The sequence below is a fragment of the Tunturiibacter gelidiferens genome (assembly GCF_014201335.1).
GTDB classification, from domain to species: domain Bacteria; phylum Acidobacteriota; class Terriglobia; order Terriglobales; family Acidobacteriaceae; genus Edaphobacter; species Edaphobacter lichenicola_E.
This window is the reverse complement of the sequence record NZ_JACHEB010000004.1, coordinates 343,461-401,131: the sequence shown is the minus strand read 5'-3', so window position 1 is coordinate 401,131 and position 57,671 is coordinate 343,461. Positions and strand designations below refer to the sequence as shown.

54 protein-coding genes (2 of these 54 cut by a window edge) are annotated in these 57,671 nt (G+C 58.0%); 25 read left to right on the top strand and 29 right to left on the bottom strand.

Annotation, left to right across the window (positions count from 1 at the left end; genetic code table 11):
* Positions 1-1,783: the 3' portion of a prolyl oligopeptidase family serine peptidase gene (locus tag HDF14_RS10555; protein ID WP_183976239.1), read on the top strand. The gene continues 347 nt to the left of window position 1, outside the view; 1,783 of the gene's 2,130 nt are visible here — the last part of the coding sequence; its start codon lies off the left edge, out of view; it ends in the stop codon at positions 1,781-1,783.
* A gap of 134 nt (positions 1,784-1,917) precedes the next feature.
* Here HDF14_RS10555 and pgeF read toward each other — a convergent pair whose 3' ends face one another.
* A complete protein-coding gene (pgeF, locus tag HDF14_RS10550) occupies positions 1,918-2,850 on the bottom strand; it encodes a peptidoglycan editing factor PgeF (protein ID WP_260698169.1) in 933 nt (310 codons plus the stop codon).
* Positions 2,851-3,066: 216 nt separating this feature from the next.
* Here pgeF and aroE point away from each other — a divergent pair, with 216 nt between their 5' ends.
* The gene (gene aroE / locus HDF14_RS10545) at positions 3,067-4,647 is read left to right on the top strand and encodes a shikimate dehydrogenase (RefSeq protein ID WP_313899539.1); all 1,581 of its coding nucleotides are present in this window, start codon (positions 3,067-3,069) and stop codon (positions 4,645-4,647) included.
* Positions 4,648-4,725: 78 nt separating this feature from the next.
* Here the strand turns inward: aroE and HDF14_RS10540 are convergent, their stop codons facing one another.
* The gene (locus HDF14_RS10540; RefSeq protein WP_183976235.1) at positions 4,726-5,241 is read right to left on the bottom strand and encodes a hypothetical protein; all 516 of its coding nucleotides are present in this window, start codon (positions 5,239-5,241) and stop codon (positions 4,726-4,728) included.
* Positions 5,242-5,477: 236 nt separating this feature from the next.
* Here HDF14_RS10540 and HDF14_RS10535 point away from each other — a divergent pair, with 236 nt between their 5' ends.
* The gene (locus tag HDF14_RS10535; protein ID WP_183976233.1) at positions 5,478-5,768 is read left to right on the top strand and encodes a hypothetical protein; all 291 of its coding nucleotides are present in this window, start codon (positions 5,478-5,480) and stop codon (positions 5,766-5,768) included.
* Positions 5,769-5,973: 205 nt separating this feature from the next.
* Here the strand turns inward: HDF14_RS10535 and atpC are convergent, their stop codons facing one another.
* The 9 genes from atpC to hfq form a co-directional block, all read right to left on the bottom strand.
* A complete protein-coding gene (gene atpC, locus HDF14_RS10530; protein ID WP_183976231.1) occupies positions 5,974-6,408 on the bottom strand; it encodes an ATP synthase F1 subunit epsilon in 435 nt (144 codons plus the stop codon).
* A gap of 4 nt (positions 6,409-6,412) precedes the next feature.
* The gene (atpD, locus tag HDF14_RS10525) at positions 6,413-7,855 is read right to left on the bottom strand and encodes a F0F1 ATP synthase subunit beta (protein WP_183976229.1); all 1,443 of its coding nucleotides are present in this window, start codon (positions 7,853-7,855) and stop codon (positions 6,413-6,415) included.
* Positions 7,856-7,887: 32 nt separating this feature from the next.
* Positions 7,888-8,979, bottom strand: a complete 1,092-nt coding sequence (locus tag HDF14_RS10520) for a F0F1 ATP synthase subunit gamma (protein ID WP_183976227.1) — start codon at positions 8,977-8,979, stop codon at positions 7,888-7,890.
* 3 nt (positions 8,980-8,982) lie between these two features.
* Positions 8,983-10,530, bottom strand: a complete 1,548-nt coding sequence (atpA, locus tag HDF14_RS10515) for a F0F1 ATP synthase subunit alpha (protein WP_183976225.1) — start codon at positions 10,528-10,530, stop codon at positions 8,983-8,985.
* A 62-nt stretch (positions 10,531-10,592) separates the two neighbouring features.
* Positions 10,593-11,132: an ATP synthase F1 subunit delta gene (gene atpH, locus HDF14_RS10510; RefSeq protein ID WP_183976223.1), complete on the bottom strand. Its 540-nt coding sequence runs from the start codon at positions 11,130-11,132 to the stop codon at positions 10,593-10,595.
* On the bottom strand, positions 11,132-11,854 hold the full coding sequence (locus HDF14_RS10505; protein WP_183976221.1) for an ATP synthase F0 subunit B: 723 nt from the start codon (positions 11,852-11,854) through the stop codon (positions 11,132-11,134). The genes atpH and HDF14_RS10505 overlap by 1 nt, the downstream gene beginning before the upstream one ends.
* Entirely contained in the window at positions 11,851-12,318 is a 468-nt protein-coding gene (locus tag HDF14_RS10500; protein ID WP_183976220.1) for an ATP synthase F0 subunit B, read from the bottom strand. The genes HDF14_RS10505 and HDF14_RS10500 overlap by 4 nt, the downstream gene beginning before the upstream one ends.
* A 367-nt stretch (positions 12,319-12,685) precedes the next feature.
* Entirely contained in the window at positions 12,686-14,095 is a 1,410-nt protein-coding gene (gene hflX, locus HDF14_RS10495; protein WP_313899538.1) for a GTPase HflX, read from the bottom strand.
* Between the two features lie 42 nt (positions 14,096-14,137).
* Complete coding sequence (gene hfq / locus HDF14_RS10490) at positions 14,138-14,461, bottom strand: RNA chaperone Hfq (protein WP_183976218.1); 324 nt, start codon at positions 14,459-14,461, stop codon at positions 14,138-14,140.
* 260 nt (positions 14,462-14,721) lie between these two features.
* Between hfq and HDF14_RS10485 the strand changes: the two genes are divergently transcribed.
* Positions 14,722-15,879, top strand: a complete 1,158-nt coding sequence (locus HDF14_RS10485) for a DegT/DnrJ/EryC1/StrS family aminotransferase (protein WP_313899537.1) — start codon at positions 14,722-14,724, stop codon at positions 15,877-15,879.
* Between the two features lie 15 nt (positions 15,880-15,894).
* On the opposite strand, the gene HDF14_RS10480 is transcribed toward HDF14_RS10485, so the two are convergent.
* The 3 genes from HDF14_RS10480 to HDF14_RS10470 all read right to left on the bottom strand — a co-directional run bounded on the left by HDF14_RS10480 (position 15,895) and on the right by HDF14_RS10470 (position 19,224).
* Positions 15,895-16,659, bottom strand: coding sequence for a phosphotransferase enzyme family protein (locus HDF14_RS10480; protein WP_183976216.1), 765 nt, complete (start codon positions 16,657-16,659; stop codon positions 15,895-15,897).
* A gap of 40 nt (positions 16,660-16,699) precedes the next feature.
* Positions 16,700-17,875 carry an SH3 domain-containing protein gene (locus HDF14_RS10475; protein ID WP_183976214.1) on the bottom strand — a complete coding sequence of 392 codons (1,176 nt, stop codon included), beginning with the start codon at positions 17,873-17,875 and terminating at the stop codon, positions 16,700-16,702.
* A gap of 185 nt (positions 17,876-18,060) precedes the next feature.
* Positions 18,061-19,224, bottom strand: a complete 1,164-nt coding sequence (locus tag HDF14_RS10470; protein WP_183976212.1) for a lactonase family protein — start codon at positions 19,222-19,224, stop codon at positions 18,061-18,063.
* Positions 19,225-19,470: 246 nt separating this feature from the next.
* On the opposite strand from HDF14_RS10470, the gene HDF14_RS10465 reads away from it, so the two are divergent.
* Positions 19,471-20,409: a M28 family peptidase gene (locus HDF14_RS10465; RefSeq protein WP_183976210.1), complete on the top strand. Its 939-nt coding sequence runs from the start codon at positions 19,471-19,473 to the stop codon at positions 20,407-20,409.
* 67 nt (positions 20,410-20,476) lie between these two features.
* On the opposite strand, the gene HDF14_RS10460 is transcribed toward HDF14_RS10465, so the two are convergent.
* The 5 genes from HDF14_RS10460 to nadA all read right to left on the bottom strand — a co-directional run bounded on the left by HDF14_RS10460 (position 20,477) and on the right by nadA (position 25,079).
* Entirely contained in the window at positions 20,477-21,970 is a 1,494-nt protein-coding gene (locus tag HDF14_RS10460) for a catalase (RefSeq protein ID WP_183976208.1), read from the bottom strand.
* 123 nt (positions 21,971-22,093) lie between these two features.
* A complete protein-coding gene (locus HDF14_RS10455; protein ID WP_183976206.1) occupies positions 22,094-22,357 on the bottom strand; it encodes a hypothetical protein in 264 nt (87 codons plus the stop codon).
* Between the two features lie 153 nt (positions 22,358-22,510).
* Positions 22,511-23,155, bottom strand: coding sequence for an FkbM family methyltransferase (locus HDF14_RS10450; protein ID WP_183976204.1), 645 nt, complete (start codon positions 23,153-23,155; stop codon positions 22,511-22,513).
* 377 nt (positions 23,156-23,532) lie between these two features.
* A complete protein-coding gene (locus HDF14_RS10445; RefSeq protein ID WP_183976202.1) occupies positions 23,533-23,964 on the bottom strand; it encodes a DUF2203 domain-containing protein in 432 nt (143 codons plus the stop codon).
* Complete coding sequence (gene nadA / locus HDF14_RS10440; protein ID WP_406707211.1) at positions 23,961-25,079, bottom strand: quinolinate synthase NadA; 1,119 nt, start codon at positions 25,077-25,079, stop codon at positions 23,961-23,963. The genes HDF14_RS10445 and nadA overlap by 4 nt, the downstream gene beginning before the upstream one ends.
* A 381-nt stretch (positions 25,080-25,460) precedes the next feature.
* Here nadA and HDF14_RS10435 point away from each other — a divergent pair, with 381 nt between their 5' ends.
* Genes HDF14_RS10435 through HDF14_RS10425 form a run of 3 tightly spaced genes read left to right on the top strand, consistent with a single transcriptional unit; the run spans position 25,461 to position 27,815 of the window.
* Positions 25,461-25,997, top strand: a complete 537-nt coding sequence (locus HDF14_RS10435; RefSeq protein ID WP_183976200.1) for a Sec-independent protein translocase subunit TatA/TatB — start codon at positions 25,461-25,463, stop codon at positions 25,995-25,997.
* Positions 25,990-26,778: a twin-arginine translocase subunit TatC gene (gene tatC / locus HDF14_RS10430; protein ID WP_183976198.1), complete on the top strand. Its 789-nt coding sequence runs from the start codon at positions 25,990-25,992 to the stop codon at positions 26,776-26,778. Before HDF14_RS10435 ends, tatC begins: the two co-directional genes overlap by 8 nt.
* A complete protein-coding gene (locus tag HDF14_RS10425) occupies positions 26,775-27,815 on the top strand; it encodes a M28 family peptidase (protein WP_260698166.1) in 1,041 nt (346 codons plus the stop codon). The genes tatC and HDF14_RS10425 overlap by 4 nt, the downstream gene beginning before the upstream one ends.
* A 49-nt stretch (positions 27,816-27,864) precedes the next feature.
* On the opposite strand, the gene HDF14_RS10420 is transcribed toward HDF14_RS10425, so the two are convergent.
* Positions 27,865-28,383: a DUF3761 domain-containing protein gene (locus HDF14_RS10420; RefSeq protein WP_183976196.1), complete on the bottom strand. Its 519-nt coding sequence runs from the start codon at positions 28,381-28,383 to the stop codon at positions 27,865-27,867.
* A 206-nt stretch (positions 28,384-28,589) separates the two neighbouring features.
* Between HDF14_RS10420 and HDF14_RS10415 the strand changes: the two genes are divergently transcribed.
* Both HDF14_RS10415 and HDF14_RS10410 read left to right on the top strand, forming a co-directional pair.
* Entirely contained in the window at positions 28,590-28,793 is a 204-nt protein-coding gene (locus HDF14_RS10415) for a hypothetical protein (protein ID WP_183976194.1), read from the top strand.
* A 138-nt stretch (positions 28,794-28,931) separates the two neighbouring features.
* A complete protein-coding gene (locus HDF14_RS10410) occupies positions 28,932-29,840 on the top strand; it encodes a TerC/Alx family metal homeostasis membrane protein (protein ID WP_183976192.1) in 909 nt (302 codons plus the stop codon).
* 54 nt (positions 29,841-29,894) lie between these two features.
* On the opposite strand, the gene HDF14_RS10405 is transcribed toward HDF14_RS10410, so the two are convergent.
* Both HDF14_RS10405 and nadB read right to left on the bottom strand, forming a co-directional pair.
* Positions 29,895-30,137, bottom strand: a complete 243-nt coding sequence (locus HDF14_RS10405) for a hypothetical protein (RefSeq protein WP_183976185.1) — start codon at positions 30,135-30,137, stop codon at positions 29,895-29,897.
* 25 nt (positions 30,138-30,162) lie between these two features.
* A complete protein-coding gene (nadB, locus tag HDF14_RS10400; RefSeq protein WP_183976183.1) occupies positions 30,163-31,734 on the bottom strand; it encodes an L-aspartate oxidase in 1,572 nt (523 codons plus the stop codon).
* 155 nt (positions 31,735-31,889) lie between these two features.
* Between nadB and aroB the strand changes: the two genes are divergently transcribed.
* From aroB to ubiE, 3 genes are all read left to right on the top strand, one after another.
* Positions 31,890-33,032 carry a 3-dehydroquinate synthase gene (aroB, locus tag HDF14_RS10395; protein WP_183976181.1) on the top strand — a complete coding sequence of 381 codons (1,143 nt, stop codon included), beginning with the start codon at positions 31,890-31,892 and terminating at the stop codon, positions 33,030-33,032.
* On the top strand, positions 33,019-33,738 hold the full coding sequence (locus HDF14_RS10390; protein WP_183976179.1) for a hypothetical protein: 720 nt from the start codon (positions 33,019-33,021) through the stop codon (positions 33,736-33,738). Before aroB ends, HDF14_RS10390 begins: the two co-directional genes overlap by 14 nt.
* Positions 33,739-33,806: 68 nt before the next feature.
* Positions 33,807-34,586, top strand: a complete 780-nt coding sequence (gene ubiE, locus HDF14_RS10385) for a bifunctional demethylmenaquinone methyltransferase/2-methoxy-6-polyprenyl-1,4-benzoquinol methylase UbiE (RefSeq protein WP_183976177.1) — start codon at positions 33,807-33,809, stop codon at positions 34,584-34,586.
* 4 nt (positions 34,587-34,590) lie between these two features.
* On the opposite strand, the gene HDF14_RS10380 is transcribed toward ubiE, so the two are convergent.
* Positions 34,591-35,085, bottom strand: a complete 495-nt coding sequence (locus HDF14_RS10380; protein WP_183976175.1) for a nuclear transport factor 2 family protein — start codon at positions 35,083-35,085, stop codon at positions 34,591-34,593.
* Between the two features lie 144 nt (positions 35,086-35,229).
* On the opposite strand from HDF14_RS10380, the gene HDF14_RS10375 reads away from it, so the two are divergent.
* The 6 genes from HDF14_RS10375 (at position 35,230) to HDF14_RS10350 (ending at position 44,383) form a co-directional block, all read left to right on the top strand.
* A complete protein-coding gene (locus HDF14_RS10375; RefSeq protein WP_183976173.1) occupies positions 35,230-36,585 on the top strand; it encodes an MFS transporter in 1,356 nt (451 codons plus the stop codon).
* 29 nt (positions 36,586-36,614) lie between these two features.
* Positions 36,615-38,069, top strand: a complete 1,455-nt coding sequence (locus tag HDF14_RS10370) for a cation diffusion facilitator family transporter (protein ID WP_183976171.1) — start codon at positions 36,615-36,617, stop codon at positions 38,067-38,069.
* A gap of 791 nt (positions 38,070-38,860) precedes the next feature.
* On the top strand, positions 38,861-40,474 hold the full coding sequence (locus HDF14_RS10365; protein WP_183976169.1) for a Na+/H+ antiporter: 1,614 nt from the start codon (positions 38,861-38,863) through the stop codon (positions 40,472-40,474).
* 62 nt (positions 40,475-40,536) lie between these two features.
* The gene (locus tag HDF14_RS10360; RefSeq protein ID WP_183976167.1) at positions 40,537-40,917 is read left to right on the top strand and encodes a hypothetical protein; all 381 of its coding nucleotides are present in this window, start codon (positions 40,537-40,539) and stop codon (positions 40,915-40,917) included.
* A gap of 108 nt (positions 40,918-41,025) precedes the next feature.
* Positions 41,026-43,347, top strand: coding sequence for a TonB-dependent receptor (locus tag HDF14_RS10355; RefSeq protein WP_183976165.1), 2,322 nt, complete (start codon positions 41,026-41,028; stop codon positions 43,345-43,347).
* Between the two features lie 199 nt (positions 43,348-43,546).
* On the top strand, positions 43,547-44,383 hold the full coding sequence (locus HDF14_RS10350) for a PASTA domain-containing protein (protein WP_183976163.1): 837 nt from the start codon (positions 43,547-43,549) through the stop codon (positions 44,381-44,383).
* Positions 44,384-44,589: 206 nt separating this feature from the next.
* Here HDF14_RS10350 and HDF14_RS10345 read toward each other — a convergent pair whose 3' ends face one another.
* The 4 genes from HDF14_RS10345 to aroC form a co-directional block, all read right to left on the bottom strand.
* Positions 44,590-45,963 carry a transcription antitermination factor NusB gene (locus tag HDF14_RS10345; protein ID WP_183976162.1) on the bottom strand — a complete coding sequence of 458 codons (1,374 nt, stop codon included), beginning with the start codon at positions 45,961-45,963 and terminating at the stop codon, positions 44,590-44,592.
* A complete protein-coding gene (fmt, locus tag HDF14_RS10340) occupies positions 45,960-46,892 on the bottom strand; it encodes a methionyl-tRNA formyltransferase (protein ID WP_183976159.1) in 933 nt (310 codons plus the stop codon). Before fmt ends, HDF14_RS10345 begins: the two co-directional genes overlap by 4 nt.
* A 296-nt stretch (positions 46,893-47,188) precedes the next feature.
* Positions 47,189-47,725 carry a peptide deformylase gene (gene def, locus HDF14_RS10335; protein ID WP_183976157.1) on the bottom strand — a complete coding sequence of 179 codons (537 nt, stop codon included), beginning with the start codon at positions 47,723-47,725 and terminating at the stop codon, positions 47,189-47,191.
* Positions 47,726-48,901 (bottom strand): chorismate synthase, encoded by a 1,176-nt coding sequence (gene aroC, locus HDF14_RS10330; RefSeq protein ID WP_183976155.1) that lies wholly within the window; start codon positions 48,899-48,901, stop codon positions 47,726-47,728.
* A gap of 225 nt (positions 48,902-49,126) precedes the next feature.
* Between aroC and HDF14_RS10325 the strand changes: the two genes are divergently transcribed.
* From HDF14_RS10325 to HDF14_RS10305, 5 genes are all read left to right on the top strand, one after another.
* Entirely contained in the window at positions 49,127-50,257 is a 1,131-nt protein-coding gene (locus tag HDF14_RS10325) for an alkene reductase (protein WP_183976147.1), read from the top strand.
* Between the two features lie 75 nt (positions 50,258-50,332).
* Complete coding sequence (locus HDF14_RS10320; protein WP_183976145.1) at positions 50,333-50,806, top strand: hypothetical protein; 474 nt, start codon at positions 50,333-50,335, stop codon at positions 50,804-50,806.
* A 211-nt stretch (positions 50,807-51,017) separates the two neighbouring features.
* Entirely contained in the window at positions 51,018-52,358 is a 1,341-nt protein-coding gene (locus HDF14_RS10315; protein WP_183976143.1) for an amidohydrolase family protein, read from the top strand.
* 477 nt (positions 52,359-52,835) lie between these two features.
* Positions 52,836-53,309 carry a MarR family winged helix-turn-helix transcriptional regulator gene (locus HDF14_RS10310; RefSeq protein WP_183976141.1) on the top strand — a complete coding sequence of 158 codons (474 nt, stop codon included), beginning with the start codon at positions 52,836-52,838 and terminating at the stop codon, positions 53,307-53,309.
* A gap of 11 nt (positions 53,310-53,320) precedes the next feature.
* Positions 53,321-53,716, top strand: a complete 396-nt coding sequence (locus HDF14_RS10305) for a DUF1398 family protein (protein ID WP_183976139.1) — start codon at positions 53,321-53,323, stop codon at positions 53,714-53,716.
* 278 nt (positions 53,717-53,994) lie between these two features.
* On the opposite strand, the gene HDF14_RS10300 is transcribed toward HDF14_RS10305, so the two are convergent.
* Complete coding sequence (locus tag HDF14_RS10300) at positions 53,995-55,056, bottom strand: 3'-5' exoribonuclease YhaM family protein (protein ID WP_313899536.1); 1,062 nt, start codon at positions 55,054-55,056, stop codon at positions 53,995-53,997.
* Between the two features lie 5 nt (positions 55,057-55,061).
* Positions 55,062-57,002 carry a peptidylprolyl isomerase gene (locus tag HDF14_RS10295; protein ID WP_183976137.1) on the bottom strand — a complete coding sequence of 647 codons (1,941 nt, stop codon included), beginning with the start codon at positions 57,000-57,002 and terminating at the stop codon, positions 55,062-55,064.
* A gap of 277 nt (positions 57,003-57,279) precedes the next feature.
* Here HDF14_RS10295 and HDF14_RS10290 point away from each other — a divergent pair, with 277 nt between their 5' ends.
* Positions 57,280-57,671 carry the 5' end (the start) of a S41 family peptidase gene (locus HDF14_RS10290; RefSeq protein WP_183976135.1) on the top strand. The gene runs 1,222 nt beyond the window's last position, so only the first 392 of its 1,614 coding nucleotides appear in the window; its start codon is at positions 57,280-57,282; the stop codon falls past the right edge of the window.

Below are 57,671 nucleotides of genomic sequence, written 5' to 3'. Positions count from 1 at the left end.
CAGCTACCTGACTTCGCAACCTGATTGGCACACAGTCATCGACTACGACGCTCTCGCTGCCAAAGACAACCAGAAATGGGTCCAGAAGGGGCTCACCTGCCTCTATCCCGGCAACGGACTCTGTCTCGTCTCTCTCTCCGACGGAGGCGAAGACGCCGACACACTCCGTGAGTTCGACCTCAAAACCGGAGATTTTGTAAAGAATGGATTTGTCTTGCCAAAATCAAAGCAAGATGTGACATGGGTTGATAAAGACACTCTTCTGGTTGCCCGCAACTGGGGCGATGGAACAATGACCCAGTCCGGCTATCCCTTCGTCGTCAAATTTTGGAAGCGCGGCCAATCCCTCGATCAAGCCAAGGAAGTCTATCGGGGCACGCCGACCGACGTGCAGGTCGCCCCATTTACTATCAACGATGGACAAGGTCACTCCGCAGTCGTCATCGATCGCGGAGTAAATTTCTTTGAGCGTGAAATCTCGTTCTACACCTCAGGTGGAACAAAAAAAATCTCTGTTCCCGGAAAGTGCCAGCTTCACGGTATGCTCGACGGCCAGCTTCTCGTCGAGCTCAACGAAGACTGGAAGCCTAACGGCCTTTCCACGACATTCCCTCAAGGCTCATTGATAGCGCTTGACCTCGAGGCCGTCAAAAAAGATCCCGTCCACCTCAAGCCCACCGTCGTCTTCACACCCACATCCCAGGAGTTCTTTCAGGACTCTGCAACGACCAAAAACCACCTGCTTATCACCACGCTCGACCACGTTCAAGGTCGCGCCTACGTCTACACCCGCGACGCAAACAACACCTGGCCCCGTAAGAAGCTCGACATCCCCGACAATCTCAGTGTCGAGATCGCCTCTGCCAACACCTCCGACGACAAGTTCTTCGTCCAGACCACGGGCTTCCTCACGCCTTCCTCGCTCCTTCTGGGTGACGCGGCTTCAACTACTCTCAAGTTCGCAAAGACTCTCCCCGCCCAGTTCGACACCTCCAACCTCATCGTCGAACAGCTCGAGGCGACTTCCAAAGACGGAACCAAAGTCCCATACTTCCTCGTTCGCCACAAGGACATCAAGTACGACGGCTCGAATCCCACTGTTATGAACGCATACGGCGGATTTCAAGTCTCCATGACGCCTCTCTACAATCCCATCCTTGGCAAACTATGGCTTGAGCGAGGCGGTACCTTCGTCCTCGCTAACATAAGGGGCGGCGGCGAGTTTGGTCCGGCCTGGCATGAGGCCGGTCTCAAAACCCATCGCGAGCGCATCTACGAGGACTTCACGGCAGTCGGTCAGGATCTTTTCACCCGCAAGATCACCTCGCCCCGTCGCCTCGGTATCGTCGGTGGCTCCAACGGCGGCCTCCTCATGGGCGTCGAATTCACTCAGCACCCCGAGATGTGGAATGCAGTTGTGATCCAAGTACCCCTACTCGATATGCTCCGCTACGAACAGATTGCTGCTGGCGCCTCCTGGGTCGGAGAATATGGCACTGTCACCATCTCAGAGGAGCGAAAGTTCCTCGCCTACATTTCCCCTTACAACCAGCTCAACCCCAACACAAACTACCCCGAACCTCTCATCTTCACTACAACCAAGGATGACCGAGTAGGACCGGTCCACGCACGCAAATTCGCCGCTCGCCTCGAAGAGTTTCACAAGCCCTTCTTCTACGACGAGATCATCGAAGGCGGCCACGCCCCCGGAGCCAATCTCAAAGAACAGGCCAACACCCGCGCCGAACAGTACACCTACTTCACGCGAAAATTGATGGATTAAGCATTCGTAAAGTAGTAGACCAAGGCGGCTGCGTCTTTGAAAATATCAACGCAACTGAGCTCGAAGACAAATGAGGAGTCAGGATCGCTCAACATGGGTGGTCCTGACTCTTTTTCATCAGATCCAGCGCAAAGCTATCCAGCCACACCCACAACGCTCAGCATTCTCCCCGCAACGCCCCTCTCTCCACGATGCGAAAAGTATTTCTGTTCCCCTCGCGCATCGACCTCGCAAGCCGTACACTCCCCCACCACGGTAATTTGCTCTTCTCCCACTCCGGCATTCAACAGTTGTCTTCGATTCGCTTCCCACAGATCCAAATAAATTTTGGCGTCATTCTCGTCGACACCAACTCGAAAAAGATCTGCCGCATACCCAAACCGCTCGTGGAACTCGTTATGCACTTCCTTGCCCACCGAGTAGCAGCAAGAACCAATGCTCGGTCCTACCGCCGCCTCCAGATCCTCCACCCGCGACCCATACTCGTCCACCATCATCGCCACCCCCCGCTCCACGATCTGTGCCACCGTTCCCCGCCATCCCGCATGAAACGCCCCGACCGCTCTATTCTTCCCATCCACCATCAGCACGGGAACGCAATCGGCCGTCCCCACCCCTAACAGCACCCCCGGAACATTGGTAATGAGCCCATCTCCATCGAGAACCGCCTTCCCTTCTTCCGTCTCAAGCCTGCCCTCCCGTGCCCCATCCCCACCCCGAACGACTCTTACGATGTCCGAGTGAATCTGCCGCACTCCCACCAGCACCGAACCACGTTTATCCCCCAAATCACCATCAACAAACCGCACAAATTGCCGTCGATTTTCCACCACCGACGCCCTGTCATCCTCTTTGGTCCATCCCAGATTCAGCGATTTTCCCCCATAAACCGTCGAGACCCCTCCACTCCGGGTGCTGAAACCATGCCGCAACCACCCAAACCTCTCCCACGCCCCATTTCGCATAGTTTTGATCTCTTCACTCACGCTAACTCCTTTACTTTGATAAACATCTTTCACATTTCGCCGCAAAATGTTCGCTAATAGCTGGTTTACGACTTCGCGCATGAGTATGAGTTTCCACTCCTCCCCCAACTACTCACGAGTAACATTCTTCGAGATATAGCGTCTACTTCTAGTGTCTTCGACCCGCCTCGCGCATCCAAAGAGACGAAACCGAGTAACGTTGCAAGGACAGGAACTAAACTCCTAATATTTCAACGAAAATTTGCATCCTTCCCCGTGGGTCTGTAATATACCGCGATTGTAGACATGAGAGTGAATGTGCCCAGCGTAACCCCCCAATTTCTTCGTTCCCGTATCGGTAAAGTCTGCGTCGCCATCATTGGCGCCACACCTGCCGAGATGCTTGAAAAAGCTACCGCTGTCGTCAAAGAGACGCCCTTTCTCGAGTTCCGCCTCGACTACCTGGAGAAGCCTCTCCTGGCCCTGCCGAAACTGAAACATTTCCTCAGCGACAACACCGCGGTCACTGCCATCGCCACCTGTCGTCGCTCGGCAAACGGCGGCAAATTCTCAGGCAATCTCGCCGCCGAGATGGAGATTCTCTCCAAGGCGGGAACCTCTGGTTTCCACATCGTCGATCTTGAGCTCGAATCGGCTGAGAGCCTGAAGAAAGGCGAACTTCAGAAGCTTCGGGACACAGGCGTTGCCCTCATCATCAGCCATCACGACTTTGCAGCCACCAAAGATCTTGACGGCATCTTCAAGCGAATTGAACCCTTTCAGCCCGACTTCATCAAGATCGTGCCCACGGCCAAGAGCCTCACAGACAATGTCACCCTCATGCGCTTCATCGAACGCATGGATGATCACTCCAACATCGTTGGCATCTGTATGGGAGATGCAGGCATCATCTCCCGCGTTCTCGGACTCCGCGCCGGCAGCGCATTCACTTTCGCCGCAGCAACCGCTGGCGAGGAGACCGGCCCCGGCCAGATCGCGGCCCGCACACTGATCGAAACCTATCGCATCGATCAAGTCGACGCAGCCACGAAGGTCTACGGGGTCGCCGGAAACCCGATTCGCAGCTCGCTCTCGCCCATCATGATGAACACGGCCTTCCGCCGCGAGACCGTCAACGCTGTCTATCTCGCGCTTCAGGCAAACAAACTCGCCGACCTGCTCAAACTCGTACACGAGATTCCCATTCAGGGCCTCAGCGTAACCATGCCGCTCAAGCAGGAGATCATGGCGCACCTCGAGAAGACCGATCCTCTCTCGGCCAAAATCGGTGCTTGCAACACGGTCCTCCGTCAGGATGGCAAGCTCTACGGCTTCAACACAGACGTCGCCGGGATCACCGGCCCCATTGAGAAGCGAATGTCCCTCCGCGGAGCAAAGGCTCTCGTTATCGGTGCCGGCGGAGCCGCTCGTGCCGCCGTCTTCGGTATGCGCGATAAGGGAGCCGAGGTCTTCATCCTCAATCGCACCGCCGAGACCGCGCAGAAACTAGCCAAGCAGTCCGGTTCAAAGACGATCAAGAAAGATGCCCTATCCAAAACCACCTTCGACGTAATCGTCAATGCGACTCCGGTGGGTATGGCCGGCATCAAAAGCACACCGACCCTCGAAGCCGCAGACCTCAACACCAAGCTGGTCTTCGACCTCGTCTACAACCCGCTCGAAACCCCTCTACTCCGTCTCGCGCGGCAGCAGAGCATCCCCATCATCACCGGCATAGAGATGTTCGTTCAACAGGGAGCTCGTCAGTTCGAGATCTTCACCGGCAAACCTGCCCCTGAAGAGGAGATGCTGCGCGTCGTCATCCATGCTCTACGCCAACAAGCCGAGTCAGTCGCAGAGACGCCAGCGCCGGCTGCGAAGACGAAGAAAGCTTCCTAACCACTCGCCTCCCGCACGAGTCCGAACCCGAGCCCGGAGCAATCCGGGTTCAGTGTTTTAACTTTAGGACCTCGCGAATCACGCGTCATAGCATCCATTCAGCACAGAAAAGGGCACTCGCAGGCTCAGACGATTGATCGCAGCCTGAACCAACTCCCTCACTTTGGACGGCGTGACGTCCAGAAACTTTGCCACTTCGACCTCCGAGGATCGCAAAACGAGTTTTAGCATAAATGCCAAACGCGGCAGGTCAGGCAACTCGCCAAGGGTGCTCGGCAAATACACAGCACCTGCTTCACTTCCTTTGCGTCCCAACCCAAGTCCGGCGATCGCCTGCGTAATAAGTGTCTCCCGCGCCTGGTTATATGCGAGCAACGGCATCGAGACATCGAACGGAATTGCGTCCAGCTGCACCATCGTTCGCTGAATCGCCTCTTCGACCAAGCGGTGATCCGCGACGAGGTACCACGCCAGGGTCGCGAACTCGTCTAAATGTTCGAGAAATAGCAAATACCAAGCGACATTCTTTCCAGAGGTGGTAGGAGCTCCTGTCTTTCGTGAAAAACCGTTCGGTGTTGTAAATGAAGTTGACATGATCACCTCTTGCCCTCCGTGAGGACGCTCTTTGCAAACGACGTGCCGAACCGCATCAAGCCGCGCGCCTCTCCGCTGGTACTCGCCCGATCACCATCGCGTTGGACGGCGAAGCCGGTTCGCTGAGGCGTTCGAGCATCTCGTTGGTCGTATCTTGCACACGAGTGTTTGGTCGGTGCAGCTTGCGGGTTCCCTTAGCAACAAGCCTGCACAATAGATATCGGTTGGACTCGTAAATGAGCGCATCGAAAATCAGCTCGGAACGCATCGGCAACTCCTTTGATAGCTGGCAATCAGTTACTTTTTTCGATCGCCCCAGGCTCATCATTAAGTGGGCGCTACTGCTTCTCTCGACAACGCCTGAGCTGAATACGCGGCGTTCTGGCTTCATAACTGGACCGGATCCGGAAAGTCCGATTTCTTCATCAAAAGCTGAAGAAATCCTGGAATTGGGTCAGGATGCACTCACCTGCATCTCACTTGGAAATGTGATTCATCTCGGCCAGAATAAGCTTCTCGTTTCCTGACTTTTTGCGGTAAACAAACAACATTTTGACAAATTACATAAATTTGACCGACACCATCGGCCTGCCATTGCGAAACTAGTTCTTTGAATGAGGAGCAAAAGACTACGTAGGAGCGTTGAGAGAGGGAGCAAGATCATCGAAGGCCTTCAGATGCGAAAAAGCCGCCCTTACGGACGGCTTTCCACTTCCTGAGTACCAAAACAGACTACTTGCTCTTGCCCTCAGCAGAGGCGATCTTCTCTTCAGCCTCCCGCGTAACGGCGTTGGCTTCGTCATATTTGTTGCCATCATCGCCGGCCTCACGCCAGAGTTTCTCTCCTTCTTGAAGATCCTTCTGAGCCTCAGAGACGTCGATCTCGTTCGGATGCAGCGCGGTCTCCGCCAGGATCGTCACCCGGTCCGGCAGCACTTCCACAAAACCCCAGGCCACGAAAAACTTCTGATCGCCCGAGCTGCCACCATGGAGCCGCACTTCACCAGCGCCAAGCTCTGCAAGCAGCGGCGCAGCACCATACAACGCCTCCAGATACCCTGACATCGACGGCAGTTCTACCGCCTCCGCCGTCGCATCCAGCAGGACACGGTCTGGCGTCAGCAGCCGAACCGTTAATAACCCCGAATTGCTCGTCGTCTCTGCCATTGAGTTATGCCGTCTGCTTCATCTTCTCTGCGGCTGCAATCACGTCTTCGATGCCGCCCTTCAGATAGAAGGCCTGTTCCGGAATATCGTCGTGTTTGCCTTCGATAATCTCTTTGAAGCTACGAACCGTATCCGGAACCTTCACATAAGCGCCTGGGATACCAGTGAAGATCTCAGCCACATGAAACGGCTGTGACAGGAAGCGCTGCACCTTACGAGCACGCGCCACGGTGATCTTGTCCTCTTCCGAGAGCTCATCAATACCCAGAATCGCGATGATGTCCTGCAGGTCTTTGTACCGCTGCAAGATCTTCTTCACGCCCTGCGCCACATCGTAGTGCTCCTGCCCAACAACGCGGGGAGAGAGAATACGCGAGGTTGAAGCAAGCGGATCGACAGCGGGATAGATACCTAGTTCGGACAACGGACGCGAAAGCACGGTCGTCGCATCCAGGTGAGCAAAGGTCGTCGCCGGAGCCGGATCGGTCAGGTCGTCAGCCGGCACGTAAACAGCCTGCACCGATGTGATCGAACCTCTCTTCGTCGAGGTAATCCGCTCCTGCAACTCACCCATCTCGGTCGCAAGGTTCGGTTGATACCCCACAGCCGAAGGCATACGGCCAAGCAGTGTCGAAACCTCGGAACCAGCTTGCGTAAACCGAAAGATATTATCGACAAACAGCAACGTATCCGCACCTTCCTCATCACGGAAGTGCTCCGCCACCGTAAGGCCGGTCAGCGCAACACGAAGACGCGCCCCTGGCGGCTCCGTCATCTGTCCATAAACCAACGTCGCTTTGCTCTTCGGTAGATCCTTTAAGTCAATAACGCCGGACTCCTGAAACTCCATCCACAGGTCGTTGCCTTCACGAGTTCGTTCACCAACGCCCGCAAATACCGAGAACCCTCCATGCTGACTGGCAACGTTGTTGATCAGCTCCTGGATGATGACGGTCTTGCCCACTCCCGCGCCACCAAATAGACCGATCTTGCCGCCCTTAAGGAACGGTTGGATGAGGTCGATAACCTTGATCCCGGTCTCGAACATCTCTTCGCTGGTCGATTGCTCATCAAACGCCGGCGCCTGCCGGTGAATCGGCATGTGTACCTTAGCGTTGACCGGACCAAGCTCGTCCACTGGCTCGCCGAGCACATTGAGCACGCGACCCAGAGTCTCGCGACCCACTGGCACCATAATGCCCGACCCAGTATCGATCGCTTTCATTCCGCGAACCATACCTTCGGTGGCGACCATCGCGATGCAACGCACACGGCCTTCGCCAAGATGCTGCTGAACCTCGAGAACGACATCGAGCGGTGCAGGCACATTGAAGCCTTCGCTGACGACGCGGATCGCCTGAAAGATAGGGGGCATGTGCGATTCTTCGAATTGAACGTCAACGGCCGGTCCGCTGATCGAAATTACTCTTCCAATATTCTCTGCCATAGGTCTCTTTTCGTTATTGCAGCCGTCTGTCACTACAGAGCAGCCGCACCACTCACAATTTCAATAATTTCCTTCGTAATTGCTGCCTGCCGAACGCGGTTCATGGTGAGGCTCAGGCTGTCAATCAGGTCCCCTGCGTTCTTCGTCGCAGCATCGGTTGCCGTCATACGCGCCGCGTGCTCCGCGGCAGTGGACTCCAGCAGAGCGTGAAAGATCTGCGTGGTTACATAGCGCGGCATCAGATGCCGGAAGAGAGTCTCAGGCGACTGGTCGAAGATGTAGTCGACATTGGCGGTACCAAACTTCTTGGCCTCCTCCTCCATCTCGCTCGCCTCTGGAACATGAATGCTGATGCCCTCAGACTGCGCCGCTCGGACAGCCGCATCCCGTTCTTCCTGAGTCGGCTCAACCGAAGACTCAACATTCTGCGCACCGAGCTCAGCGATCGGCAGCAGCTTTTCCACGACAATTCGCTGCACAAGTACCGACTTGAACTCGTTGTAGACGAGATAGACCGCGTCGATCTCCGACCTTTCATAGCGTTCAATGATCGAATACGCTAACTCCGAAACGGCCTTGACATCGGTCTTTGCCAAGAGATCAGGATGTTCTGCGGCAACCTCAATCTGCCCCGCGCGATGACGAATCTTCTCATAGTGAGTAGCGAGATCGTTGTCGTAGTGCTCTTCCGTCTTCTCGTAGTTCGCCGCAGGAAACTTTCTCTTGTAAAAAGCAATCGCCTTCTTACCAATCGGCTCGAGATCGACGTTCTGTCCCCTCGCCACGCGCCTATCGACGAACTTCTGCGCCGCCTTGCCAACATTCGAGTTGAAGCCGCCCGCAAATCCCTTATCGCCGGCTATCACAATGACGAGGACATTCTTTTCTTCGCGTTCAATCAGTAGGGGATGAAGAATCTTTCCAGTGTGCGGGTTGTAAATATCGGTGCGGCGCACCAGGGACTCCAGCACATTGATCAGCATCTGCGCGTAGGGCCGCGCCTGCATCGCATGCTCCTGCGCCCGTCGCAGCTTCGCCGCCGAAACCATCTTCATGGCCTTGGTGATCTGCCGCGTGTTTTTCACACTTCGGATGCGGCGCCGTAAATCGAGTACGTTTGCCATGGTTTACTTGGCCGCAGCCGTCTCTTTCTTATCCTTGCGATCCGCAAGGAAGTTTCCTTTGTACTCTTTGATCGCCGCCGTCAAACGAGCCTTCAGGTCGTCATCGAGGGCCTTCTTTGTGGCGATATCGGTCAGAATAGAAGCCTGGGCCGACTCGAGGTAAGGATAGAAGCCATCCTCAAACGCCCGCAGATCGCTCACTTCAACATCATCCAGAAGTCCGTTCACGCCAGCAAAGAGAATCGCAACCTGTTTCTCCGCGCTGAGCGGCTGGAACTGAGGCTGCTTGAGCAACTCCGTCAGGCGCTGTCCACGGCTGAGCTGTTGCTGCGTCACCTTATCCAGGTCCGAGCCAAACTGTGAGAATGCAGCCAACTCGCGATACTGCGCCAGATCAAGCTTCAGGGTCGCGCCTACCTGCTTCGTCGCCTTGATTGCAGCCGAGAAGCCGACACGCGACACAGAGAGACCAACGTTGACAGCAGGCCGCACGCCCGAGTTGAACAAGTCCGTCTCAAGGAAGATCTGTCCATCAGTGATCGAGATAACGTTCGTCGGAATATAAGCCGAAACGTCGCCAGCCTGAGTCTCGATGATCGGCAAAGCAGTCAGCGAACCGCCGCCCAGCTTATCCGAAACCTTTGACGAGCGCTCCAGAAGACGCGAGTGGAGATAGAACACGTCACCGGGGTACGCTTCACGCCCAGGCGGACGACGAAGCAGTAGCGAAATCTCGCGGTAGCTGGCAGCGTGCTTCGAAAGATCGTCGTAGATCACCAGCGCATGTTTGCCGCTGTCACGGAAGTACTCCCCCATCGCGGTAGCGGCAAAGGGAGCAAGATACTGCATCGGAGCCGGCTCCGATGCGGTCGCAGCAACGACGATGGTATAAGCCATTGCGCCATGCTCTTCGAGCGTCTGCACCACCTGCGCAACTGAAGAACGCTTCTGACCAACCGCGCAATAGATGCAGATCAGGTTGTTCTTTGCAGAGTTGATGATCGTGTCAAGCGCGATCGCAGTCTTGCCGGTTTGCCGGTCGCCGATCAACAGTTCACGCTGGCCGCGACCAATCGGAATCATGGTGTCGATCGCCTTGATACCAGTGGCCATCGGCTCTCGCACCGACTGGCGATCGATAACACCCGGAGCAAGACGCTCAACCGGCAGATACTTGTCCGTATTGATAGGCCCCTTGTCATCGATCGGCTGACCCAACGCATTCACGACACGGCCGATCAGAGCCTCGCCTACCGGCACGGACATGATCTTGCCGGTTCGCTTCACCTGATCGCCTTCGCTGATCTCCGTGTAATCACCCAACAGCACCGCGCCAACCTGATCTTCATCAAGGTTCATCGCGAGACCTGCAACGCCATGCGGAAACTCAATCAACTCGCCGGCCATCACTTTATCCAGGCCATGCACACGCGCAATTCCGTCGCCCAGTGAGATGACCGTTCCGACCTCATCCACCTGGATGCGCTGTTCGAAGTTCTCAATCTGCTGGCGAAGCAGTTCTGTTATCTCATCCGCCTTGATCTGTGCCATGTCTTCCTTCTACTTGATTCGTGTCAAATCTTGAAAAACTAGCGCCATCACCGGTTAGGGTTCTATGCGTTCACAAGCTTCTGTTTCAACTGCTGCAACTGTGCGCGGATTGAACCGTCATACACCGTGGAACCAAGGCGGACGACAGCCCCGCCGAGCAGCGTCGCATCCTCATAATAAGTAGTCCGAACACGCCCTCCGGCAAGCTTCACAACCTGAGCCTCGAGTTCGGCACGATCTTGTTCATTCAGCGGGCGAGCACTCGTAATCTCCGCCTCTGCCACGTGGGCCTGCTCATCTGCGACAAGGTGGTATTCACTCAAAATCTCGTTCAACTCATCAAGACGCTGGTGATGCATAATCACCGCAATAAAATTCCTGACCTGCGGAAACATCCCGATGCGCGCTGCAATTGCGTCAAGCACCTTCAGCTTCTGCTCGTTCGCGATCGAAGGATTCATCAAAACTTCGCGTAGATCATGGCTGCCAGCCAGCGTCCCGCTGAAGTCAGCGAGCTGCTGTTCTGCCGCGGCGGCATCCAGGTTGGCGGAAGTCGCAACTGAGGCAAACGCGTGAGCGTACCGCAAAGAAAGAACCGACATCAGTTTTGTCCTTTCTTCGAGTCATCGCCTGTCAGCCGTTGTGCAAAGCTCTGCACCAACAGTCGGTCGGTCTCTGCGGTCACCACCAGCTTGCGTGCTGCCTGCTCGATGGCAAGTTCAGCTGCGTACTGCTGAATTTGACGCTGCGCCAACGCCGTCGCGGCAGCAATCTCCTGCTCCGCCGTTGCCAGAATCTTCTGCTTTTCCTCTTCTACGCTGGCAGTAATGCGCTGCTGGTCAAGAGCGGAATCCTTCTCTGCCTGGGCTCGCATTGCCGCAATCTGACCGTCCAGCTTGCTCAACCGATCTTCTACGCTTCGCAATCTGGCATTGGCATCTTCGGTCGCCGTACGAGCATCCACCAATTGCTTCTGGATCGCCGTGCTTCGATTACGGAAGGTCTTGGGTAGGGTCTTCAACAGGAACCAGCCCACGAGCGCCGCCAGAACTACAAAGTTCGCAACCGTAAACCAAGTAGCCGCCTGCTCTGCGCTCAATCCAACCTTCGCACCTAACCCGCGAACTGCATCTGAATGAAGATACTTATCATTCTCATCTTCTTCTTGCTTGCCCTGCTCCGACGTCTGCCCCTGAGAGTCGTCGTGCCGTCCAGCTGCCTTCGTCGCCCCCGCATCCTGCGCCTTCAGATGGCACACTGGCAGAAACAAAGAACCCGCTAAAATCGTGGCTGGCAATAGCCTCTTCACAAAAGAAATCGTCACTGCGCAACCTCCGTCGCCCGTACATCGACTGGAAGCAACGCACTGACGATCCGCGAGCTCAGCTCCTCGCTCACTCCAGCGATTTGGAGTCGCGCCTCGTGCGCACTCTGCTCAATCTCCTGCTTGGCTCCGCTAACGCGATCATGCATATGCTGACGCGCCTGGGCTAGCGCCGCCTCTCGTTCCGCGTTCCATTGCTTCAGCCTTTTATCCCGCATCTGGAATATCTCGGCCTTGGCGCTGCGCAACTTTTCTTCGTAAGCCGCAGTCTCGGCCTCGGCCACAGCAATCGCCCGTCGCGCCTGCTCGATGGCGCCTGTGGTACGCGCACGCCGCTCAGCCAGCACACGATCCAATGGTCGTCGAACCAGCAATCCATAAGCTGCCACTAGCAAAATAAACAGAACAATAGTCGGCACAGAGCCGAGCACAAGTTCACCGAGTTGATTCAGTATCTGATCCATGAATGGGGTCGGCCGGGGCCGCTTGGAAGTCCTGTAGTGACGGTCTCACACCGCTACCGTGTTCCAGAAAATACTGGCGCAGGCGCTGCATGCTAGTTCGAGGTACACCTAGTTTTAGCAAAGCGATTACAACAGTGTCAACCAAGTATCTGATGAATATCGCCCACACTGAACGATATTCGCGCATTCACCTTCGCCCAGCCCCAGTGCAAATAATTTCATCTTCCCTTTGACTTCCTGAAGCAAAGGACTAGACTTAGAGTTACCACCTGGACCCTAAGATCTGGGTCACATAGGTCGCGTGATTGGGGACACCACCTCCGCTCCCCGTCAGGCGGCCTATGCTAGTTAAGAGCCTTTTCTGGCCTCAACGAACCTGTTCACGAAATCTCCTGAACCGGTTCAGCAACGAAGCCGGCCCTCGTGCCGTAACAAACGCCAGATTTCCCTCAAAGCGCTTCCCCTCGACGACAGCTCCAGCTTCCAACGCAGCCAACACCGCCCCCTCCGACTGAGGCAGGCGAAACTGCATCTCAATCAGCGGATCCACCACCAGCGCCGCATCGATAGCTGCCATTAAATGATCGAGCCCAAGCTTCTTTAGGCCAGACACAGCCACACTTCCCGGAGCTCCCATGGGCATAGCTTCGTGGTCCCCGACCAGGTCGATCTTGTTCAGCACCTCGATAACGGGTTTCTTCGAAACATCCAATTCGGCGAGCACTTTCTCAACCTGCGTCTTCTGTTCTTCCACCATCGGGCTTGAGGCGTCGCGAATATGCAGCAGCAGTTCCGCTCGCTCCACCTCCTCCAGCGTCGCCCGAAAGCTGGTCACCAGCGTATGCGGCAGGTTACGAATAAATCCCACCGTATCCGAGAGCAAAATCTTCCTTCGCGAAGGGAGTGTCAACTGCCTCAGTTTGGGATCGAGCGTTGCAAACATCCGCGACGACTCCAGCACCCCCGCCTCGGTCAACGCATTGAAGAGCGTGCTCTTGCCCGCGTTGGTATAGCCCACCAACGCAACCACCGGCACCGGCACCGCCTCTCTTCGCTGCCTCTGCTGTCGGCGAATTCGCCGCACCGACTCCAGCTGTTCTTTCACGTGATCGATCCGCAGATTGATCTTCCGTCGATCCGTCTCCAGCTGCGTCTCACCAGGTCCGCGCGTACCGATACCGCCGCCCAACTGCGACATCGCCTTTCCGCGCCCGGCCAGCCGTGGCAACTGATACTCCAGCTGCGCCAACTCCACCTGCAGCTGGCCCTCCCGCGTCCGGGCATGCCTTGCAAAGATATCCAGAATCAATTGTGTTCGATCGATTACCCGGCACGGCAACTTCGCCTCCAGGTTCCGCAGCTGCGACGGCGAAAGATCATGGTCGAACAGCACCAGATCTGCCCCGGTCGAGGCAATCACTCCCTCGATCTCCTCCAGCTTTCCGTGCCCTACCAGGGTCGCCGGATCGGGCCGCGGCCGCCGCTGAATCAGAGTGGCCGCGACTTCGGCACCCGCGCTCCTTGCAAGCTCTTCAAACTCCGCCAGCGAAGCATCGAAGTCGAGGTCAGCTGCCTTAGGTACAGAAGAAAAATCACCACCGTCCAAGTCAGTCTGAGCCGACACGGCCGCTGCAGTCTTTGCCAGCCGCGCCGCCGCTGTCAGCTTTCGCCGTTCACCGGTGAACTCCACAGCCACCAACACTGCACGTTCAGCCTGCGACAGCCTGCCCCGCGTCTGGCGTGCCGCCTCATGCGCAGCGACCAGGCTGCGCTTCACGGGCTTTACTCCATCGATCTTCCCGTATTCAGTTGTCAACGGCTAGCGGCCTTGGGTCCCTGTCGCCTCTTGCACCGGCGAACCAGCAGCAGGAGCCGAACCTACCGACGCCCGCAACTCTGGCTTCACGTCGCTCCGCACATCGCCATGTACTCCCGCGCGTCCACTCACTACAGTCGAGATCGCATGTTTGAAGATCAGTTGCTCCTGGCTGTTGTTTTCCAGCAGCACGGAGTACTTATCGAACGAGCGTATCTTCCCCGTTAGCTTCACGCCGCTTACCAGGTAAATCGTGATCGGACTCTTGTCTTTTCGCACTGTGTTGAGAAAAGTGTCCTGAATGTTCTGTGCCGGCTTTGATTCCATGGGGCCGATCTCCTTTGTCCAAAATGTTCATACTGCAATGAGCGTTTGCCGTGACCCATCGGCTTTAGAACAAAACTCAGCGCATCCAACGGCTAAGCCTAAAGCCAAGACTGTCAACAATACGAGCATCTACGGCAATAATCAACTTGCCTCGTCACATTGTAGAGACGAACGCAATACTTCGTTAGACGCATTGCAACGCAGAATGAAAGTCTAGGGCAATCTCTACAGCCATATACGACCGATATACCATTGCAGATGTGACCATCCGTAACCCGCAACCCGTTCCAATGCTTGACTTCTCCCGTCAGTTTTCCTCCCTGCGGCAAGAGATCCTGAATACCATCGAAGCTGTCGCCACCTCACAACATTTCATCCTCGGCCCCCAGGTCACCAGCTTCGAACTCGCCGCCGCCGTCGCCTGTGCCGTGCCCCACGCGATCGGCTGCGCTAGCGGCACCGATGCCATCTGGCTCGCTTTAGCTGCTGCCAACGTCGGCCCCGGCGACGCCGTCATCACAACCCCCTTCAGCTTCTTCGCCACGGTGAGCGCGATCCTCCGTGCCGGCGCCACGCCTTTGCTTGCCGACATCGACTCCACCACCTTCAATCTCTCTCCCGCTTCGGTAGAAGAGCTCCTACGCTCCAGTGCAGGCAAAAACGTCAGAGCGGTCCTACCTGTTCACCTCTACGGACAATGTGCCGACTGGGACGAATTTACCGCACTGAAACAAAGTCACAACCTCCTTCTGATCGAAGATGCCGCCCAGGCGTTCGGAGCCACATGGAACGGAGTCCCTGCAGGAGCCCTTGGCGATGCCGCAGCCTTCAGCTTCTATCCCACAAAAAATCTAAGTGCCATGGGAGACGCCGGCCTCGTCACTACTACTTCAGCCGCGATTGACGACCACGCCCGCATCCTCCGCGCCCACGGCATGCGCCGCCGCTACTATCACGACGAGATCGGCTGGAACTCTCGCCTTGACTCCATCCAGGCCGCAGTCCTCGAGGTCAAACTCCGCTATCTGCCCAAGTGGAACCAGCAGCGCCGCGGGCATGCCCTCCACTACGATCAACTCTTCCGCAAAGCGAACCTCACCGCCGACACTGTAAAGGAAGGAGTCGTCCTCCCCATCACCGACCCGCGCGCCGGACACGTCTTCCATCAATACGTTATCCGCGCTCCCCGCCGCGACGAACTTCGCCGGTACCTTGCCGATCAGAAGATCGGCAGCGAGATCTACTACCCTGTCCCCCTGCATTTGCAAACCAGCCTGGCTCACCTCGGCTACAAGCAGGGCCACTTCCCCATCAGCGAAGCCGCCTCCCACGAAGTTCTCGCACTTCCCATGTACCCCGAGCTGCGCGAAGATGAACAACAAACTGTAGTCGACGCCATCACAGCGTTCTACGCCTGACCGCAATCATCGTGGTCATACGTTCGCAAGCAGCGCATCTTTCCAAATCTCCAGATGCCGCTCGACATACTCCGCAGCCTGCCTCCAATGACGACTGCCATCTCCCTCCGCATGGAGTCGTGCCCACGGTTGCTCCCCGGTTATCGCCGCTCGCTCGCCCAACTCAAACATAGCTCTCGTTCGAGCGACCATCAGTTCAGGCAGCCTCTCACGTTGAGATCGATCAAGCCCATACCCATCCACAAAGCAGCAGAGCCGTGAGGCATCCACAGCAGGCTCTCCACCATGGATCAAAGGCACAAAACTCTGCGCCGCATAACCTACATCCCACAGAACAGACCCCGGCCCACTTCCATCCCAATCGATAAAGACCCACCGCTCTCCACTGCGCACCAGATTCCATGGCGCAAGATCCTGGTGACAGATCAACTCCTCCGAATCAGGCCTGATGACAACCTTCCATTGCGCCCCCTCCGGAGGAACAAAACTCTTCGCCGCTACGTGAAACTCTCGAATCAACCTTCCCACGCGCCCCAACTCCTCACTCGTGTACGAGAATGGCTCTTGAGTCGCTCCCGGCACATACTCCAGCACATGACGACCCTTCTCATCTCGTCCTAAAGTTCGCGGAGCCCCTCTGAATCCAACCTCGAAGAGATGTTCCAAAAACGCTTCAACACTACTCGTCGCCTCTGTCGCAGGCTTGCGAACGGTGGCACCGACGCGAACCACCGCATCCGCCACATTGCCGCCAAACAGCCGCTCCTCCTGATCGCTCATAGTCACTTCGACTCACGCACGCAATCGATATCAGGCCGATCTACCGCCTCTTTTTTCCTTTGCTGCCCTTAGCCCCCGCGGCCTTCTTTTTGTCCGACACGGGCTCCGGATGAGCCTCCCCCGGCGCAGTCGTTCCCGGCGGAAGCACCCGTCGCACTAGGTTGCTCTCCAGCCGATACGTCTTCAGCACCGTCTTCCCCGGCACAATCGCTCCGGTCACCGGATCGGGAATGACCGGCCCCGCATCATCCGCCAACACTCGATACGAGAACGTTGGCACCGGCGTAGTAGCCGTTGGCGACTTTCCGTAAGGATCGGTCGCCATCTTCACATCGACGGGCAAATATCCCTCGATATTTCTGTCGCGATATCCCGTCTCATAACGATGCTTTTTCACATTCCACGTAAACACGCGCACCTGATCGAAGTCATACGTCAGCCCAGCCTTATACGGACTCAATACCGTCACGTAGATCGGAATATTCTTGTCGTCCTGCTCGGCCTCCGGATCGGATACCGTCGTTAGAACATACGATCCCACAATCCTCTGGCCTTCGGAGTACCGCGTAATCGCATCGGGAGCGTCCACATCCATCATCCTGCTGTAAAGCCATCCGGTATCGCCCTTGGAATCTCGCACCAGCCACCAGTCCTCCATCGCCGGCGGCACAGGCTCCGGCGCAGCAGCGGCAGTCGAAACATCCTTTGCACCCTTCTCCACACTGCCCTTTGCAGTCGCCGCAGTTGCAGCGGGAGGAGGAGCCTTAGCCACCCGTGTTCCCGGCGGCACAGGCTTGGCCAGCGTCGCCCGCGCCAACAGCTTCAGCTTCTCACCCTCCGCCAGCCGAAAGAACCTCTCCGTGTCGCGGCCAGGCTTGGCATGCATGTAAACCTCATCACGCACCACAGCAGAGGCGACCACCGGATCAGCCTTGTGATCCTGCTTCAGCTTTTCAAACTGATCAAAGACATCCTGGGTCGCAATCACCTTCTCATCGATCCAGCCCTGCTCCCCCTTGGCCGTCTGCACCTTCACAAATCGCCGCCCGCGATCAAGCACCTCAAGCCGATCGCCATTCTCCACCGTCGCCGTACGATTCGACACCGCTGCCACCCGGTCACGCAGAAACGTCTGCTTTGCCGTCACATACACGTACTGCGCTGGCGGCTTAGGCCGCAGCCGCGAGCAGCCACTCCCGCCCGCAATCAGCACCATCGAAACCGCTACGAAGCTGCAAATCCGCGAAAAGTACCGCACGAAATCGAATTGTCGAGAAGAAGAAACGATAGTCCTGAAACTCCGCGCACAGCACAACACTATCTCCATACTAACGGCGGCCACGGCAAATCCATAACCCACGCACCAACTCCAACACCTGCGCCCAGCCAGGAACGCAGACGCTAATGCGTGAGCGCCACCGCGACAGCCGCTGCAGGATCGGTATCCGTATTGATGCTCGTAGCCGGATCCAGCTTGCCTGGAGTCGTAATATCGAAGCTGTACATCGTCAGGTCCGGGCCGCCGCCAAGCGCCGCCGCCAACAGATACTTGCCGGTTCTGTCGATCCCCAACGACTGCACCACAGTCCCACTCATATACGGCGACCCACTCAGCGGCGTCAACGTCAAAGCTGCCTGAGTTGTCCCCGCGGCAATCGTATACCCGGAGATCGTGCCCTCCGTACGATTCGCCGCGTACACATAAGTCCCAGTACTATCCAGTACGACCGACTGCGTCCCACTTCCCGCGGCAAACGGCGAACCCGTGACCGAATTCAGCGTCCCTCCCGACCCAATGATGTACACCGCAACTCCACCATTAGTCCCGCTCCGCGCAAGGTACAAGTACGCAGTCTTCGGATCGACGGCCAATGCATAGTCGCCCGTGGCCGGATTCGCGTTTGCCAGACTCTGGACCTGCGCGGCAAGGCCTGTCGTCGTGTTGAACGAAAACACGACGTCACCACCTGTACCAAGCGCAGCGAAAATCAGTGTCGCATCCGGCGACACCTGCACCATTGACGGCTGCCAAGTCCCAGCCCCCGCGTGAAGAGCGTACGTAGCAGGCGACTGCGCCTGAGCCGTCAACGCCCCCGTCGACGAGTTAATTTGGTAGATGTCCAGCTGCTGTGTAAGGCTATCCAGCGCAATCAGCCACTGCCCATCCGGTGAAACCGCCAGCGAAGCCGCAGTCACCGCATTCTGCTGGGCTCCGCCGCTTGGCGCGCTTAACGATCCGTCGGAATTAATCAGATATAAGTTGATCGATGCCTGCGCCGCAATATAAAGAAACGCATCGTTCGGAGTGACAACCTCGGCAAATGGTTGAGACCCAAGCTTAACCGGCGAGTTGTTCACCGCCTTCAGAGTCCCCGTGCCTACAGCGAATCCACTCACAGTCTGCGTCGTCTGATTCAAGACGTACACCTGGTTCCCCGTTGCACCGGTTCCACCACCACCAGAATTATTGACTGGAGGAAAAAATCCCGTGCAGCCAGTAAAGACCGGCAAAATCATCGCGGCACCCACTGCAACCGACCGCCGCAACCTTCCCCTTCGTTCCATCGCCACCGAACCCCTTTTTCTCTATCTTCGCAGCAGACACAGCCAATGCGGAATTAATTCATTCAACGTTCTTCTATAATTTCCGCAATGTATCTCTCAAAGCTTTTATATTCTCTGCCTTTAACCGCAATCCTGCTCCTGACTCTTCCCTTCAAGTCTCAAGCGTCACAGGCTCACTCGTTCGACGCAGCAGCCAGACAAACAGCATCTCCCTCCGCCACTCTGCAACAGGAAGTTCACGCAGATATGAACTTCCTCGCCGACGACGAACTACACGGCCGCGGCTCAGCCACACGCGACGAGCACATTGCGGCCCTCTTCGTCGCCTCTCAGCTCCAATCCCTCGGCCTCGAACCCGGAGGAGATAACGGTACCTTCCTCCAAAAATCCGCCCTCCCCAATCCCCTTCCCGCTAGAACCCAGCAGCGCATCGCAAAGTTCCAGGACATCCCACGAAAAGAGACCTGGAACGCAGTCGCCATCCTGCGGGGAACTACCTCGCCCAACGAGGTCATCCTGCTCACCGCGCATCTCGATCATCTCGGCATCGGTCCCGCCAATGCCTCTGGTGACACCAACTACAACGGAGCCGACGACGACGCCTCCGGCACTACCGCCGTACTGACACTAGCCCACATTCTCGCCACCGGCCAACACCCGAAGCGAACCATCGTCTTCGCTCTCTTCGGCTCTGAAGAACTCGGTGGCTTCGGCAACCGAGCCTTCCTCGCGCATCCTCCAGTCCCCCTCGTCAGCATCGTCGCCAACCTCGAGTTCGAGATGATCGGCCGCCCCGACCCAGCAGTCCCCGTAGGAACCCTTTGGCTCACCGGCTTCGACCGCTCGAACCTTGGCCCCGAACTGGCGAAACACGGTGCCCACCTGGTAAACGACCCTCATCCCAAAGAGAACTTCTTCCGTCGTTCTGACAACTACGCTCTAGCCCAGCAGGGCATCATCGCTCAAACTGTCTCAAGCTACGGGCTGCACAAGGACTATCACCAACCCAGCGACGAGATTCACACCATCGACTTCACCCATATGACCAACGCCATCGCCTCCATGGTCGATCCGATCCGTTGGCTCGCCGACTCCAACTGGAAGCCCGAATGGAACCCGGGCCGTAAACCTGAATCCAATCCCACCGGTCCACCGCCTATGGCTGCACACCAACCCGTAAGCTGAATCGGCTTTCCGTAAACAAAAGAGCGACCCACAAAGGATCGCTCTTTTACGTAACATCATCAGTTACTTATGCGTGGACCAACTCTTCTTTCCTCACGATCTCCTCAATCTTGCGTCCGATAGCCTTGGCGACACCTTCACCGTACTTTGAATCGCACTTGTAGAAGTGATTGATCTGCAGGTCCTGAATCCGCGTCTCAACCTGGCCCAGACCGGCTGCAATATTTCCGCACAGCCGCTCCTGAGCATCCGGCGTCATCAGACGGAACAGGTTACCCGGCTGCGTGTAGTAGTCGCCATCATGCTCGCGATGGTCGTACCTACCCACAGTCGCCGTGTTGTAGGTCACAGGACGCTCAATGTACTTCTTATCCTGTGTCGGACCACCAAAGCTGTTCGGCTCGTAGTTTGGACCATTGCCGCCGTTCTCACCGAAGCGCATGCTGCCGTCGCGGTTGTACGTGTTGTAAGGACACTTTGGCTCATTGATCGGAAGCAAATTGTAGTTCACCCCGATGCGATACCGGTGTGCGTCTGGATAGCTGATAAGCCGCCCCTGCAGCATCTTGTCCGGCGAGAAGCCCATACCCGGAGCAACATTCTTCGGGTCGAACGCCGCCTGCTCGACTTCAGCAAAGTAGTTCACCGGATTCCGGTTCAACTCCAGTTCGCCGATCTCGATCACAGGATAGTCGGCGTGAGGCCACACCTTCGTCAAGTCAAACGGATTGATATGATAAGTCTCCGCCTCAGCCTCCGGCATGATCTGCATCTGCACCGTCCACTTCGGGAAGTCGCCCTTCTCGATCGAATGGAAGAGATCGCTCTGCGAGTGATCCATGTCCACGGATTTCATGTGGTCGGCCTCCTCGCGAGTGAAGTTCTTGATCCCCTGCTTCGTCTTGAAGTGATATTTCACATAGAACAACTCGTTCTTCGCGTTGATCAGCGAAAACGTGTGGCTGCCGTATCCATTCATATGGCGATAGCCATCGGGAGTGCCACGGTCCGAAAACAGAATCGTCACCTGGTGCAGGCTCTCCGGCGACAGCGACCAGAAATCCCACATCATCTTCGGCGACTTCAGGTTCGTCTCCGGATCACGCTTCTGCGTATGAATAAAATCCGAGAACTTCAAAGGATCGCGGATGAAAAACACCGGTGTATTGTTGCCCACCAGATCCCAGTTGCCCTCGTCCGTATAAAACTTCAACGCAAACCCACGTGGATCGCGCTCAGAGTCGGCAGATCCCTTCTCGCCGCCAACGGTCGAAAACCGAAGGAACGTAGGAGTCTTCTTGCCCTTCTCAAACACCTTCGCAGTCGTATACTTCGCCATGTCCGGATGGGTGCACGTAAACGTGCCATGCGCCGCCGAGCCCTTCGCATGAACCACCCGCTCAGGCACACGCTCACGATTGAAGTGCGCCATCTTTTCAAACAGCAGATAATCTTCAAACACGATCGGCCCACGATTACCCACCGTAATGGAGTTCTGGTTATCGCCAACCGGTCGCCCGGCATCGGTAGTCATTTGCTTGCTCTTCAAGTCTTCTGCCATAGATCACCTCTACATTTGTTAAGAAACGCCCTATGCCTGTTGGCGTTTCGCACGTATGCCAATACCGCTACACCAGGAATCCACCCAGGCAGTTTGCCGTGCTTCTACACAACCCAGGCTCTTTTATCGAATATCGGTAACTGCTCCACTCTTTGAGCGCGCCATGTGCTCATACGATTCATCTTCATCTCCACGCCCAGCGAACCATGATGCATGCTCACCTGGCGAAAGACACCGCTCTCCACAAATAAATGTATGTTTTTGTGAATGGTAGCCAGCGAGATAGCCGGCACCCTCATCCTTCACCTGTGCATCGACCTCCTCCGGACCCGGATGGCCATGCATCGTCTTCATCACTTCGTTCAAGACCTGCCGTTGGTGCGTCACTGCAATGCCGTTCCTCTGGCAAACCTCACGAGACGGTCTGGCCTTGTTCACCAACATGAGGTCAGTATAAACAATAAAGATTATCGTTCAATAAAGCTAGTTATCACAGTCATGGTCGTCTCCAGGGTCATGGACGGGTAATGAACGATTTCGTCAGCCTGATACGCTGGCTTTCTCCAGCGATATATCCGCATTGGACTTCGCGTGAGCAGTCCAGCTCAATAACGGAACCGCAGAAGGAGAACACGCCCGAAAACCCGATGTAACTTTGTCGACGTCGACCAGTTCAAAGGTCCAGCCATGATCGTGAAAAATTTGTTTCATCAGCGGACCGTTGACAGGAAGGTTGTGCAGCTCCCCGACCACATAAACCGCTCTCTTCTCTGTCGGCACGAAGGCCGTCAAAGCTTCTATCTCCATGCCTTCAATATCGAGTTTGATCAAAATCCTTTGTGCAGCGGACGAGCCGATCGCGTCGGACAACAGAACGACCGGAATCTCCATTACTCTTTCGTAGGGTTCGGTGCCGTCGAAGCTGCTCACATTCGCACCTCGGCAATAAAAGGGTATGGTCCTGCGAGTGCCGCCCACACAATTCGGCAAAATCTCCGCTTTGACGCCGTTCATCTCAAGGTGTCTCTGGATCTGCTCAATATTTCGTGGCAATGGTTCGCAGATAACAATCTTCGCCGAAGGATAGGTGGCCGCCGCACGTAAAGAAAATAGTCCAATATTTCCGCCGCCATCGATCACAAGGTCCGGTTTAAAGTCGTGGTCGAGATGATAACTGTCAATCACACACAACTCGCGCGTACTCAGGTAATCTTCCTCCAAATCAGAAGTTCGAAGAAAACTCTTGTAGAACCGCCCGTAGCATCTATAGCGAATTGAGATTTCGCCATTGTGGATAAAAGGCCCCAGCAGCGCATAGGCAATGGTCTTATATCTCGGTCGCGAGAAAATCGACGCGATCAGGATGAGCTTAAGACTGCTCAGCAGTGAACCTATGCGAAAACTTCTCTTGACATTGGAAAAAGCCATCTGCCGCCAATCACCTCAATGTAATTTCTTTCTACAAGGATACCTCGCGCGGCTTATTTTCTCTTATCAATCCAACAGGCACTAAGGCAACACTGCGATCATTCGATTGGTAAGTGCCCAATCGGTTTCCAATGTCAGTTCAGCCGCTCCGTCCTGCCGAATCTGGAATCGAGCGGCTTGCGTCCGGCAAACCCCTCTTCTTCCGTATGCCAATGGGTAATCGCCGGTTCTCCCAGCTTCCAGCAAAGCAACACCGTCTTCCCATCCATCACATAGGGAAAGTCCAGCAACCCCTGCTCGAGATCCTTCACCTGCACCCCAATCGAATCGATCTCTGCCAGCGTATCCCTGCTCGACTGCACAGCCTTATCGTGCTCTGCCCGGCGCCGGGCAGCAACACTCACATCCACATGCATTCCGCCAGACAGAAAAATCCTGTGACTCAACTGCTGCATCTCGTACTCGAGCTCCTCGGCCCGGACCTGTGCTTCCTGTGCCTTCCTTAGCAGAGCCTCTACTACTGGCAACAGCGTCTGTGCCTCGCCCAACGTAAACGTCTTATTCAAACTCTGATCTCCAGCATCCTGTCGAGCGCTACCCGCGCCCACTGCTTCACATCATCGTCCACCTTGATGCGATTCACAACCTTCCCCTCCACAAGATTCTCCAAAGCCCACGCCAGATGCTGCGGCGAAATCCGGTACATCGTTGTGCACAAACATCCAGAGTCATCGAGCGTAATTACCCGCTTGCCCAACGGGGCAAATCGCTTGGCCAAACGGTTGACCAGATGAATCTCCGTCCCGACGGCGAAGCTGGAACCCTCCGGAGCACGCTCAATAGCCTGAATAATATGCTCCGTCGAACCCACGTCATTCGCCTTCTGGCAAACCTCCCAACGGCACTCCGGATGCACAATCACCTGCATCCCCGGCTCCTCCCGGCGCACGCGATCGACATGCTCCGGCAGAAACCGCTGATGCACCGAACAGTGTCCCTTCCACAGAATCACCTTCGCTGCCTTCAACCGATCCGGGCTCAACCCACCGTTGATCTGATAAGGATCCCAGACGACCATCTCGCTCAACGAAATCCCCATCGCAAACGCAGTGTTGCGTCCAAGATGCTGGTCAGGAAGAAACAAAATCTTTGAGCCCCGCGCGAACGCCCACTCAAACGCCCCGCGAGCGTTCGACGAAGTGCAAACCAACCCGCCTCGCTCCCCGCAAAAAGCTTTGATCGCCGCAGCCGAGTTCATATATGTCAGAGGAATCAGACCGCCGCCAGCTTCATCCGTCAGCCCTACACCCTCCAACGAGTCCCAGCAATCTTCCACCTGCCCGATCTCCGCCATATCGGCCATCGAGCAGCCCGCGTTCAAATCCGGCAAAATCACCTGCTGCCACGGCCGCGCCAGCACATCCGCTGTCTCCGCCATAAAGTGGACGCCACAAAACAGCATGTACTTCGCATCAGTCTCCGAGGCAACCTTCGAAAGCTTGTAGCTGTCGCCGGTAAAATCGGCAAACCGAATCACCTCGTCCCGCTGGTAGTGGTGCCCCAGCAGAACCACATCGGTGCCAAGCTTTTCTCGCGCCGCAGCGATCCGGGCATCCATCGTATGGTCCGGCTGCGCAAGGTAGTGATCTAAGGAACACGAATCTGCAACAGTCTCCGCCACGGCCTCAGCCGGTGCAATATCCAATAGTCCGTTCAAAGTACTCCGCCTTCAGTCTCACAAGGTCGTCAGGTAGAGGCTTGAGCCAATACCATCTTTCGCCTTCGAGACGGGGATGTTGAAAGCATGCACTGCTTGAGTTGCAGTGAATTCACTGTGCCGGCTCCTTCAAGCCGCCACCCAACCCACGGGGGTGTTGCAACTCCTACCACTTCGCTACTCGCGACCATTTCGATCGCTCGTTCACAATTAGACGCAATCCCTATTCGGACGATGCGTCTTTCTTCAAAACATCCTGCTGCCCTACACCAGAGATTTTATCAGCCTCAACGCTCTGCATCCATTTGTTCCGTCCACGCGTAAGCCGTATCATGGGACTGACTTATGCCTAGCTTTCAAGACAGCGCCGTCATCTTCTTCATAGCCCTGCTTCTCTTCGGCCCGAAGAAGCTGCCCGAACTCGCCCGCCAACTCGGAAAACTCATGGGCGAGTTCCGTCGCGCGTCGAACGAGTTCCGCATGCAAATGGAAGACGAACTCCGCATCGCCGACCAGGAAGAGCAACGCAAGAAGATCGCCGCCATGGAGGCCGCCGCTCCCGTCACCCCTGCCATCTCCGCTGGAGAAACCACAACCTCGTCTCCAGCACTCACAACAGACTCCGCATCAGAATCAGACGTCACCCCCGAACGGATCGCCCAACTCACTCAGGAACTGGTGGAAGACCACCCGCACACTGCGCCTCCGTCCCCCTCACCTCTTCCCATCGCAACCTCCGGCGACCTCAATCTCATGCCCCCATCTACCGGTCTTCCCATCAGTAACTCGGCCCTCTCCCCCGTAATCAACGCCATCCCCCACTCGGCCGAATCTGAATCAGTCAGCGAAGTAACTGTCAGCGAGGCCACTCACCATGGCTGATCTGGTCGACAGCGTACGCAGCGCCGTCAGCGACCGCGCCGACCTTCCCGGCATGAGCCTGATGGAGCACCTCACCGAGCTCCGCAAGCGCCTCATCCACGCCACTGTCTATCTGCTCATTGGATTTGCCGTCGCCTATGCCTTTCACGAGCGTCTCTATGGCTTCGTCCAGAAACCCCTCGACGACCTCCATATCGCACTCAACTTCACCCATCCCACCGACGGCCTCAACCTCTACCTCAAGACCGCCCTGCTCGGTGGCGCGATCCTCGCATCTCCCTTCATCCTCTACCAGCTATGGCTCTTTATCTCGCCGGGAATGTACGCCAACGAAAAGCGCTACGTTGTCCCGTTCATGGCTGCAACCATTGGGCTCTTCCTCGCAGGAGCATGGTTCGGCTACCACTGGGTCCTTCCCGGGGCCATCAAAGTCCTTGTTCTCGACTTCGGCAAAAAATTCAATCCCATCCTCACCATCGAGGACTACACCCAGTTCTTCCTCGCCGTAATCCTAGGCCTGGGCATCTGTTTTGAACTACCGATCCTCATATTTTTTCTCTCCCTCTTCGGCATCGTCGACGCGAAATTCCTGCTCAAGCACATCCGCTACGCGATCCTCGTAATCTTTATCATCTCGGCAATCATCTGTCCGCTGCCCGATCCCTTCAGCATGATCCTCTTCGCCAGTCCCATGCTCGTGCTCTACTTCCTAGGCGTGGGTGTCGCATATTTCGTTCACCCGTCGCGCCGCAAAGCCAAAGAGGCCAATAAAGCCGCATGATCCTTCCCCCGAATCTGCGCCCCCAACAGCACCGCTGCGCCACAAAACCGGCTCCCCTATCCCCGGCTATGGACTCTAAAACCCGCAGTCTCATGCCACCGTCGTCTAGGCGCCATCGGTCCCTCGCATTAGCGGTACTTTTCGCACTTCTGACGCCAATCATTCATGCCCAGAAGACCGCCACCACGCAGTTCAGTGGACAGGCCGCCTACACCCTCACAAAACAGCTCCTCGACGTAGCCCCCAAGCGCTTCAACGGCTCTCCCGGCCACGCCAAAGCCGAAGAGTTCCTCAAGCAGCACTTCGCCCCTGAAGCCGCCAAAGGCAACTTCGTCGCCGACACCTTCACCGCCACCACCCCCGCCGGTCTCCAGACGATGACCAACTACATCGTCAAATATCCCGGCAAAAAAGACGGCATCATCGTCCTCGTCAGCCACTACGAGACCAACTATCCCCTCCGCGACATCAACTTCTACGGAGCCAACGACGGCGCCGCAACCTCTGCCCTGCTCATCGAGATCGGCACCATCCTCCGCGCCCATCCCCCCGAGGGCTACTGCATCTGGCTCGTCTTCGACGACGGCGAAGAGGCAGTCAAAACCTGGTCCAACTCCGACTCGCTGTACGGCACTCGCCACCTCGCCGCCAAGTGGTCTCAGGACGGCACCCTCACCAAAATCAAAGCCCTCCTGGTCGCCGACATGATCGCCGACAAGGACCTCAACATCGACTACGTGGAGAACTCCACCCCCTGGCTGCTCGACCTGCTCAAAGTCGCCGCCAAAAACACCGGCCACTCCGCCTCCATCTTCAAATACCGCGAGGCCGAAGAAGATGACCACCTACCCTTTGCCGCACGCGGCGTCCCCGTCCTCGATCTGATCGACGCCCACTACGGCCCCACCACCGACGCCATGCCCGACGGCTACCACCACACCGACAAGGACACCCTCGACAAGATCAGCGCCCACTCCCTGCAGATCTCCGGCGACATCTTCCTCGAGATGATCCGCTTAATCAACCAGCGCCCCTGAGGCCGGAGCATCGGCGTCAGAGGCGCTAGAAACCCAGCTATCAAATGAACTATTTACTGCAGGCCTTCCCATGGTCGGGATGAGCGCCCTTGGCCTTTGCATCCGCCTCAGACATGTACGACCCAGCCTTGGTCTTCCCGTAGTAGTCCGACCCATAGCAGTGATAGACATTGCTCGACGTATTCACCCACACCAGGCCTGGTCCACCGCCGGCAGCCTGTGGAAGGGCCGCTGCCTTCTGCGACGGTGACTGCTTTCCAGTCGCTGCCGCAGCCGTGCTTGTGGCGGTCGTCGAAGCAGCAGATGTTGCCGCAGCGGGCGCAGTCTTCGCAGCCGCCACCGGTGCACTAGCCGCTGCAGCCGGAGCAGCAGTCGCAGCCGGAGCGGCCGCATACCACTCCTTCACGCCCTGGTGACCCCGGCAGGCGCCCTGCTTGCTCGCAGCCGTCGAGTAGGTTCCGTCCTTGCACATCCCCGTAGAGCCCGCCGGTGCTGCCGCCTGGGCCACAGCCAACTGTGTACCAACGAGACCCACCGCAACCGCCATCAAACAGTTCGCTATCTTCATAAACGCTCCCATTCCTGGATTTAGAGGGCCCGAATACCGCCAAATCCTATCCCATTCCGCCCACCATGTCATCAAAAACCGGATGAAAAACCAGCAATTCCCATCAAAAACAGACCCCATTGTGACCCAAACGAGTTACAAACTACCGCATTCGAGGGATAGTACCCAGCTAATGCTCCCCCTAGTCTTGGCCGATAGGAGGGACCATGCAGACACCATCGTACGCAGACATACATAACCGTTACAGAGATCTAACCAACCGCACCGTTCGCCCAACCAACGCAACTGGTTTCCTCGAGAACCACCATGTGATCGATATTGCGCGCAGCCTGTTCCTGTCCTCCCTGATGTGGATGGCGCTCGCAGTTATCGTTTACACGGTCTACTCAATGGTCGCCGGCGCACGCTAGCTGGCTGCCTGAATTAGCGAAGCCGCAAGCTTCGACAGTCAACACCCTGTCGAACCTCCCCAACGGCTCCCTTGTTGAACAGCTCCGCCGGGCCCCTTTCATACATTTCGCCGCTCCGCACTGTAGCATCCAAAGGTGATGCTCGCTGCGACCCCAATCAGCCATTGGATAGGCTTTCACGTCTTCATTCTCGTCCTCCTTGGGGTCGAGCTTCTCTACGTTCGCTATCAGGGCCCCTCTAAAACGCAATCCACCTCCGTTGCGGCCACCATCCTCTGGGTCGCCGCTGCCCTTGCCTTCGCACTCTTCCTCTACCGCTCCATGGGAAGCCTGTCTGCCACCCAATACCTCGCAGGCTACGCTATAGAAGAGTCGCTCTCCATCGACAACCTCTTCCTCTTTCTCCTCCTCTTCCGCCTCTTCAAAATCGAGCCCCCCCACCAGCCCAAAGCCCTCTTCTGGGGCGTCCTCGGCGCCATCCTCATGCGTGGGGCCTTCATCTCCGCCGGCATAGGCCTCCTCGCTCACTTCGAGTGGGTCAGCTATGTCTTTGCCGCTATTCTGCTGATCGCAGCCATTCGTCTGGTCCTGCCAAGCGCCCAAAAAGACGAAACCCACACCCCACGCTGGATCGCCTGGCTCGGCCGACTCCACCCTGTCAGCCTCCGTCAGGACAAGTTCTTCGTCATCGAGAACGGCCAAAGCATGATGACGGTCCTCTTCCTGGCCCTCATCGCCATCGAACTCACCGACGTGGTCTTCGCGCTAGACTCCATCCCCGCCGTCCTTTCGATTACCCGCCACCCATTCCTCGCCTACACGTCGAACATCATGGCCGTCATGGGTCTTCGTTCGCTCTACTTCCTCCTCGCCCACCTCCTCGCTAAACTGCGCTTCCTGCACTACGGCCTCGCCGCAGTCCTCGCCTTCGCAGCCTTCAAGATGCTCGCAGCCCACTACCTGGAGATCGGCCCTCTCACATCACTCGCAACGATCATAGTCATCCTGGGAACAACGATCGCGCTCTCGCTGCTTTCAAAAAAATAGTCTTCAACTCCCAATCAAAACCCATCAAAGAAAACCTCCACCGCCGCGCTCTCATCACGGCTCCAACTCGCGTCTGCTCCCCCACCTCAAAAGAGACACCAGCACCAGCACTGCCACGACCCCGCCTCCGAACAATCCAGCCATGGCAGCAGCTAGCGAAGCAGGCCCGCCATGAAAGGCACCGTTCACCCTCACGTCCGCAATCTTGTAATATATCGCCACTGCGACCACACAAAAGCTAATCATCGCCCCGGCAGCAGATACAACAAAACGTTGCAAACCTCTGTCACGCTTCACGCCCGAACTCCGCTCTCCACTCACCTCAGGCAACAAACTCAAGCCTCCCCTGCTGCATCACCGAGTGCTTCGCCACCTCACCCCGCAGCGGAAAATCATTCCGAAAATGCGCCCCCCGGCTCTCTTCCCGGCCCAACGCCGACGCCACGATCAACTCAGCCACTACATGCAAATTCCGCGCCTCCACCGCTCGCCGCGTCAAACCCTTCGGCATCGCTGCGCCCAACGCATCCAGTCCACGCTTCGCCTGCCGCAAACCGTCCGCATCCCTAAGCAGCCCCGCGTACTTCCACATCAACTCTCGCAGCTCTTTGATCCACTTCTCCGCCGCCGCCTCCGAACTCACACCCGTATTCGAAGCCGCCGGTGCAACACCCAAACCGCCGTCCTCACGCAGCGTTTCCGCAATCATCGTCTCTGCCGTCAGCGCCCCAAACACCAACCCCTCCAGCAGCGAATTACTCGCCAACCGATTCGCTCCATGCACCCCCGTGCACGCCGCCTCACCTGCTGCATACAAACCCGGCAGCGACGTTCTTCCCTGCACATCCGTTCTCACCCCACCCATCAAATAATGCGCCGCAGGCCGCACCGGAATCAGATCCCTCCCCAACTCCAGCCGATACTTCGCCAGAAAAGTCGAGATCCCCGGAAACCGCGCATGCAGATCCTTCTTCACATGCCGCATATCCAGATACACCGGCCCATCCATCCCCTCGCGCGTAATCGCCCTCGCCACAACATCCCTCGGAGCCAGTTCCAGCAGCGGATGATACCGCTCCATAAACCGCTCCCCCTTCGCATTCACCAGATACGCACCCTCACCCCGCAGCGCCTCGCTCAACAAAAACCTCGGAGCACCCACCTCACTAAAAGCTGTCGGATGAAACTGATAAAACTCCATATCGCTCACCGCCGCCCCCGCCCGATAAGCCATCGCAATCCCGTCCCCCGTAGCCACCGCAGGATTCGTAGTATCGCTATAAACCTGCCCCGCCCCACCACTTGCCAGCAAAACAGCCCCAGCCTGAACCACCCTCAGTCCACCCTCACCATCAAGCAGCGTAGCCCCCACCACGCGTCCTCCCTCAACAATCAAGTCCACACTCGTAGTCCATTCCATCAACTCAATCGTGCCCTTACCAAATCCACCCTCCCGCACATGCCGCAGCAACGACACGGCAATCTCCTTCCCCGTCGCATCTCCATTCGCATGCAGAATCCGCGACAGGCTATGCGCACCCTCACGCGTCCGCATCAACTCGCCCTCTTCCCCGTTCTTGTCCTTTGGATAACGATCGAAGGCTGTCCCCCACTCCAACAGTTCCTCAACCCGCTGCGGCCCCTGCGAAACCAGCACCGCTGCCGCCTCGCGATTCACCAGCCCATCTCCCGCCGCCATCGTGTCTTCGAGGTGCAGTGCTACATCCTCATCCCCACCCATCGCCACCGCGATCCCACCCTGCGCATAAGCCGTATTCGACTCCGCCAGCTCTTCCTTCGTCACCACCAGCACCGTGCCCGTCTCTGCTAACCGAATCGCTGCACTTAGCCCTGCAATACCTGCCCCAATAACCAAAAAATCAAACCGTTCCATACATTGATGCTAGATCATTTGCCGACCAACGGGAGGCGGCAGCCTTCATCCTGCCTAACACAAGTTAAAGAGGCGTGCGAACGCCCGCCCCGCGCGCAGCGGGCCCGTCCGGCAGGACACGCACACCAAAGCACCTGCGGTACGATGAAGACACTGTGCCCGTCATCCCAGTCAACACGCCCTCCGCAAAATACGACGTCACCATCGCCTCCGGCCTACTCCGCACCCTCCATCCGCGCCTGACAAAGCTCAACCCCGGCAAACCCTTCCGACCCTTCATCGTCACCTCTCCCAACATCTGGGCCCTCTGGTCGAAACCCTTCCTAGCCTCATTCAAAGACCCTCCAACAGTCCTCTTCCACCCCGCGGGCGAGCGCTACAAGCGCATGTCGAGCGTCGAATCCCTCGCCCAGCAACTCGCCACCGCCGGGGCCGACCGCGACTCTCTCCTTCTCGCCTTCGGTGGCGGCGTCATCGGCGACATCACCGGCTTCCTCGCCGCCATCTACATGCGCGGCATCCGCTACGTCCAAATCCCCACCACGCTACTAGCGCAAGTCGACTCCTCCATCGGCGGCAAAACCGGCGTCAACCTCGCCGCAGGGAAAAACCTCATCGGCAGCTTTCACCACCCGCAAGCCGTACTCGCCGACACCGACCTCCTCCGCACCCTTCCCCCAGCCGAGCTCCGCGCCGGCCTGCAGGAGTCCATCAAAGCCGGAATCATCTACGACGCCAAGCTCTTCCGCTACATGGAACAGAACGCCGCAGCCATCCTCAACACAAAGAAAAACGCCGACACCAAAGCTCTGACGAAAGTAGTAGCCGCCTCAGTCCGCGTCAAAGCCGACGTCGTCAGCAAAGACGAAAAAGAGTCCGGCCTCCGCATGATCCTGAACTTCGGCCATACCATCGGCCACGCCATCGAAGCCGCCACCAACTACCAGCAGCTCCTCCACGGAGAAGCCGTAGCCTGGGGCTCAATCGCCGCGCTCAACGTAGCCATCGCACGCAAAACCATCAAGCCCAAAGAAGCCGAGCGCATCACCAAACTCATCCTCCGCTACGGCCCGCTCCCCACCTTCAAAGCCACCGCCGAAAAACTAGTAGCTCTCACCTCCCGCGACAAGAAAAACCGCAGCGGCATCCGCTCCTTCATCCTCCCCACCGCCATCGGCAAAGTACAAATCGTCCGCAACGTAACCGAGCCCGAACTCTTAGCCGCCACCAACCACATGCTCATATTGATGCGCAAAGTGGTTGACGCACCCCTGAGATTCGTAAATGCACACCAGTAAATCAGTACTCTTGCTACTAATTCTGGCTGTCATCTGTTTAGGGTCGTTGACAGCAGAGGCGCAAAGTTCCGTCGCAGGCGATTGGCAAGGAGCTTTCAAGGTCGACGGCACAAAACTACGTCTCGTTCTCCATATCAACTCATCGCCAAGCGGCACCCTTGAGGCAACGATCGACAGCCTTGATCAGGACTCGCCAGGGATTCCGGTAGACACCATCACCTTTGACGGCACGACCCTCAAATTATCCGTCTCTCAGGTAAAGGGTTCCTATGAAGGAAAGATGAATGAAGATGGCACTGAAATCAGTGGGATTTGGATAGAAGGCAAACGCTTGAACTTAAAGTTCAGGCGGCTAAGTGAGTCAAACAGAGTGCTATCACCCATTCCCATAGGCGGCGACTGGAAGGGTAAGCTAGATGAAAATGGCAAACAGTTGGAACTCGCTCTCCATCTAAATACCACGACGTATACGAGAATCGAAGGTTCACTTAACGGCCTAAATCAAGGCTTTAACGGAATACAAATCAGCAAAGTTAGCTTCAACGATAATGTTCTTAAGTTCACAGTGAAATCTACTCATAGTTCATATATTGGGACACTAAGTAAAGACGGTAACGAAATTGAGGGGACATGGACTCAAGGTCAGCCCTTCAGGCTTATCTTTCAACGCACAGTTGCCAGCGAGCGATTACAAGACCCAATATAACGCAGGGTCAAAACTCACTGACTAACCATAGTCTTCAATCACTAGAGTCATAGCCTTCTGATGAAATAATGGCATCCATCACTCCGTTAAAACCCGAACACGAGCGCTCCACCGGAGCTCGCCCCGCCGGCATCACCACCGAGCAAGCCGCCGCCACCTCCGTCCAGCAGATGTTCGACACCATCGCCCCCACCTACGACCGCGCCAACCACCTCCTCTCCGTCGGCATCGACCGCTACTGGTGGAACCGCACAGCCAAACTCTTCCGCCCAATCCTGCAACATCCCGAAGCCGTCGCTCTCGACCTCTGCTGCGGCACAGGCGACATGACCATGGCGCTCTACCAACACCGCCCCCACACCTCCGAAGCCGCCCCCATCCTCGCCGTAGACTTCTCCCACCAGATGCTCTCCCGCGGCGCAGAAAAGTTCGCCCCTCACAACATCGTCCCGATCGAAGCCGACGCCCTCCACCTCCCCATCGCCGACGCCTCCATCGATCTCGTCACCTCCGCCTTCGGTTTCCGCAATCTCTCCAACTACGAAGCGGGCCTCACCGAACTCCACCGCATCCTTCGCCCTGGCGGCCAACTCGGCATCCTCGAAGCCAACCAGCCCGAAGGCCTCACCGGCGCACTCTACAATCTCTACTTCAAATCCATCCTCCCTCGCCTTGGCGGCCTCATCTCCGGCAAACCCGCCGCCTACAGCTACCTTCCCGCGTCGGTTGAACGCTTCCCCCGCCCGCCACGGATGCTCCAGCTCATCAAAGCCGCCGGCTTCACCAACGCCACCTGGACCAGTTACACCTTCGGCACCGCCGGCCTCTACCACGCCACCAAACCCTGACGAACTATCGCATCGACACAGTCGAAGCCGGCGGAGCCGCAGGCACGCGGGTACTATGCATGAACACAATCTTCCAAACCCCGCCCCGCCTCTCAAGAAACGCCGACTCAAGCCACTCCTGCGGCACCGTCCCAGAAGCATCCGTAACGCCTCCTCTATTCACGTAAGCGATCCAAGCCGTGTCGCCAATAACGTGCACGTCGGGCTCCGTAACGTTCCACTCATACCGCCTCCCCTTCGCATGTTCTCCCTTGATCAACGTCATGATCGCGTCCCCATCGAATCGCGCCCCCGCATCGTAGAGGTAAAACCCAGGCGCAACCACCGCATGAAACTTCGCAAGATCATCCAAAGCAGCCGCTGCGAAGATAGCCTTCACCGTATCGACAACCTGCCCCTGATCAGCACTCAGCGCTCCCTGTTGACCGCTTGAGCTACCGACGGCTACGAAAAGCATCAGCGCCAGCACAATCGCAGCAAGAACACTTCGAGCTTTCATCACCATCGAAACCCTCCAGAACCTTTATCCAATCAGCCGACGATACAACAAGACCCGCACTCTCAAGCCACCTCCAGTGGTATATTCCCCTCAGTTCCCCAGCCCTGAACCGCACATACCACCACCCGATGAGATGGAAATCCAATGGCCTCTACTCCGCTCCCCATTCTTGACGGGCCTCCAGTCTCAGATGACGCAACCATCGGCGCATCCGCCATGCGCAAAGCGACCCGACGCCTGATCCCTCTCATCGCCCTCGGCTACGGCGCAGCCTACATCGACCGCGTCAACATCAGCTTCGCCTCACTCCAGATGAACCGCGACCTCCACTTCAGCGCCACCGTCTACGGATTCGGCGCAGGCCTCTTCTTCCTCAGCTACGCCGCCTGCGAAATCCCCTCAAACCTCCTGCTCTATCGCTTCGGAGCCCGCCGCTGGCTCTCCCGCATCATGGTCACCTGGGGAATCATCGCCATCGCCATGCTCTTCGTCCGCACCCCATGGCAGTTCTACACCGCGCGCTTCTTCCTCGGCGTCGCCGAAGCCGGATTCTTCCCCGGCGTCATCTTCTACCTCACGCAATGGTTCCCGCAGGAGCTCCGCGCCCGCGCCATCAGCCGCTTTTACATCTCGCTCCCGCTCAGCTCCGTCGTCACCGGCCTCATCGCAGGCCCACTCCTTAACCTCGATGGCCACCTCGGCCTTCGCGGCTGGCAATGGCTCTTCCTCGTCGAAGGTATCCCCGCGATTCTCCTCGGCATAGTCTTCCTGTTCCTCCTCCCCGACGGCCCCCAGCAAGCCACGTGGCTCACCGAAGACGAGCGCACCTGGATCACCCATCACGTCCGCAACGACCCATCACTCGTCGGCGAGAACAGCCACGCTCTCGGCGCCGCCCTTCTCGACCCGCGCGTCTGGCAGGTCGGCATCTTCATGTTGTTGATGCTCGGCTCCTCCTACGCCTACACCTACGTCGCTCCCGACATCATTCAGCGCGCTACGCACCTCAACACCTCAAAAGTCGGCTACATCATCGCCGCACTCAGTCTGCTCGGCGCAGCCGCCATGCTGCTCAACGCTATCTACTCCGACCGCGTCCAACGCCGCACCCCCGAGAGCAACTACCCGCGCTACATGCACGTCATCCCATGGGCGTTTCTCATCTCCGCCGGCTTCCTCGCCTGCAGTCTGTCGACAAACCCAATCAGCGTCGTAGCCTCCATTGGCACGATCATCATCGCCTACAACGCCATGCAAGGACCCCTCTGGTCCCTCCCCGGAAGCTTCTTTCAAGGGCGATCAGCCGCCGCAGGCATCGCAACGATGAACATGATCGGCATGATCGGAGGCTTCCTCGGACCCTACTTCGTCGGCTTCGCAAAAGACCTCACCGGCGACTATCAGCGCGGCCTCCTCTTCATGAGCCTCCCCATGCTCCTCGGCGCCGCCATCATGTTCTATCTACGCGCCGAAACACGTCGCCGCCAGCACAAAACCTGACCCCTTCAAAACCCTGTACCATCTTCCTGATGAGTACAACGGCCCAGCCCGAACAAGCCGCAACCCCTCACAGCGAGAAACGCTCCGCCGCGCTCTTCTCCGTCATCGCCGCCTTCGCCGTAACTCTCTTCAAACTTCTCACTGGCATCCTCACCGGCTCCCTCGGCATGCTCTCCGAAGCCGCCCACTCCGGCATCGATCTCATCGCCGCCGGCATCACCCTCTTCTCCGTCCAGGTCTCCGACCGCCCCGCAGACGCCGACCACACCTACGGTCACGGCAAGATCGAAAGCCTCTCTGCCGCAATCGAATCCGTTCTCATGCTCGGCTCCTGTGTCTGGATCCTCACCGAAGCCATTCGCCGCATCGCCCATCGCGAACATCTCGCACTCAAATTCTCCATCTGGCCCTTCCTCGTCCTGCTCCTCTCCATCACCGTCGACTACACGCGATCCCGCAAGCTCCACCGCATCGCCACCGAAACCAGAAGCGAAGCCCTCGAAGCCGACGCCATCCACTTCCGCACCGACATCTGGTCCTCCATGGCCGTCCTCGTGGGCCTCGCCGCCAGTTTCATCGGCGAGCGTTATCAGATCTCTCAACTCGAACTAGCCGACCCCATCGCCGCTATCATCGTCGCCGGCATCATCCTCCACGTCACCTGGAACCTAGCCCGCCGCACCATCGACGCCCTCACCGACGCCACCCCCATCGAAGCCCGCGCCCAGACCGACGACATGATGCGCGACGTAGCCGCCATCGACGGTGTCCTCTCCGTCGACCGCATCCGCACCCGCCGCTCAGGCCCCAACTACTTCGCCGATCTAACCCTCGGCCTGCCCCGCAATCTCACCTTCCAACGCTCCGAGCAGATCACCATGGCCGCCACTGCCGCCGTCCGCCGTCATCTTCCCGGTGCCGACGTCGTCGTCCACTCCATCCCCACCGCCGACACCGCCGAAAGCCTCCACGATCGCATTCGCGCCGTCGCCTCCCGCTCCAACCTCGCCATCCACGACGTCAGCGTCCAGGAGTACAACCACACCCTTCACGTCGAGCAGCACCTCGAAGTCGACGAGAAGATGTCCCTCAGCGCTGCCCACGCACTCGTCACGCAACTCGAATCCGACATCCGCCGCGAAGTACCCGAGATCTCCACCATCCTCACCCACATCGAAAGCGAGCCCGCCACCATCGAGCGCCCCGCCTCAGCCGAACGCGACCGCCAACTCGAAGTCCGTCTCCGCCGCTGCGCCCAGGCCTTCCCCGAGATCCTCGACATTCACGAAGTCTTCGTCACCCGCGCCCACAACAACGGAGCCGACCGCATCCAGGTCAACTGCCACTGCACCCTCCCCGACGATCTCCCCATGTCACGCGTCCACGAGATCATCACCGCCCTCGAAAACGCCTTCAAAATCGACTGCCCCGAAGTCTCCCGCCTCCTCATCCACCCCGAGCCCGCCACCGACAATCGCCGCTAAATCAGAACCCTGCAAGGTCTTAAGACACTCTGAGCAAATAATCTCCTGTGCTACGCTCTCTTCCCATGTAGTATCTGAAACCTGCGTTGATAGCTCAATTGATCCTGGCATTTTATTTTCAGCTCATCCTCTGGTTCCCCCTGGGTGCATGGAACGATCAGCCGGGGAACCGGCTGATCACCGTCGTCAAATCAGGAGAAGCACCCCTCGCTGCGATCACCTTCGCATCTCTGATGCTTCTGCCCGGCCTGCTCTTTGCACTCGCTTATTGGAGACGTTGGCTGTGGCTCATTTGGTTATGTCTGTGTGGCAAGATCGTGTGGTTAGCAATGCAAGTTCAAAGCTGGTGGATCCGATACATCTTCGGAGCGAACGCGAGGGCAATCCAAAACCAGAGATTCCTTTCGCGGACCTACAAGATCCTCCCATCGTCTCCGAACCACCCCGCACCCGATGCGATGCACATGGTTTTGGACATCTTGTTATCGCTCGTCGTAGCGCGCACTCTCATAGGCCTTCTCAAAGCGAGACGCCAAACTATACTGCATCAATCTGCAGCTTCTTTTGTTCAATCCGCAGACTGATGCAGTCGATATGTCGATGATCTCGTAGCCACCCCGAGCCCGCCACCGACAACCGCCGCTAGTCTCTTTCCCTCGCTGCCAATCAAAACCCTCATCATCGACTTATTCATCACCAGCAGAGTTCGCGCGAGATAATACGTCCATGCCCTCCGCCCCTCTCAGCGCGCGTACCCCGCAACACAACCGTCCGATCAGAGGTTGCGCTCTATGACGGGTGCCGGAGTACAGGCCGAAGAGGGTGTTTTCCTCCTGCTCCTAGTCTTCGTGGTGGTGTTCGCTGGCCTCGCCCGACAGCTCAAAGTGCCATATCCAATCCTGCTCGTCGTCGCTGGACTCATCTTGAGCTTCATACCCGGCATGCCGCGCATCGGCCTGGATCCAAACCTGGTCTTTCTCGTCTTCCTTCCTCCACTGCTTTACTCGGCCGCATGGACTCTCTCCTGGCGAGAGTTCCAACGCAACTTCGTCAGCATTGCCATGCTCGCCGTCGGCCTTGTTCTCTTCACTATCTTCGGGCTCGCGTGGGCCGCAGGTTCTCTTCTCCCCGGATTCGATTGGAAATCAGGTGTCCTCCTCGGCGCCGTGGTTGCCGCTACAGACGCTATCGCAGCAACCTCCATCGCGCGAAGAGTCGGACTCCCTCAGCGTATCGTCGATATCCTCGAAGCCGAGAGTCTCGTCAACGACGGCACCGGCCTTCTCGCTCTGCAATTCGGTCTGACTATCCTGCTCAATGGACGAACGCCCTCCTTCATTGAAGGAATCGGCCAGTTGGTGTTTCTTACTTGCGGCGGCGTAGCCGTCGGTTTGGCCATCGGAGCCGTCATCGCTTGGTTCGAAAGGTGGGTTGATGACGGTCCCATTGAGATCGTCATCAGCATCCTCGCCTCCTACGGCGCCTATCTCCTTGGAACCCGTCTCCACGTCTCCGGAGTGATGGCCGTCATCGCATGCAGCATGTACATGAGCCGCAAAAGCCCGGAGTACATGTCCTCTCAGGTACGCCTGCAAGCCACCGCAGTCTGGGACGCACTCACCTTCATCCTCAACGGCATCGTCTTCGTTCTCATCGGACTCCAACTCCCTTACGTCGTCGGACAAATCGTCGGCATCAGCCATACCGTGTTGCTCGAGTACGGCATCGGATTCTCCGCAGCCATCATCGCACTCCGCATGACCTGGGTCTTCGGCGAAACCTATCTCGCCTACGCCGTAAAGCGCTGGGTTCAAAACCTTCAACCAGACAAACCGCAACCACGACGCGTCTTCATCATCGGATGGGGAGGCATGCGTGGCGTACTCTCTCTCGCCGCCGCGGTGTCTCTTCCTTACATGCTCCCCGGAGGCAGGACTTTCCCTCAAAGGAGCATGATCATCTATCTTGCGTTCTGCCTCATCGTCGCGACTCTGATCATCCAGGGACTTACGCTCCCTTGGCTGATTCGGATCATGGGCCTCTCCGACTCTTCGCACTCAACTCGGGAAGAGCAGGAAGCTCGACGTGTCCTGGCCACCGAGGCAATCATCCATCTGCATCGCGCACGGTCTAAGAATCGCGACACCTCCCCCATCTTTCGGGAGTTGATCGATCAATATCAACACCGTCTGGATACCATTCCTCTGGAGCAGGAACATACCGCGACAGGGAGGAACCTCGCTCAGCGAAACGAAGCCGTTCTCGCTGCACTGCAAGCAGAGCGTGATGCGCTCATCCGGCTGCGCAATGAAGACCAGATTGACGACGAAGTCCTGCGCACCCTGCAACGAGAGCTCGACCTGGCGGAGAGCCGGATGCATACCGGATCGATGACCTTTCATTGATCAGTATCCCGACCAAAGCGCACCGTGACACTTCCGTGACACTCCTCCGCTACAATGAAACCGTGCGACGCCTAATCGGTATCACGCTACTTCTCCTCTTCAGCGCACCGCTGATCTCGCCGCTGTTGGCTCTCACAGCCAGCACCGCAGCGAATCTACCGGCCTGTTGCAGACGGAACGGCGCACATCACTGCATGATGAACATGGACCAGACAGAGTCCTCCAGCTCGAGTCACAACGTCTCGACGATCCCGCAAAAGTGCCCTTCATACCCAGCGGCCGTCACCCAGATTCAGCACGGAGATCTCTCGTCCCACACTGCCTCCCTCATCTTTGCAGAGATCGTCAGCCACCCCTCCGTCACAACCCAGACCGAAGCCCGCGCCCGCGTAGCTTTCGATCGCTCCCGCCAAAAACGCGGCCCTCCCTCCTTCTCCCTCTAAGCGACCCGACCAGCAGCCGACACACCTCCCGCCATTCGCGAGAGCACGTCGCATTGCCGTCCCGTTCCGCAGTCTCAGCTCCGTCAGCCCGCTGACGAGGAAAATTCCATGCGCAAGCTTGCTATACTCTGTCTCCTGTCATCTCTCGCCGTAGTCACGGCTCGAGCCACCATCTTCAGCCAACTCCACGGCGTCGTCCACGACCCCCAGCACCGCCCCATCGCCAACGCACACATCGAACTCCGCGCAACCAACTCCGCCTTCACCAAATCCACCACCACCGCACAGGACGGCTCCTTCACCATCCCATCCCTCCCCCTCGGCGACTACACCATCACTATCTCTGAACTCGGCTTCGACACAGCAAAACAATCCCTTACACTAGCCTCCGACACCGCACCAATCCTCCACATCGAACTCCAGCTCGGCACCATCGAACAAACCACTAACGTCACTACCGACGCGAACACCGCCAACATCAACACCGTCACCCCCACCACCCTCATCAGCCGCGACGACATCACCCAAACCCCCGGCGCCGACCGCACCAACTCCCTCGCCATGATCACCGACTACGTCCCCGGCGCCTACATCACCCACGACATGCTCCACATGCGCGGAGGCCACCAGGTGTCCTGGCTCCTCGACGGAGTCCAGATTCCCAACACCAACATCGGTAGCAACCTCGGCGCCCAGATCGACCCCAAGGACATCGACTACATCGAGATCCAACGCGGCAGCTACACCTCCGACGTAGGCGACCGCACCTACGGCGTCTTCAACGTAGTCCCCCGCACTGGCTTCGAACGCAACCGTCAGGCCGAGCTCGTCCTCAGCGCAGGCAGCTTCCTCCAAACCAACGATCAACTCAACTTCGGCGACCACACTGAAAAGTTCGCCTACTACGCCAGCCTCAACGGCAACCGCAGCGACTACGGCCTCTCCCCACCCACAGGAGTCGTAATCCACGACGCCACCAACGGCTACGGCGGCTTCGCCTCTCTCCTCTACAACCGCACCCCGAAAGACCAGTTCCGCCTCATCACCCAGCTCCGCGCCGACTACTTCCAGATCCCCTACGACCCCGACCCCGACAGCCCCGGCAACCAGCAATTCCAGTCCAGCGGCCTTCGCGACGGCCAGCATGAAGCCGACGCCCTCGCCGCCTTCTCCTGGCTTCACACCTTCAACCCCGCCACCGTCCTCCAGGTCTCACCCTTCTTCCACTACAACCGAGCCGACTACGAATCCAACCCCAACGACATCCCCGTAGCCACCACCTCCGACCGCAGCTCCACCTACGCCGGAGCACAAGCCAGCATCACCACCGAGATCGCCCGCAACACAGTCCAGGCCGGCTTCTACTCCTTCGGCCAGCACGACAACTACCTCTTCGGCGCGATCTTCAACGACGGCAGCGGCACAGCACCCTTCCTCACGCCCGACTCAGCCTCCGGCGGCGTCATCGAGGAGTTCATCTCCGACAACTACAAACCCACCAACTGGCTCACCCTCATCGCCGGCCTGCGCCAAACCCACTTTCAAGGTGAGTTCACCGAAAACGAAACTGACCCACGCTTCGGCGTAGCTCTCCGCATCCCCAAACTCAACTGGGTCTTCCGCGGCTTCTACGGTCGCTTCTACCAGCCTCCGCCGCTCCTAACCTTCGGCTGCACCGCCGCCTCCATCGCCGACGAAACCTGCAGCCTCCAGAACCTCGCCCTCAGCACAGGCGCAAGCTTCGCCCCGCTCCACGGCGAACGCGACGAAGAGCATCAGTTCGGCGTCCAGATCCCCTACCGCGGCTGGCTCCTCGACGCCGACACCTTCAAAACCCGCATCAACAACTTCCTCGACCACTCCAACATCGGCGACTCCAGCATCTACTTCCCCGTCACCATCGACGGCGCCCTCATCCGCGCCTGGGAGCTGACCCTCCGCAGCCCACGTCTCTGGAACCTCGGCCAATTCCACCTCGCCTACTCCAACCAGATCGCCGAGCAGCGCGGAGCCATCACGGGCGGCCTCATCTGCTCGCCTCCCACCTCAGCCGAGTGCGACGTCGACCCCGGCTACACCCCCGTCGATCACGACCAGCGCAACACCCTCAACGTAGGCTTCAACGCTACGCTCCCCTGGCGCACCACCGCCTCCACCAACGTCTACTACGGCTCCGGCTTCACCAATGGCGGCTTCGACCCCGACGGCCCTCCAGCCGACCCACGCTACCCCAACCCCTACCTGCCTCAGCACACCACCTTCGATCTCTCCATCGGTAAAACCTTCACCGAAAAACTAACCGCCTCCATCACCGCCACCAACGTAGCCAACCGCCGAGTTCTCCTCGACAACAGCCTCACCTTCGGCGGCTTCCACTTCAACGACCCAAGAGAAATCTTCGGCGAACTCCGTTACCGCTTCAAATATTGACGCCGACCAACGGGAGGACCAAAACGCCGGCTCTCGCAAAGAAAGGTATACAAGTCACGAAGTGACCGCCGAATCGGGGTCCCCACAAATAGGTCTTCATTTGTGGGGTGACTGAGCGCAGGAGGCCCGTCCAGCAGGACAGGCCTCCTGCAGAGAAGGCAACCTCGCACCCGCCCCTCCGCTATACTCAGAAAAACACATGAGGCCCATACTCCCCAGAAAAGTCACCCGAAGCATCAATCGCTTCTTCAACATCGTTCTGGGCGCACTCGCGATGCTCACCGTAGCTCTCGTCTCCGCCTTTATCACCATGCGTCTCGCCATCCACGGCCACGAGGTCAAAGTCCCCGATCTCACCAACCTCACCATCTCCGAAGCCAGCAAAAAAACCAGCGCCCTTGGCCTCGTCCTCTCCCTCGAAAACCGCTTTTACTCTCCCAACACCCCACCCGGCCGTATCCTAGCCCAATCCCCCGGCCCTGGCCTCACCGTCCGCCGCGACTGGCCCGTCCGCATCACCGAAAGCCTCGGCGCCCAACAAGTCGCCATCCCCGACCTCATCGGCCAGTCCGAGCGCACCGCCACCATCAACATCCGCCGCTTAGGCCTCGAACTCGGCACCGTCTCTCACATCGCCGCCCCCGGCGAACCCGGCGTCGTCATCGCCCAAACTCCCGCTCCCAACGCCGTTGGAGTCGACCGCCCCCGCGTCAGCCTGCTCCTCAGCGACCCCGAACAAACCAGCTCCCCTCAGGCCTTCGTCATGCCCTCCCTCGCCGGCCTCACCCTCGCCGGAGCCGCTGCCCGTGCCTCATCCTCCGGTCTCCACATCGCCAGCGCCGAAGACCTCAACCTCAGCTCAACCCCACCCGCCGCTCCCCTCTCCGCGCAATCCCCATCCAGCGCCACCACACCATCCTTCACCGAACCCATCGCCCACCCCATCTCCTCCATCGGCACAGTCATCGCCCAAACTCCACCCGCAGGCCATCGCGTCGTCAAAGGCGACCCCGTCCACATCACCCTCACTGACTAAACCCCAACACACTCTCTACAAGAGCGAATACTTTAATCGGCGGATGTTCCTGTTGTACTTGCTCTTGCTGTTGCCTTTGCAGTTCTGGTTGTCATCCCCGAAGGGGATCTGCTGTTGCAGTTGCCTCTGCCTGCCCTCTCGTCTTTATTCCGAAGCAAAGCTGAGCAACCTGCCGCTAGCCCTTCACTCATCTCTCTACCGATCAGTCACACCCGTTCCAAAATCACCGCATAAAAACCGTCTCCCCCATGCACCCCAGGCAGGGTCCTAAGCGCCCCATCCCTCACCGCCGACCCCATCTCCCCACTCAGCACCCCATTCTCCGCAAGCTGCGCAATCACCCCATCCACCGGCACTCGCACCACCCCGCCCGCACCAACAACCGCATCGACCACGCCCTCACATTCCTCTGCCTCCAGCGAGCAAGTCGAATAAACCAACCGCCCCCCCGGCGCCAACCTCTTCAGCGCACCCGTCAAGATCGCCCGCTGCCTCTCTGCCTGCCGAGCAAACTCCTCCACCTTCAATCGATGCCGAATCTCCGGATTCCCCGCCATCGTCCCGGTCCCTGAGCAAGGCACATCGCAAAGAATCAAATCAAACTCCCCAGCAACACCTTTAGCCTGCGCCGCATCCGCCACCGCAAACTCAACCCTCTCCGCATACGCATACCGCCGCAGCCTCGCCTCAGTCTGCGCCAGCCGCTTCGCGCTCACATCACTCGCGACAACCTCTGCGCCACCCAGCCGCTTCGCCAAAACCAGCGTCTTTCCACCCGGAGCAGCGCAGCAATCCCAAACCCGCTTCGCCCCCGGCATCGCCGCCGCAGCAATCTCCCCCACCAGCCGCGACCCATCATCCATCACCGGCCAATCCCCGCCCCGCTCGGCGAACATCGTCCCTTCCACTGGCTCCTGCTGATCCGCCTCGCAGATCTTCAACGCCACATCACGTCCATAAGCCGCCACCCACCTCTCCACAATCCATCGCGGATGCCCCAGCCTCTCCGCAAACGCTGCCACCGACTCATGGATCCTCACTCCCGGCTTCTGCGCCGCCGCTAACTTCCGCAGCACCGCATTCACCATCCCCGTCGCATGTGGCTCCCCCGCCGCGCGACACAGCTCCACACTCTCACTCAACGCCGCATGCGCCGGAATCCTCTCCAGGTGCAGCAATTGAAACGCCCCCATCCGCAACGCAATCGAAACCGGCTCCGCCAGCCTCTGCTCCGGCCTCTGCAGCAACCCACGCACCCGCGCATCCAGAGCAATCTGCCAACGCAGCACCCCCATCACCAGCGCCGTCGTCAGGTGCCGGTCCTCCGGAGACAGCCCATCCACCCGCGCCGAGTGCAACAACTCATCGCTATGACCCTTGTTCTCCCCAACCAACTTCAAGATCTCAAAAGCAGCCAGCCGTGCAGGCGTGATCTTCGCCACTGCCGCCTCCACCGAAGCCGTAGGCCCCGCAGACGCAGGCCTCTTACGAACCGCACCAGCCTTACCCGCAACTACCTTCGCACCACCAGGCTTCAAATGCTTCGGCTTTCCCACTCCCACCTTCGAATCGTCCTTCATAGTCCCAACCGTTCCCCACTCTTCACCTGATACCCACGCAAAAACTCCGCCGCACTCATCCGCTTCTTCCCTTCCATCTGCACCTCAAGCAACTCCGCCACCGTCCCGCCCCCGCACCCAACAAGCATCAGCTCACCATCCACCAACAACTCCCCTTGAGCAACCGAGCGCCCACTGCAAACTCTCATCTTCGCCACAATCAGCTTCTTCCCACGCAACGTCGTATGCGCCCCCGGCCAGGGCTGAAACCCACGCCATCGGTCGTAAATCTGCTGAGCCGTCCGCGAAAAATCAATCAACCCATCCTCCCGCTTCAAGATCGGAGCCAATGTAGCCAGCGAATGATCCTGCACTTCTGGACAGATCGTTCCAGCCTCCAGCCTCTTCAACGTCTCCACCATCAACTCCGCACCCAACGGAGCCAGACACCCATACACATCCACGGCCGTCTCCTCCTGCCCTACCGGACACACTGCCGCCAGCAACATATCTCCCGTGTCGAGCCCCGCATCCAACCGCATCGTCGTCACACCCGTCACCACTTCGCCGCAAGCCACCGCCCACTGAATCGGTGCAGCCCCACGATACTTTGGCAACAGCGACCCATGCAGATTGATATTTCCAAACCGCGGCAACTCCAGCATCCATTGCGGAATAATCCGCCCATACGCCACCACAAGAATCGCATCCGGCGCGATACCCTCCAGCTGCGCACGCAACTCCGCGTTGTTCTTAACCTTCTCCGGTTGCATCACCCGCAATCCATGCTTCAGCGCTGCCTCTTTCACCGGAGGTACATTCACCTCCAGCCCGCGCCCCGCCGCACGATCCGGTTGAGTCACGACAAGTGCAACCTCGTGCCCCGCCGCAATCACCGCCTCGAGCGTAGGTACTGCGAACTCCGGCGTCCCACAAAAAGCTAATTTCATTCTTTCCTCCAGATTCGCCGACTTATTCCGGCAATCAAAAGACCGGCCGACGAGTAAATAAGGAAATTTCCACCTAATTCGATCGCCCCAATAACGATCCCCAAGGGCGAGAACGTTGGCCCGTTGAAACCAAACCCAAATATGGATGTCGGCCACAATGCGAGAAGCACATTTGTCGAGATTTGAGGATTGGAGGCCATTATGCCTACGGGTACCGCTACACCGCCCAGGCCGCAAAGAAGCGCGAACTTCACAGTTCCACTCATTCGAGCAATGCTACGTCATGGAGCAGTGCTTCACCACTCACCATTCTTAATCAATTTCTTGATCTTCCGAATCACCAAATCCCGCTTCAACCGACTCAGCCGATCGATAAACAGCACCCCATCCAGATGATCGATCTCATGCTGCATCGCCCTCGCCAGCAACTCCGTCCCTTCTATCTCGAACCACTCCCCCGTCACATCCTGCGCCTTCACCTTCACCCACTCCGCGCGCGAAACCTTCTCCCGAATCTCCGGCAGACTCAGGCACCCCTCTTCCTCCACCTGCTTGCCTTCACGCTCAACAATCTCCGGATTGATCAGCACAATCTTCTCCTCCGGATTCTTCTTGAAGCTCACGTCAATCACCGTGATCCGCTGCGAGATCGCAATCTGCGGCGCCGCCAGCCCAATCCCCTGCGCCGCATACATCGACTCGAACATCTCGTCGGTCAGCTTCTTCAGCTTCGCGTCAAACACCGTCACCGTCTCCCCGCGCTTCGCCAGCACCGGATCCGGCCACTTCACCACCTCATGAATCTTGCCCTTCGCACTCGCCTTAGTCGTCACTCAATACGCTCGAATCTGCTCACAATAGCCATTGAAATTTCGCTGCATCTCACGCAGCGAGTCACCACCAAACTTCTCCACCACCAGCCGCGCCACTGTCAGCGCAACCATCGCCTCCGCCGCAACACCTGCCGCCGGAACCACACAAACATCGCTCCGCTCATACGCTGCCTTCACCGGCTCACGCGTCTCAAAACTCACCGACCCCAGCGGCCGCCTCAGCGTAGAAATCGGCTTCAAATACCCACGCACCACAACATCTTCGCCATTCGAGATCCCACCCTCAACTCCACCGGCATTATTCTGCTCCCGCGAAAACTTAGTAAACGCCTTGTCAGAACCCTGATACCCAATCGCATCATGCACCGCCGACCCCACCGACTCCGCCGCCGTCACCCCACGGCCCAGTTCCACCGCCTTCACCGCCTGCAGACTCATCACCGCCTGCGCCAGCAGCCCATCCATCCGCTCATCCCAATTCGCATGCGTCCCCACACCCGGAGGCAGACCATGCACCACCACCTCAAACACTCCACCCACCGTATCGCCAGTCCGCAACACCGCATCCACCTCAGCCTTCATCGCAGCCTCGGCCTCCGCATCCACGCAGTTCAACAAAACCTCATCCTTCAACTGCAGCGCCGCAATCTCCTCCCATATCGCCGCCCGCCCAAGCTCTGCTTTCCCCACGCGAATCACATGACTCGCAACCTCGACACCCAAGGCACGCAACAGCATCTTCGCCACCGCACCCGCAGCCACCCGCGCAGCACTCTCACGAGCACTCGCCCGCTCCAGCACATACCGCGCATCCGGAAAGTCATACTTCAAACTCCCCGCCAAATCCGCATGCCCCGGCCGTGGCGAAGCGACAGCCTTATGTTTCGTCGCATCCCCCGCCTCCACCGGCAGAATGTCCGTCCAGTTCTTCCAATCGTTATTCGCAATCACCATCGCAATCGGCGACCCGATCGTCTTTCCATGCCTCACGCCGCTCAAAATATGCGCCGAGTCGCGCTCGATCCGCATCCGTCCACCGCGGCCATATCCCTTCTGCCGCCGCCACATCTCCCGATCGATAAACTCCTGCTCCACGACCACACCCGCGGGCATCCCACTCACCATCGCCACCAGGCTCTCCCCGTGGCTCTCTCCCGCTGTCGAAAATCGCAACATCCCGTATCAATCCCTTCACATACCGCGCGGCAAACTTAAATTGTAACAACCATCCGCTCTGCCCTGCGATTCCACTCAACGGCCCTCGCGAATCTCCAAACCTGCTTTTTACAACTCCATAAAATTCCCCCGCCATAATGAGTCCGATCGCCATCCCTCATCCTCTAAGCCATACACCCGGTAACTCCACTGAAGTCCAGCAACCACTCTCCACAGGAGATCGTCATGGCAGCTCAGACCCAGAAACCTCTCTTCACTCCCGTCCAGCTCGGTCCGCTCTCGCTCAAACATCGCGTCGTCATGGCGCCTCTCACGCGCTCCCGCTCCACCCAGCCCGGCGACATCCCCAACGCCCTCATGGCCGAATACTACGGCCAGCGCGCCTCCGACGGCGGCCTCATCATCACCGAAGCCACCACCATCTCTCCCACCGCACGCGGCTGGTTCGGTGCACCCGGCCTCTACTCCGACGAGCAGGTCGAAGCCTGGAAAAAAGTCATCGCCGCCGTCCGCGCCAAAGGCGGCCACATCTTCGCCCAGCTCTGGCACACCGGCCGCTCCTCCAATGTCGAAACCAGCGGAACCATTCCCGTCGCCCCCTCGGTCGATCCGTCCTACTGGGACGACGACTCTCACGTCGTCTCCGCGCCCAGTGGCTGGGTCAAACCCTCACCCCACCGCGCCCTCGACATCAACGAAATCCCCGGCATCATCGAGGACTACCGCAAAGCCGCCCAGCACGCCAAAGACGCAGGCTTCGACGGCGTCGAACTTCACGGCGGAAACGGCTACCTCCTCGCCCAGTTTTTAGAGGACGGCAGTAACAAGCGCACCGACGCCTACGGCGGCTCTATCGAAAACCGTTCCCGCTTCTTCCTCGAAGCCCTCGAAGCCGTCACCTCCGTCTGGGGAGGCAACCGCACCGCCGTCCGCATCGCACCCGGCGGCACCTGGAACGGTATGCATGACAGCAACCCCGACGCGCTCTACGGCTACCTCGTCGATCAGCTCAACCGCTTCGACCTCGCCTACATCAACATCATCGAGCCACGCGTCAAAGGCAACATCGTCCTCGAAGAAGGCCAGCAACCCACCGCCGCCATGCGACTGCGAAAGATCTTCAAGAACAAAATCATCGCCGCAGGAGGCTTCGAGCCCGACTCCGCCGAAGAGATCGTCGCCGCAGGACACGCAGACCTCGTAGCCTTCGGGCGTCACTTCGTCTCCAACCCCGATCTGCCAAAACGCATCCAGCAAGATCTCCCGCTCACACCCTACAACCGCGACACCTTCTACACCTTCGACGCCCGCGGCTACACCGACTACCCCGTCTACGAGCAGCTCGTCCCAGCGTGATCAAGTCCAAATCGCGCCCTCAAACACAACCAGCGGTTCTCCTTAGGAATCCCACTACTTGATCCAGGAGAATATATGTCTATATGCAAGTCGCTGGCTCTCTCGGCCCTCACAGTTGCTCTGGTGAGCAGTGTCTCCGTAGCACCCGCTCAGGTCTCCATCAGCATCGGAGCTGCGCCCATATGCCCCTACGGATACTTTGACTACGCCCCATATCCCTGCGCCCCGTACGGCTACTATGGCCCCGACTGGTTCACCGGCGGAGTCTTCATCGGCGCCGGCCCTTGGTACCACGGCCACGGCGGCTTCTACGGGCACGTAGACAACCGCTACGATCCTCGCCACGGATACGCAGGTCCAATGCCGGAACGCGGTGCCCAGCCCTTCAACCACTTCCAGGGTAATGAAGCGCACGACCCACAAGGCCACGTAGGCAATGCCGGCCACGAGCCCACCAACGAACACAGCGCCGGATATCAGGGCGGTGGTCACCCCAGCGGCGGCAATGGCGGAGGCAATCACGGTGGCGGCAGCGCCGGTCACCACTAGAAACTGATGCAACGAAGGAAGAGGGCGCCCCGTTACAAAAGCGGGGCGCCTTCCCGCGTGACAGGAAGAAATATCTCCACCGACCAGAGGGAGGCCCTGGGCGAAGCCGGTATACACGTCACGAAGTGACCGCCGCCCGCCAGGGCGAAACATGAGAATCGAATTGAAGCAGCAAACTGTCTCCTACTCATAGAATCGAACTCACAACTCTATGAGCCGCAGCCGACGAACTCTCCTCGCGATACTGACTCTGTTCTTAGCCGCTTCTAGCCGGACCTTCGCACAATCCGGCAGTCCCGCCATCGATCCCACCATCGCCGCGCAGATCGCCGCCATCCCAGCCATCGACAACCACGCCCATCCCATGCTGTCCCCGCCCGCCTACGCCACCGACCGCAACTTCGACGCGCTCCCCGTCGACACCATGGAGCCCTATACCGACCCCGCCGGCATGCGCCCCAACCTGCCCGCGCTCCACGACGCCTGGCAAGCCATTTTCAACTTCAACGGCCAGCCTCCTCTCGACGCCGCAGGTCTAACGCAACTCGAAGCTGCACGAGAAAAGATCCGCCAACAAAAAGCCACCAACTACTCGACCTACATCCTCGACAAGGCCAACATCGCCACCATGCTCGCCAACCGCGTAGCCACGGGCATCGGCGTTCAGCCACCGCGCTTTCGCTGGGTCCCCTACGTCGACGCCCTCCTCTTCCCGCTCGACAACTCCGCCCTCGCCGCCGCCACTCCCGACCGCAAACAGTTCTTCCCCCTCGAAGACAAGCTCCGCGCCCAGTATCTCCAACAGGCAGGCCTCAAAGCTCTCCCATCCACGCTCAACACCTACCTCAAACAAGTAGTCACTCCTATACTCGAACAACAAAAAGCCAACGGAGCCGTAGCCGAAAAATTCGAGATCGCCTATCTGCGCTCCTTCGGCTTCGATGACGTCCCACAAGCAGAAGCCGCGCACCTCTACGCAACTCTCCTTCACACTCCACACCCAAATGAAGCCCAATACAAGCGCCTGCAGGATTTCCTCTTTCGCTACATCGCCGCCGAGTGCGGCCGCCTCAACCTACCCGTTCACCTCCACACCACCTCAGGCGGCGGAGGTTACTTCTCCATAGCCGGCGACAACCCCCTCCTGCTCGAACCTCTCTTCAACGACCCACGCCTGCGCAAAACCAACTTCGTTCTCCTGCACGGCGGATGGCCCTTCGTCCACGAGATCGGCGCACTCTTGCAAAAACCCAACGTCTACCTCGATCTCTCCCAACAATCCCTCATGATCCCCCCGCGCACCATGTCCGCCTGGCTACGTGAGTGGCTAGAGCTCTACCCGGAAAAAATCCTCTACGCCACCGACGCCTACCCCTACTCCTCTTCAATGGGTTGGGAAGAGGCCGCCTATATCGCCAACCGAAACATTCGCGACTCTCTCGGCATGGCCCTGACCGGCATGCTCCACGACAACGAAATCAGCCCCACCCGCGCCGCCGAACTAGCCAACATGGTCCTCCACAAAAACGCAGAATCCCTCTACAAGTTCTAAACACTCGCCCTATCGGTAGACATCGGCGGTTGCGGTTGCCGTTGCCTGTCCTTTGGTTGTCATCCCCGAAGGGTATCTGCTGTTGTCCTTGTTGTTGCGGTTGTCCTTGCTGTTGCTGTTGTCCTTGCTGTTGCTGTTGTCCTTGCTGTTGCCGTCGCCGTTGCCTTTCTTGGTGTCATCCCCGAAGGGGATCTGCTGTTGTCTCTGCCGTTCTCTCTCGCACCTCTAAAACAATCGTCATCCTGAGCGAAATTGCTCACGTACTTTGTGAGCAACGAGCCGAAGGATCCCCGTATTTCGCCTTTGCCGTTGCCTCTGCCTTTCTTGTTGTCATCCCCGAAGGGGATCTGCTGTTGCCTCTGCCTTTGCTTGTCCTTTTGATGCCGAGCGATCTGCAATTGCCCTTGCTTGTTCTTAATCAAGTAGGATTCACCAGAAATAGTTTACTAGGAAACTAATTCAATATACCTTCTCTCTATGAACAGAGAACAGCCAGCAAAACCATCTGTAAGCGAGCTAACAAGCCACACAGGATTCTGGCTGCGCTTCGTCTCCAACCACGTCTCCCACGCCTTCGCCCGAAAACTCCTCGAAAGCGGAGTCACGGCAGCCGAATGGGTAGTCCTCCGCACCATCTACGACACCGACGAAACCCCTCCCAGCGCACTCGCAGAGCAGACCGGACTCACCCGCGGCGCCATCTCAAAACTGATAGAGCGACTGGTCCTCAAAAAACTAGTCTCACGAAAAGAAGGCAACGACGACCGCCGCTACCAACGCATCGCCCTCACTCCCGCAGGTCGAAGGCTAGTTCCGAAGCTCGCAGCCATCGCCGACAGCAACGATCAGGAGTTCTTCAATCCGCTGACAGCAAGAGAGCGCGAAGCTCTCGTCGCAACCCTTAAAAAGCTTATACACGCGCACGACCTGCACAAACTCCCAACCGAATAAAGGAGAACCGCATGAATACCACCGTAATTCATCAGGTCCTCGCCGAAACCCAGGCAGGCAAACTCGTCTTCCCCGAAGTCGTCCGCAGACTCTCCGAGGTCGGCGTCGAGTCCTACCTCTGCGACCTGGCCACCGGCGCAGAGACCTTCTACATGTCAGATGGCACCACCCACGCCGAAAAAACGACCCTGCCACTCTCACCCATCGCGGAGCAGTTCTCCGCTTCCGGCATCGTCGCAGCCATTCGCGGAGCCCAGTCGGACACAATCCGCTACCCGGAGTTCATGAAGCGCTCAGCCGCAGCAGGCATCATCGCCTACTGGGCCTTCCTCACCGGCAAAAAAGTGATCTACTTTGGTCGCAAAGGCGAATCGCACGTCGAAGAATTCCGGCGCCCAACGAACTAGACAAAACCAGAGAGACAAAATAGCCCCACGATAAACCATAAGCCCAATCTCTTCGTAGCTCTTAATCCAAAACGGGCTAAGTCAAAAAACAAACTTCAAAATCGTGGCGCATTTTTAGCGGTCAAAAATATGACGGCGAAACACCACGTTCTCACCAGCAATTCACCACAAACTCACCACGATTTACCATCACCAAAACACCCAAAATCCGCAAAACCCCAGCAAAAACACCACTCCACCACGTTCCATATTTTTCCGATTCAAATCGAAAAAACCACCTACTCGTCCTTCAAATACCCTTGCGTATTAAGCAGCGGCCGATCCATACTCCTCACCCAATCGGTCACCTCGCCGCTACTCTTCCCACTAGCAACCGCCGCTGCAAACTCATTCCGCATCGCCTGCATCTTCGCCTCAAGATCATCCAAAGCACTTAAAAGAAGAGCCTCCGGCGTCATCGGCAGCTTCGGCGAGCCAAACTCATACTTCCCATGATGGCTCAAAATCATATGTTCCACCAGCACCCGCAGCTTCTCCGGAAACGGCGCCAACTGCTGCACCTTCTCCCGCAGCATCCCCTGCGCAATGCTGATATGCCCAATCATCTGCCCCTCGAGCGTATAGCTGAAGCTGGACCCCCATGAAAGCTCTCGAATCTTGCCGATATCATGCAAAATCGCCCCCGTAACCAGCAGATCCGCATCCACCTCCGGATAAAACGGAGCAGTAGCCACACACACCCGCACGAGCGTCAAAACATGCTCCAGCAGCCCACCAAGCCAAGCATGATGCAGCCTCTTCGCCGCAGGAGCCGCTTTGAACGCAGGTCCAATCTGCTCATCATCGAGAAACGCAAACACCAGTCGCCGCAGCTCAGAGCTCTTGAATGCGGAGACATACCCACGCAACTCACCCCACATCTCCTCGACATCGAACTTCGTCGAAGGCTGAAAATCCTTCGGATCAATCTCCGACTCCGCCGCCAGCCGCAGCTTCTTCAACGTGATCTGAAACTTCCCCTGATATTTGGAGATGTCCCCCTGCACCTTCACGTAGCAACCTTCATCACAGGTCGCAATCGCCTCGGTCACATCGTCCCACATGCGCGCCTCAAGCGATCCCGTCTTATCACTCACCGTCAACGCAAGGAACTGCCCGCCCTGCTTCTTATCTCTCACCTGCATCGACGTCAGAACAAAGTAAGTCGTCACTGTCGCGTTATCGAACCGCGCCGCATCTTCAACAAAAAAATCTTTCATCCCAACCAGAATACCGCGCACCTCGGCCAACCCACCCAGACAGAAACGCGAGAGCCGAAGCCCTCGCGTTGTGAACACCATCCCACCTACTGCGGAGGGGGCGTCGGAGTCGGCGATCCAGGCGTAGCCGGGGGCTGTCCCGCATCTGGAGGGTTACTGGCCGGAGGCGCGGTCGCCGGAGGCAGCGTCGTCGTGTCGCTCGCCTTCGGAGCAGGTGTGCCCGTTCCATGAACTCCCTCCATCGGGGTTCCACGGTCAGGTGCCTTGGATGGAGTCTCCTGTAACGGTGCCTTCGGAACGGGAGTCTTATCCTGCAGCCGCTCCTTCGGCGCACCCTTCACCTTCTTCTTTTTCTTCTTCTTGGCCGTATCGCCGTTCAGCCCCAGCGGTGCAGCTTGAGTCTGCTGGGTCGCCTTCTCCTCTGCCGACGCAGGTGCTGGCGCCGCGGCGGTCTTCTCCTTCACCTTCTTCGCCTTCACCGCCTTTTTCTTGGCATCGGTCTTCGCACGATCACTGTAGCGAGTCTTACCGACCACAGGCGCCGTCGTCACCAGGGGGTTCGGTCCCACGTCGGAGCTCGACTCTTGCGCGCTCGCCTCTAAGGGTGCAATCGCCGTCCCTGGAGCAGCCTGCGCGGGGGCAGACGAAGCAGATGCCGCTCCGGAACCCACATCGCTACCCGAAGCAGTGTCCTCCGGTCCAGCGGGCAATGAGTTTCGCGGAGCCTGTCCAAATCGGACTTTCTCTTTCTTCACCTTCTTCGGCTTGACGGGCTTCCCGTTCTTCGTCGTAGATACAACCGCAGCCGGAGTTGCCACGGGAGTTGCAGTCGTCTTCGCCACCGTAGAGTACTTCGTACCCCGATCAAATCTCTTCTTCTGCTGAACCGTCTTCTTCTTCGCAACTGGCGGAGCGTAAGCCGTAAACACCGGTTTGGTCTGCTTCGGGCTCGCACCGGAGTCCACATACCCGGCCCGGATATCGATGTAAGCCTCTTCCCGCAGCTTCGTCAGGTACGCCCGCAGCGCAGGTTGCATCTGCTCCGAATACATCGCTTCCTGAATCTGAGGTTCAATATCTTTCAGCGGGGCCACGCCGGGGGCAATGTGGTCAGTCACCTTCAAAATCACAAAACCCTGCCGCGTCCGAATCGGCGCTGTCCATTCCCCAGCCTTCAGGCCAAACGTCTGGTCCTCCAAAACCTTCGCCAGGGCTCCGCGCTTGTAGAGTCCGAGGTCCCCACCCTTATCCGCAGTCGGTCCGCCCGAGTACGCCTCGGCCAGCTCCTCGAATTTGCTACCCGCCTTCAGCTTCTCTTCAACACCTTCCGCCTTGGTCTTCGCCTGGGCAACAGCGGCATCGTCAGCGTCAGCCGCCGTAGGAATCAAAATCTCGCTCAGCTTGATCTGCTCTGGCTGCGCAAAATCCTGCTTGTGGGCCTCGTAGTAAGCCTGTTCCTGACCCTGCGTGAGTTGTAGGTGACGGCCCACCTCGTCCCGCACCACCTGCTGAGTAATCACGCTATCGCGGATACCCGCTTTGAAGTCCTCAAACGAGACTCCCTGCTGTCGCGCAGCCTTCTCCAGATCCTCCAACGTATCCATGTGGTTCTGCTTGCGAATCTCGTCCAACCGGCGAATCACATCGGCGTCCGCGTTGATCCCAAGCTCCTTACCTCGCGACAACAGGAGCTGTTTATCGATCATGTCGCGCAGCAGATTCTTCTGTCTGTCGGCCACATCAGCAGCACTCGCGCCCGCCTGCCGGCCCTCTTCCGCCAGCTGTTGTTCCGCCCGCTCCACATCGCTCCGGCTGATGATTTGGTCGTTCACATGCACGACCACATCCTCCACCACAGTTCCGTTCGGCGTTATCGGCTGAGTAACGGGCAGCGTATATACGGGTTGCGGCGCGTTCGGTACGCTCAACGGGCTCTGGTAACGCGGCGCCTGTGCTTGCACCACTCCCGGCAGTGTCAGCAAACCTAGCCCACACACCACCGCAAACTGCGAAATTCTCAAGGTCATTGTCACTCGTATCTTTATCAACGTCCCAACATCAAAATCCCAGCCACATCCCGGGTTAGAACCCTTTTGGCCCAACACGTTCGCCCTGACTTTTTAGACTCAATTCAGGTTTGGACGGTATCCGTACCCAATTCTAACTGCCACGCCCGGAACAAGCGAATCCCTCTTTCGCGCACAGCCCAGGCTCACCCCAAGATGCTATACTCCGTCCAAGATAGGACGTCTGTCCCAGCGCATCTTTCAGCGCCGTCTCCACCTTTTGAGGTAACCCAAGCCCATGGCTCCCCGCACCCGCCGCGCACTCTTCTCCGCTACCGTTTTTCTCGCCACCTGCGCCGTCATCGGCTCCTTCATCAACCAGAAGGTAGCTGCCCAGTCAGCCAGCGATGAGTCCACTCTGCGCGACTCGCTCCACTCGTTCACCAACGTCTACTCTCTCGTCGAGCAAAACTACGCAGAGGCCCTCAATACCGACAAGACCGACAAGGCCATCTACGACGGCGCCATTCCGGGCATGCTCCACGTCCTCGACCCCCACTCGAACTTTTACGACCCCAAAGCCTTCGCTCAGATGCGCGAGGACCAGCACGGCAAATACTACGGCGTCGGCATGACCATCCAGCCCCAGCCCACGCCCAACGGCAAAACCAAGATCGTCGTCCTCTATCC

Excerpts from the sequence above, each read along its gene's own strand:
- nadB (WP_183976183.1), bottom strand. The coding sequence starts at position 31,734 with ATGGAACGGTTTGATTTTTTGGTTATTGGGGCAGGTATTGCAGGGCTA.
- ubiE (WP_183976177.1), top strand. The coding sequence starts at position 33,807 with ATGGCATCCATCACTCCGTTAAAACCCGAACACGAGCGCTCCACCGGA.
- HDF14_RS10480 (WP_183976216.1), bottom strand. The coding sequence starts at position 16,659 with ATGAGCGATCAGGAGGAGCGGCTGTTTGGCGGCAATGTGGCGGATGCG.
- HDF14_RS10380 (WP_183976175.1), bottom strand. The coding sequence starts at position 35,085 with ATGAAAGCTCGAAGTGTTCTTGCTGCGATTGTGCTGGCGCTGATGCTT.
- atpH (WP_183976223.1), bottom strand. The coding sequence starts at position 11,132 with ATGTCGGTTCTTTCTTTGCGGTACGCTCACGCGTTTGCCTCAGTTGCG.
- HDF14_RS10535 (WP_183976233.1), top strand. The coding sequence starts at position 5,478 with ATGAGCGCATCGAAAATCAGCTCGGAACGCATCGGCAACTCCTTTGAT.
- HDF14_RS10465 (WP_183976210.1), top strand. The coding sequence starts at position 19,471 with ATGAACTTCCTCGCCGACGACGAACTACACGGCCGCGGCTCAGCCACA.
- HDF14_RS10315 (WP_183976143.1), top strand. The coding sequence starts at position 51,018 with ATGAGCCGCAGCCGACGAACTCTCCTCGCGATACTGACTCTGTTCTTA.
- HDF14_RS10295 (WP_183976137.1), bottom strand. The coding sequence starts at position 57,002 with ATGACCTTGAGAATTTCGCAGTTTGCGGTGGTGTGTGGGCTAGGTTTG.
- HDF14_RS10500 (WP_183976220.1), bottom strand. The coding sequence starts at position 12,318 with ATGGATCAGATACTGAATCAACTCGGTGAACTTGTGCTCGGCTCTGTG.
- HDF14_RS10325 (WP_183976147.1), top strand. The coding sequence starts at position 49,127 with ATGGCAGCTCAGACCCAGAAACCTCTCTTCACTCCCGTCCAGCTCGGT.
- HDF14_RS10460 (WP_183976208.1), bottom strand. The coding sequence starts at position 21,970 with ATGGCAGAAGACTTGAAGAGCAAGCAAATGACTACCGATGCCGGGCGA.
- tatC (WP_183976198.1), top strand. The coding sequence starts at position 25,990 with ATGGCTGATCTGGTCGACAGCGTACGCAGCGCCGTCAGCGACCGCGCC.
- atpD (WP_183976229.1), bottom strand. The coding sequence starts at position 7,855 with ATGGCAGAGAATATTGGAAGAGTAATTTCGATCAGCGGACCGGCCGTT.
- fmt (WP_183976159.1), bottom strand. The coding sequence starts at position 46,892 with ATGAAATTAGCTTTTTGTGGGACGCCGGAGTTCGCAGTACCTACGCTC.
- HDF14_RS10475 (WP_183976214.1), bottom strand. The coding sequence starts at position 17,875 with ATGGTGCTGATTGCGGGCGGGAGTGGCTGCTCGCGGCTGCGGCCTAAG.
- HDF14_RS10310 (WP_183976141.1), top strand. The coding sequence starts at position 52,836 with ATGAACAGAGAACAGCCAGCAAAACCATCTGTAAGCGAGCTAACAAGC.
- HDF14_RS10470 (WP_183976212.1), bottom strand. The coding sequence starts at position 19,224 with ATGGAACGAAGGGGAAGGTTGCGGCGGTCGGTTGCAGTGGGTGCCGCG.
- HDF14_RS10540 (WP_183976235.1), bottom strand. The coding sequence starts at position 5,241 with ATGTCAACTTCATTTACAACACCGAACGGTTTTTCACGAAAGACAGGA.
- HDF14_RS10320 (WP_183976145.1), top strand. The coding sequence starts at position 50,333 with ATGTCTATATGCAAGTCGCTGGCTCTCTCGGCCCTCACAGTTGCTCTG.
- hfq (WP_183976218.1), bottom strand. The coding sequence starts at position 14,461 with ATGGAATCAAAGCCGGCACAGAACATTCAGGACACTTTTCTCAACACA.
- HDF14_RS10345 (WP_183976162.1), bottom strand. The coding sequence starts at position 45,963 with ATGAAGGACGATTCGAAGGTGGGAGTGGGAAAGCCGAAGCATTTGAAG.
- HDF14_RS10350 (WP_183976163.1), top strand. The coding sequence starts at position 43,547 with ATGAGGCCCATACTCCCCAGAAAAGTCACCCGAAGCATCAATCGCTTC.
- pgeF (WP_260698169.1), bottom strand. The coding sequence starts at position 2,850 with ATGCGCGAAGTCGTAAACCAGCTATTAGCGAACATTTTGCGGCGAAAT.
- HDF14_RS10375 (WP_183976173.1), top strand. The coding sequence starts at position 35,230 with ATGGCCTCTACTCCGCTCCCCATTCTTGACGGGCCTCCAGTCTCAGAT.
- HDF14_RS10435 (WP_183976200.1), top strand. The coding sequence starts at position 25,461 with ATGCCTAGCTTTCAAGACAGCGCCGTCATCTTCTTCATAGCCCTGCTT.
- HDF14_RS10410 (WP_183976192.1), top strand. The coding sequence starts at position 28,932 with ATGCTCGCTGCGACCCCAATCAGCCATTGGATAGGCTTTCACGTCTTC.
- HDF14_RS10355 (WP_183976165.1), top strand. The coding sequence starts at position 41,026 with ATGCGCAAGCTTGCTATACTCTGTCTCCTGTCATCTCTCGCCGTAGTC.
- HDF14_RS10390 (WP_183976179.1), top strand. The coding sequence starts at position 33,019 with ATGCACACCAGTAAATCAGTACTCTTGCTACTAATTCTGGCTGTCATC.
- aroC (WP_183976155.1), bottom strand. The coding sequence starts at position 48,901 with ATGTTGCGATTTTCGACAGCGGGAGAGAGCCACGGGGAGAGCCTGGTG.
- HDF14_RS10370 (WP_183976171.1), top strand. The coding sequence starts at position 36,615 with ATGAGTACAACGGCCCAGCCCGAACAAGCCGCAACCCCTCACAGCGAG.
- HDF14_RS10520 (WP_183976227.1), bottom strand. The coding sequence starts at position 8,979 with ATGGCAAACGTACTCGATTTACGGCGCCGCATCCGAAGTGTGAAAAAC.
- HDF14_RS10305 (WP_183976139.1), top strand. The coding sequence starts at position 53,321 with ATGAATACCACCGTAATTCATCAGGTCCTCGCCGAAACCCAGGCAGGC.
- atpC (WP_183976231.1), bottom strand. The coding sequence starts at position 6,408 with ATGGCAGAGACGACGAGCAATTCGGGGTTATTAACGGTTCGGCTGCTG.
- HDF14_RS10300 (WP_313899536.1), bottom strand. The coding sequence starts at position 55,056 with ATGGTGTTCACAACGCGAGGGCTTCGGCTCTCGCGTTTCTGTCTGGGT.
- atpA (WP_183976225.1), bottom strand. The coding sequence starts at position 10,530 with ATGGCACAGATCAAGGCGGATGAGATAACAGAACTGCTTCGCCAGCAG.
- HDF14_RS10415 (WP_183976194.1), top strand. The coding sequence starts at position 28,590 with ATGCAGACACCATCGTACGCAGACATACATAACCGTTACAGAGATCTA.
- HDF14_RS10420 (WP_183976196.1), bottom strand. The coding sequence starts at position 28,383 with ATGAAGATAGCGAACTGTTTGATGGCGGTTGCGGTGGGTCTCGTTGGT.
- HDF14_RS10425 (WP_260698166.1), top strand. The coding sequence starts at position 26,775 with ATGATCCTTCCCCCGAATCTGCGCCCCCAACAGCACCGCTGCGCCACA.
- HDF14_RS10365 (WP_183976169.1), top strand. The coding sequence starts at position 38,861 with ATGACGGGTGCCGGAGTACAGGCCGAAGAGGGTGTTTTCCTCCTGCTC.